The sequence below is a fragment of the Simkaniaceae bacterium genome, assembly GCA_021734805.1.
Taxonomy (GTDB): Bacteria; Chlamydiota; Chlamydiia; order Chlamydiales; family JACRBE01; genus Amphritriteisimkania.
In genome coordinates, this window is sequence record JAIPIG010000018.1 from 1 (window position 1) to 43,275 (window position 43,275).

At 40.3% G+C, this 43,275-nt stretch carries 43 protein-coding genes and 4 tRNA genes; 29 read left to right on the forward strand and 18 right to left on the reverse strand.

Features of this window, described 5'->3' with window-relative positions:
• Positions 1 to 241: 241 nt before the first annotated feature.
• The 5 genes from K9M07_04570 to K9M07_04590 all read right to left on the reverse strand — a co-directional run bounded on the left by K9M07_04570 (position 242) and on the right by K9M07_04590 (position 4,593).
• A tRNA-Asp gene (locus K9M07_04570) sits at positions 242 to 315 on the reverse strand.
• Positions 316 to 330: 15 nt separating this feature from the next.
• Positions 331 to 402 (reverse strand) — tRNA-Val (locus K9M07_04575).
• A gap of 51 nt (positions 403 to 453) precedes the next feature.
• The gene (rlmD, locus tag K9M07_04580; protein ID MCF7852499.1) at positions 454 to 1,776 is read right to left on the reverse strand and encodes a 23S rRNA (uracil(1939)-C(5))-methyltransferase RlmD; all 1,323 of its coding nucleotides are present in this window, start codon (positions 1,774 to 1,776) and stop codon (positions 454 to 456) included.
• Entirely contained in the window at positions 1,773 to 3,038 is a 1,266-nt protein-coding gene (locus K9M07_04585; protein ID MCF7852500.1) for an ankyrin repeat domain-containing protein, read from the reverse strand. Before K9M07_04585 ends, rlmD begins: the two co-directional genes overlap by 4 nt.
• 79 nt (positions 3,039 to 3,117) lie before the next feature.
• Positions 3,118 to 4,593 (reverse strand): NAD(P)/FAD-dependent oxidoreductase, encoded by a 1,476-nt coding sequence (locus K9M07_04590; protein ID MCF7852501.1) that lies wholly within the window; start codon positions 4,591 to 4,593, stop codon positions 3,118 to 3,120.
• A gap of 221 nt (positions 4,594 to 4,814) precedes the next feature.
• Between K9M07_04590 and K9M07_04595 the strand changes: the two genes are divergently transcribed.
• Positions 4,815 to 5,378, forward strand: a complete 564-nt coding sequence (locus tag K9M07_04595) for a M15 family metallopeptidase (GenBank protein ID MCF7852502.1) — start codon at positions 4,815 to 4,817, stop codon at positions 5,376 to 5,378.
• Positions 5,378 to 5,794, forward strand: a complete 417-nt coding sequence (locus K9M07_04600) for a hypothetical protein (GenBank protein MCF7852503.1) — start codon at positions 5,378 to 5,380, stop codon at positions 5,792 to 5,794. Before K9M07_04595 ends, K9M07_04600 begins: the two co-directional genes overlap by 1 nt.
• A gap of 11 nt (positions 5,795 to 5,805) precedes the next feature.
• Here the strand turns inward: K9M07_04600 and surE are convergent, their stop codons facing one another.
• The 3 genes from surE to K9M07_04615 are packed head-to-tail and all read right to left on the reverse strand — an operon-like array spanning position 5,806 to position 8,794.
• Complete coding sequence (gene surE / locus K9M07_04605) at positions 5,806 to 6,585, reverse strand: 5'/3'-nucleotidase SurE (GenBank protein MCF7852504.1); 780 nt, start codon at positions 6,583 to 6,585, stop codon at positions 5,806 to 5,808.
• Positions 6,578 to 8,017, reverse strand: coding sequence for a sodium/proline symporter (locus K9M07_04610; GenBank protein ID MCF7852505.1), 1,440 nt, complete (start codon positions 8,015 to 8,017; stop codon positions 6,578 to 6,580). The genes surE and K9M07_04610 overlap by 8 nt, the downstream gene beginning before the upstream one ends.
• Before the next feature lie 15 nt (positions 8,018 to 8,032).
• Entirely contained in the window at positions 8,033 to 8,794 is a 762-nt protein-coding gene (locus K9M07_04615; GenBank protein MCF7852506.1) for a tRNA 2-thiocytidine biosynthesis protein TtcA, read from the reverse strand.
• 230 nt (positions 8,795 to 9,024) lie between these two features.
• Here K9M07_04615 and K9M07_04620 point away from each other — a divergent pair, with 230 nt between their 5' ends.
• From K9M07_04620 to K9M07_04640, 5 genes are all read left to right on the forward strand, one after another.
• Positions 9,025 to 9,348, forward strand: coding sequence for an SEC-C domain-containing protein (locus tag K9M07_04620; protein MCF7852507.1), 324 nt, complete (start codon positions 9,025 to 9,027; stop codon positions 9,346 to 9,348).
• Between the two features lie 129 nt (positions 9,349 to 9,477).
• Positions 9,478 to 9,550 (forward strand) — tRNA-Thr (locus tag K9M07_04625).
• 18 nt (positions 9,551 to 9,568) lie between these two features.
• Positions 9,569 to 9,650: transfer RNA gene (locus K9M07_04630), tRNA-Tyr, on the forward strand.
• A 141-nt stretch (positions 9,651 to 9,791) separates the two neighbouring features.
• Complete coding sequence (locus tag K9M07_04635) at positions 9,792 to 11,063, forward strand: hypothetical protein (protein ID MCF7852508.1); 1,272 nt, start codon at positions 9,792 to 9,794, stop codon at positions 11,061 to 11,063.
• Positions 11,064 to 11,194: 131 nt separating this feature from the next.
• Positions 11,195 to 11,773, forward strand: a complete 579-nt coding sequence (locus K9M07_04640) for a hypothetical protein (GenBank protein MCF7852509.1) — start codon at positions 11,195 to 11,197, stop codon at positions 11,771 to 11,773.
• 142 nt (positions 11,774 to 11,915) lie between these two features.
• Here K9M07_04640 and K9M07_04645 read toward each other — a convergent pair whose 3' ends face one another.
• Entirely contained in the window at positions 11,916 to 13,367 is a 1,452-nt protein-coding gene (locus tag K9M07_04645) for an AAA family ATPase (GenBank protein ID MCF7852510.1), read from the reverse strand.
• A 454-nt stretch (positions 13,368 to 13,821) separates the two neighbouring features.
• On the opposite strand from K9M07_04645, the gene K9M07_04650 reads away from it, so the two are divergent.
• From K9M07_04650 to K9M07_04670, 5 genes are all read left to right on the forward strand, one after another.
• Positions 13,822 to 14,589, forward strand: a complete 768-nt coding sequence (locus tag K9M07_04650; GenBank protein ID MCF7852511.1) for a transporter substrate-binding domain-containing protein — start codon at positions 13,822 to 13,824, stop codon at positions 14,587 to 14,589.
• On the forward strand, positions 14,586 to 15,254 hold the full coding sequence (locus K9M07_04655) for an amino acid ABC transporter permease (protein MCF7852512.1): 669 nt from the start codon (positions 14,586 to 14,588) through the stop codon (positions 15,252 to 15,254). Before K9M07_04650 ends, K9M07_04655 begins: the two co-directional genes overlap by 4 nt.
• A complete protein-coding gene (locus K9M07_04660) occupies positions 15,241 to 15,891 on the forward strand; it encodes an ATP-binding cassette domain-containing protein (protein ID MCF7852513.1) in 651 nt (216 codons plus the stop codon). The genes K9M07_04655 and K9M07_04660 overlap by 14 nt, the downstream gene beginning before the upstream one ends.
• 273 nt (positions 15,892 to 16,164) lie before the next feature.
• Positions 16,165 to 16,854 carry an amino acid racemase gene (locus K9M07_04665; GenBank protein ID MCF7852514.1) on the forward strand — a complete coding sequence of 230 codons (690 nt, stop codon included), beginning with the start codon at positions 16,165 to 16,167 and terminating at the stop codon, positions 16,852 to 16,854.
• A complete protein-coding gene (locus K9M07_04670; GenBank protein MCF7852515.1) occupies positions 16,851 to 18,230 on the forward strand; it encodes a hypothetical protein in 1,380 nt (459 codons plus the stop codon). The genes K9M07_04665 and K9M07_04670 overlap by 4 nt, the downstream gene beginning before the upstream one ends.
• A gap of 15 nt (positions 18,231 to 18,245) precedes the next feature.
• Here K9M07_04670 and K9M07_04675 read toward each other — a convergent pair whose 3' ends face one another.
• Entirely contained in the window at positions 18,246 to 18,803 is a 558-nt protein-coding gene (locus K9M07_04675; GenBank protein ID MCF7852516.1) for a carboxymuconolactone decarboxylase family protein, read from the reverse strand.
• A gap of 87 nt (positions 18,804 to 18,890) precedes the next feature.
• On the opposite strand from K9M07_04675, the gene K9M07_04680 reads away from it, so the two are divergent.
• From K9M07_04680 to K9M07_04700, 5 genes are all read left to right on the forward strand, one after another.
• Positions 18,891 to 19,586 carry a VTT domain-containing protein gene (locus K9M07_04680; protein ID MCF7852517.1) on the forward strand — a complete coding sequence of 232 codons (696 nt, stop codon included), beginning with the start codon at positions 18,891 to 18,893 and terminating at the stop codon, positions 19,584 to 19,586.
• On the forward strand, positions 19,583 to 20,194 hold the full coding sequence (locus tag K9M07_04685; protein ID MCF7852518.1) for a CDP-alcohol phosphatidyltransferase family protein: 612 nt from the start codon (positions 19,583 to 19,585) through the stop codon (positions 20,192 to 20,194). Before K9M07_04680 ends, K9M07_04685 begins: the two co-directional genes overlap by 4 nt.
• 72 nt (positions 20,195 to 20,266) lie before the next feature.
• Positions 20,267 to 20,746 carry a hypothetical protein gene (locus K9M07_04690; GenBank protein ID MCF7852519.1) on the forward strand — a complete coding sequence of 160 codons (480 nt, stop codon included), beginning with the start codon at positions 20,267 to 20,269 and terminating at the stop codon, positions 20,744 to 20,746.
• Positions 20,747 to 20,825: 79 nt separating this feature from the next.
• Positions 20,826 to 21,791 carry an ATP-binding cassette domain-containing protein gene (locus K9M07_04695; protein ID MCF7852520.1) on the forward strand — a complete coding sequence of 322 codons (966 nt, stop codon included), beginning with the start codon at positions 20,826 to 20,828 and terminating at the stop codon, positions 21,789 to 21,791.
• Positions 21,788 to 22,546, forward strand: coding sequence for an ABC transporter permease (locus tag K9M07_04700; GenBank protein ID MCF7852521.1), 759 nt, complete (start codon positions 21,788 to 21,790; stop codon positions 22,544 to 22,546). The genes K9M07_04695 and K9M07_04700 overlap by 4 nt, the downstream gene beginning before the upstream one ends.
• On the opposite strand, the gene K9M07_04705 is transcribed toward K9M07_04700, so the two are convergent.
• A complete protein-coding gene (locus tag K9M07_04705; protein ID MCF7852522.1) occupies positions 22,543 to 24,969 on the reverse strand; it encodes a hypothetical protein in 2,427 nt (808 codons plus the stop codon). The genes K9M07_04700 and K9M07_04705 overlap by 4 nt on opposite strands.
• A gap of 365 nt (positions 24,970 to 25,334) precedes the next feature.
• Here K9M07_04705 and K9M07_04710 point away from each other — a divergent pair, with 365 nt between their 5' ends.
• Both K9M07_04710 and K9M07_04715 read left to right on the forward strand, forming a co-directional pair.
• Entirely contained in the window at positions 25,335 to 26,540 is a 1,206-nt protein-coding gene (locus K9M07_04710; GenBank protein ID MCF7852523.1) for an MFS transporter, read from the forward strand.
• Between the two features lie 63 nt (positions 26,541 to 26,603).
• On the forward strand, positions 26,604 to 27,458 hold the full coding sequence (locus K9M07_04715; GenBank protein ID MCF7852524.1) for a GNAT family N-acetyltransferase: 855 nt from the start codon (positions 26,604 to 26,606) through the stop codon (positions 27,456 to 27,458).
• Here K9M07_04715 and K9M07_04720 read toward each other — a convergent pair.
• From K9M07_04720 to K9M07_04730, 3 genes are all read right to left on the reverse strand, one after another.
• Complete coding sequence (locus K9M07_04720) at positions 27,444 to 28,454, reverse strand: hypothetical protein (GenBank protein MCF7852525.1); 1,011 nt, start codon at positions 28,452 to 28,454, stop codon at positions 27,444 to 27,446. The genes K9M07_04715 and K9M07_04720 overlap by 15 nt on opposite strands.
• Positions 28,454 to 29,239 (reverse strand): DUF2608 domain-containing protein, encoded by a 786-nt coding sequence (locus tag K9M07_04725; protein ID MCF7852526.1) that lies wholly within the window; start codon positions 29,237 to 29,239, stop codon positions 28,454 to 28,456. Before K9M07_04725 ends, K9M07_04720 begins: the two co-directional genes overlap by 1 nt.
• Positions 29,240 to 29,370: 131 nt before the next feature.
• Positions 29,371 to 30,081, reverse strand: coding sequence for an RNA methyltransferase (locus K9M07_04730; GenBank protein MCF7852527.1), 711 nt, complete (start codon positions 30,079 to 30,081; stop codon positions 29,371 to 29,373).
• Positions 30,082 to 30,217: 136 nt separating this feature from the next.
• On the opposite strand from K9M07_04730, the gene K9M07_04735 reads away from it, so the two are divergent.
• Both K9M07_04735 and K9M07_04740 read left to right on the forward strand, forming a co-directional pair.
• Positions 30,218 to 30,937, forward strand: coding sequence for an HAD family phosphatase (locus tag K9M07_04735; protein ID MCF7852528.1), 720 nt, complete (start codon positions 30,218 to 30,220; stop codon positions 30,935 to 30,937).
• Positions 30,938 to 31,230: 293 nt separating this feature from the next.
• On the forward strand, positions 31,231 to 32,562 hold the full coding sequence (locus K9M07_04740) for a hypothetical protein (GenBank protein MCF7852529.1): 1,332 nt from the start codon (positions 31,231 to 31,233) through the stop codon (positions 32,560 to 32,562).
• Here the strand turns inward: K9M07_04740 and K9M07_04745 are convergent.
• The gene (locus K9M07_04745) at positions 32,559 to 33,551 is read right to left on the reverse strand and encodes a hypothetical protein (GenBank protein MCF7852530.1); all 993 of its coding nucleotides are present in this window, start codon (positions 33,549 to 33,551) and stop codon (positions 32,559 to 32,561) included. The genes K9M07_04740 and K9M07_04745 overlap by 4 nt on opposite strands.
• A gap of 111 nt (positions 33,552 to 33,662) precedes the next feature.
• Between K9M07_04745 and K9M07_04750 the strand changes: the two genes are divergently transcribed.
• The gene (locus K9M07_04750; GenBank protein MCF7852531.1) at positions 33,663 to 34,019 is read left to right on the forward strand and encodes a hypothetical protein; all 357 of its coding nucleotides are present in this window, start codon (positions 33,663 to 33,665) and stop codon (positions 34,017 to 34,019) included.
• A gap of 6 nt (positions 34,020 to 34,025) precedes the next feature.
• Here K9M07_04750 and K9M07_04755 read toward each other — a convergent pair whose 3' ends face one another.
• Positions 34,026 to 34,907 carry a hypothetical protein gene (locus K9M07_04755; protein ID MCF7852532.1) on the reverse strand — a complete coding sequence of 294 codons (882 nt, stop codon included), beginning with the start codon at positions 34,905 to 34,907 and terminating at the stop codon, positions 34,026 to 34,028.
• 294 nt (positions 34,908 to 35,201) lie between these two features.
• Between K9M07_04755 and K9M07_04760 the strand changes: the two genes are divergently transcribed.
• A complete protein-coding gene (locus K9M07_04760; GenBank protein MCF7852533.1) occupies positions 35,202 to 35,411 on the forward strand; it encodes a hypothetical protein in 210 nt (69 codons plus the stop codon).
• A 70-nt stretch (positions 35,412 to 35,481) separates the two neighbouring features.
• Here K9M07_04760 and K9M07_04765 read toward each other — a convergent pair whose 3' ends face one another.
• The gene (locus K9M07_04765; protein MCF7852534.1) at positions 35,482 to 36,048 is read right to left on the reverse strand and encodes a hypothetical protein; all 567 of its coding nucleotides are present in this window, start codon (positions 36,046 to 36,048) and stop codon (positions 35,482 to 35,484) included.
• Positions 36,049 to 36,168: 120 nt separating this feature from the next.
• On the opposite strand from K9M07_04765, the gene K9M07_04770 reads away from it, so the two are divergent.
• Entirely contained in the window at positions 36,169 to 36,567 is a 399-nt protein-coding gene (locus tag K9M07_04770) for a thioredoxin family protein (GenBank protein MCF7852535.1), read from the forward strand.
• Between the two features lies 1 nt (position 36,568).
• Complete coding sequence (locus tag K9M07_04775; protein ID MCF7852536.1) at positions 36,569 to 37,276, forward strand: dienelactone hydrolase family protein; 708 nt, start codon at positions 36,569 to 36,571, stop codon at positions 37,274 to 37,276.
• Here the strand turns inward: K9M07_04775 and K9M07_04780 are convergent.
• Positions 37,260 to 38,531, reverse strand: coding sequence for an MFS transporter (locus tag K9M07_04780; protein ID MCF7852537.1), 1,272 nt, complete (start codon positions 38,529 to 38,531; stop codon positions 37,260 to 37,262). The genes K9M07_04775 and K9M07_04780 overlap by 17 nt on opposite strands.
• A gap of 364 nt (positions 38,532 to 38,895) precedes the next feature.
• Here K9M07_04780 and K9M07_04785 point away from each other — a divergent pair, with 364 nt between their 5' ends.
• The 4 genes from K9M07_04785 to K9M07_04800 form a co-directional block, all read left to right on the forward strand.
• Positions 38,896 to 40,017 carry a LicD family protein gene (locus tag K9M07_04785; protein ID MCF7852538.1) on the forward strand — a complete coding sequence of 374 codons (1,122 nt, stop codon included), beginning with the start codon at positions 38,896 to 38,898 and terminating at the stop codon, positions 40,015 to 40,017.
• Positions 40,018 to 40,437: 420 nt separating this feature from the next.
• A complete protein-coding gene (locus K9M07_04790) occupies positions 40,438 to 42,513 on the forward strand; it encodes a Zn-dependent oligopeptidase (GenBank protein ID MCF7852539.1) in 2,076 nt (691 codons plus the stop codon).
• Entirely contained in the window at positions 42,510 to 42,998 is a 489-nt protein-coding gene (locus tag K9M07_04795) for a hypothetical protein (GenBank protein ID MCF7852540.1), read from the forward strand. The genes K9M07_04790 and K9M07_04795 overlap by 4 nt, the downstream gene beginning before the upstream one ends.
• 72 nt (positions 42,999 to 43,070) lie before the next feature.
• Positions 43,071 to 43,275: hypothetical protein (locus K9M07_04800; protein ID MCF7852541.1), on the forward strand; the 205-nt coding region annotated here is incomplete at its 3' end.

Genomic DNA, 43,275 nt, shown 5'->3' on the forward strand with positions numbered 1-43,275 from the left:
TGGTGGAAATCAGAGCTAGCAGAAGCAATGATCAATCTCAGAATACTAAGAGCAAACGGAGACTGGGATGAATTTTGGAAAGAGGAAACCCCTCAAAGCGTGGCCGCCTAAATATGAGTACAATTTTTAGTTACACCCTCACAAACAAATTCAAAAATTAGAAGTATGCTGAAATGAAGAATTGGGTTTTTAGCAAAGATAAGTCGTAAAAGGGAAAGCGTTTCATTTATAGAAAATGAAACGCGAGAGACGAGACTTGAACTCGCAACTTCCAGCGTGACAGGCTGGCGCTCTAACCAATTGAACTACTCCCGCATTCAATAAATCTTTTGGGCGCAAAAGGATTTGAACCTATGACCGCCTGTGTGTAAGACAGGTGCTCTACCGCTGAGCTATACGCCCTCATTGAATGACAATAATTTATAGATAAATTGATTTATTCACAAGCAGTTTTTAGATTTTAACGGTTTTTAGTGAAACAAGGGTTTCTACATGAGCTGTTTGGGGAAACATATCAAAAGGCTCTGCGATTTCAATTGTATATTGTTGCTCTGTGAGGAGCTTTAAGTCGCGAGCAAGCGTTGCCGGATCACAAGAAATATAAATTATTTTTTTAGGATTGAGCTCGATGAGGGTGTGAATAAACTCGGGAGCGCATCCTTTTCTTGGAGGATTGACGATAGCTATGTCAATCGGTTCTACCGTTTGAATAAATTGTTCGGCCTCTGCGGCTGTAAAGTGGGCATTTTGAATGCCGTTGATCTTGGCATTTTGCTCGGCATCTTCAATGGCTGCTTTGACACATTCAACTCCAATGACTTTTTTTGCCTTTTGAGCAAAAATGAGGGATAAGGTTCCCACTCCACAATAGGCATCGAGCACTGTTTCATCTCCTTTCAGATCGGCATAAAAAAGGGCTCTTTGATAGAGGGCCTCCGCTTGCAGGGGATTGACTTGGAAAAAGGAGGCCAAAGAGACTTTAAATTGCAGTCCGCAAATCTTATCCGTTATCGAAGGGCTCCCTTCAAGTGTTTTACATTCTTGGCCTAAGATGGTATTTTTATCTGACCGATTGATATTTTGAACGACGCCTTTTATCTCATCCTTTGCAAGAAAGATCTCCCTTGCGATATCGGATAGAAAATCGATTTGCTCGCGGGGGGTAATGAAAGTAACAAGCACTTCATTGGTTTGAAGGGCCGTTTTAATCAATACATAGCTGAGATCTTCTGCACGAATAGGGGATTTTTGAATGGCGTTTTGCACCACTTGAAAAACCTCTTCACCTAGGGGAGTGTGGATATAGCATTTCTCGATGGGAACAATATCGTGCGTTTGTCTAGCAAACAGACCAAGGCGTTTTTCGCGATTCACAGGGAGCTGGATTTTATTGCGATAGTGGAGAGGGAGGGGAGAGGCAGTACATGGGGTTACCAGTGAGCTATCGAGTTTGCCGATGCGCTCAAAGGCATCGATGACTTTTTGGCGTTTCATATCGAGTTGTTGGTCATAGGCGAGATGCATGATTTGGCAGCCGCCACAGTGGCCAAATAAAGGGCAGGGTGGTTCAACTCTGTTTTGAGAGAAGCGCTGCGTATGGATGATGCGGGCACGGGCAAAGGTCTTTCGCACATCATAGAGTTCAACCTCGACCTTTTCCCCGGGAAGAGCGAGATCTACAAATAAAGTATACTGCTCATGGCGCGCGACTCCCTCACCGCTAATCCCAAGTCTTTCAATCTCGACGGAGAATCGATCCCCTTTGTGATATTTCATAAATGCTCTAAAAGTATCGTGTGAATGGCGACATATTTTTTTGAGATGGCAATTTTAATTGCTTTAGACAAAATTTGTTTTTGTCTCAATCTTTTAGAAGAGACATGAGACAAGAGGCATTTGATGCACTCTTCTGAATTATTCCTTGTGGCATCTGCAAAGCATATTTGTAAACAATCATCAAAAGAAGCGCGTGTTGTGATTTCAGAATTTTTCAATAAGAGCTCTACACAGGCAATATGATTATTTTGACAGGCTGTTGTACAAGCCACTTTAAAGTAAAGATCGAAAGTGGGATCACTAAAATCTATCTTTCGTAGTAGGAATTCAAGACATTCAATCCCGCCCGGTTCGGCAGCATACATTAAAGCCGATCCAATGAGATCATCATCACTTTTGTCAAAGGCTTCTAGATGAGTGAAAAGATAAGATAAACAATCGAGTTGCCCTGCTTTAGCTGCAGATAAAATATATTGCTTAATGTAGTCTTTTGTAAACCGATAAGAAAAAGGACTTTTAGCTAAAAGATAGTCAAGATAATCGAGATGGCCATATTGAGTCGCTCTTAATGCCATGTTGTCTAAACAGGATATAGAGAGATGAAATGAAGGGGGCGCAATAGATGATAGAATGGAGTGTAAATGAGGAATATTACCGTTGTCTGCTGATTGTAAACAGAGCTTTTTGAGATCATGGTCATTTAAGAGGATTAGATCTTTGCGTTTTTGAACGACTTGTTCAAAAGAAACGAGGGTGTAATGATGGATATGCCGTTTAAAATCCGCATAAAAAGAATCTGTTTCATCTGAGGGGAATGAGTCTTTTTTTAAGTCATTCATAACTTTGCCAATACGGACTAAACAACTACACCGGAAGAATAAATTTTTCCCTTCATCAGAGGTAGAAGGACTTGGACTTGCAAGCAAATCGATAGAATGATCGATCAATTGTATAAAAGGTGAGCTTCGATCTTTTCCTGTTTCGCTATAAATTCGATCCCAAATCGCACTGTCAATATCGACAATCTCATGAGCTTTTTCCTTAGGAGAGGCTTGAATGATATCTAAAATAAATCGTATGACCCGACTTGAATCAAGGCAAAGATTAACGAGGCACTGATAGGTGCGTAATGAAGCCGGTTCAGCCTGTTTTTCTGCAAAAAAAATCGCAGAATCCATCATAGAGGAGAGAACGTGTCTTGTTAATCTGGGATTTATAGTCTCCGGCAAAATAGAAGAGGTCGTCGTTATCGATGAAACCATATTAATGTATACTTTGGTTTAAAAACTCCCAAGTATTTTCAAGTAAATTCGATTATGAGTCAAATAAAAACGGAGGGAGTTAAGCGCTTAAGTCGTGTTTTTTGAGAGGGCGCTTAATAAAGGGAATCAGGGTTTGGCTAAAGTAGAGATCGGCAGCCATTTGAAACATCTGGCTATAGGTAGGGTAAGAATGCATCAACCGGCTAAAATAGTAGAGTGGGATCTTTTTATTGATTGCAATCGAAAGAGGCGTGAGGAGCTCACCTGCACATCTCCCAACAATCGTAGCTCCTAAAATGCGCCCCGTCCACTTTTTTGTGATGATTTTGATCAATCCAATGGTTTGATCTTGAGTTAAGGCCCGATCGAGATCAGAAAATGGAATTTCATAAATGGCAATCCGGTGGCTACCGTACTGACGCACGGCATCGCTTTCTAATAAACCAATGGAGGCAATTTCAGGATCTGAGAAGATGACATGAGGGATGGGTTGTTTAAGTCCCATTGAGAATCTCAAGGGATAGAAAAAAATATTTTTTACAACTTTTCGCGCTTGAAATTCCCCAACGTGTGTATATAGCCCATGTCCCGTGACGTCACCAATGGCAAAAATATTTTTTTGTGTCGTTCTTCCATAGGAATCAATTTTAATGCCGTTCTCATTGTAATAGACATCGGCATTTTGTAGTCCTATATGGTTCGTGTTAAGAGTGCGTCCAATCGAGATAAGAAGGAGGGATGTTGAAAGTGTAGTGGTATCTTTAAAATGAATGTCCACTTGATTTTGAGCGTTTTGTTGAACTTTATCGATTTCTTTTTCAAGGAGAAAAGAGACCCCCTCATTCTCAAGCTGTTTTTGTAGCAGATCACCAATCAGTGGTTCTTCTTTGGGTAATATACGAGAGGATCGCCCAATGATGGTTACTTTGGATCCAAGGCGCCGAAAAGCTTGCCCCAGTTCAATCGCTGTTTGTCCCGTTCCAATGATGGTCAGTTCGGTAGGGATTTCCGTCAGATTAAAAATAGTGTCACTCGTAAAATATGAAATCGAATCGATTCCTTCTACATCGAGTTTTTTAGAGTGCGATCCCGTTGCTATTATAATAAATCGGGCCGTGACGTTGCGAACACTACCGTCAGGCAACATACAGGAAAGCGTGTGTGGATTGATAAAACTTGCTTTTGCCCTTAAAAAGTGGATGCCGAGTCGATTTAAAGTGGAAACCTCTTCTTGCTCAGCTTTAAGGGAAACAGTCTCTTTAACTTTTTTTAAAACAGCGTGCGAAGAAAAATTAGTGAGTGAATAAGATAAACCTCTTTGAGGAAGTGTCTGTAAGGAGTGAGCGGCACTTGCAATATTGATGAATGTTTTACCGGGGATAGACCCATGATGGGTTCGATTGCCGCCGATTAAATGCTGCTCAATCAAAAGAACGCTTTTCCCGAGCTTAGCTAAGCGCTTGGCACTTGAAAGTCCGGAAGCTCCGGCACCGAGTACAATCGTATGGTAGTCATATTGTGTGCGCAACGGCATTTTGATTTCCATCTTCTTCATTTCGGTGTATATATCCTTTGATGAATAAAATCTACCTATGGGATTAAAAAATCTCCTCTATGAAATAGAGGAGATTTTTTGACGGTTAAGGAATATTGGCTATCACATCGCTGGCCACTTGATCTCCCGGCCGGAGCAGGGAGATTGCAGCTTGGCCTCCGTTCAACTATTGATCTAAACGCGAGGAGGCATTTAAAATTGGGAAAATAAGGAGATCAGTTATGGATTTAGTAGATGTGCTCGATATTAACCCGACATTGATATTAGATGTTCGGTATGCAACCCAAAATAATTTTATGGGTAAAGCTCTCTATTCGCATCCTGTTTGTTTTTTGCGCTCAGAGGTCGCCGAAGCTCTATCCGTTGCTCAGAGCAAATTTCAAGATCGGGGCTTGAGTCTTAAAATTTTTGATGGGTATCGACCCCACTCTATCCAAAAGCAAATGTTTGAGCTATTTTCCAATCCTCTTTACGTAGCTGATCCTCATATCGGCTCAAATCATAATCGGGGAGCTGCAGTTGATGTGACGCTGGTTGATCTCATCACGGAAGAAGAGCTGGAAATGCCAACGGGTTTTGATTACTTTGATTCAAGTGCACATAGTTATTATCCCGATCTCCCTTCCCATGTTCTCAAAAATCGATCGATTCTCCAATATGTGATGGATGAATCGGGATTTAAAGTGCTTCCCGGTGAATGGTGGCATTTTGATTATATTGAGTCTTCAAAATTTCCCATTTTGGATATTTCAATTTCGGATCTGATTGAATCCAAGGTGTATTGATGAAGCGGTTCATTTTTAGTTTGCTCATATTGATCTTCACCTCCTGTGGTGTGTCTCAATTTCAGGAGTTTCAAAGGGAAGGGGAGGCCATTGCAAAAAAGCTCATTGCACTTCTTCAAAAAATTGAGACCAAAGAAGATATGGAAAAGCATTCTTCTAAAATTCGGCTTCAAATTGAAAGGCTGACAGATTTAATGATTCAAGCTAAAAAATTTCAGATGAACCATCGCGGCGGAGTTGATGACCCCATCATTTCAGTTGAAATCACTCATGCGCTTCGCGATGAAATTAAGCGCATTTATCAAATTCCCCATGTCGAGGAAGCAATGCACGATCTTGAGCGCGATAGTTTACATAAACTAGATGCCTTCGATCGCCATATTTCTTATCGTAAACTCAAACCCCACTTTCGTTAATCTCAATTTCTCTATTGAAAGGAGTGTTTTAAAGCCTCTTCAAAGATGCTTTTGTGGCTGATATAATGATTGTGGTCTGTCATGTCGTTTACATGAATGGGAGTGGCTGTGATATAGCCCTGTTTTAAATAGAAGGTGTCCGATTCTTCATGGTCTTCAAAATCTGCGGCTTGTTTTGAAATGAAATATCCCTTGGAGAGTTCGTCTTGGAAAGGATTGTCCATAATATAACTTAAGCCTTGCCGAGCATATTTGATTCCTAAAACACGCTCTTGGGGACAGTCGGGAAAATTGACATTGATCAGCGTTCCTGCGGGCATAGGATAGTCAAAAAAATGGCGCACAATTTGAGGGATAAAACGCGATGCCGTTTCAAAGTCAAATTGCTCTTCATGTGTGCAGGAAAAGGCGATTCCGGGGATTCCGCGAATGGCTCCTTCCATAATCCCTCCAACAGTTCCGCTATAGAGTGCATTGCGTCCTGCATTAGAACCATGATTAATCCCGGAAATGATCATATCGGGTTTGGAATCTAAAATGACACTGAGGCTAAGCTTGACGCAATCAGCCGGTTTTCCTGTGATTTTATATGCGAGGGTATTTTCATCCCACTCGACAGGATCGATTTGAATGGGGCGGTGTAGGGTAAGGCCAATGCCACATCCGGATTGTTCTCTTGCAGGCGCAGCAATTACAATATTGTAGTCTTTTTTTAATGCATGATAGAGCGATTTGAGGCCATCTGCATCGATGCCATCATCATTAATTAATAATATAAATGGTTTACTCATGGCGAATTTCTTCAACTTTATGTTGTGTTGCAAGGGATATCCCCCAAATCATCAATGCGCTTAATGCAAAACTTGGGATTAGCGTTGGGATTGAGATGTCAAGGGCTCGATTCACAAGCGGCCAAAGTGCTGCAACAATTCCTCCGGTTAAGACGCCGCTACATGCGCCATACTTATTGGCTTTCTTGCTGTATAAGCTAAAAATCAATAGGGGGCCAAAGGATGAGCCTAATCCAAACCAAGCATATTCAACAAGGGCAAAAATCGATGAAATTTTATTATATGCGATGCAATAGGCCAAAAGAGAAACAAATAAAATGCTTAATCGAGAAACGAGCAAGATCTCTTTAGAAGATGCTGTCTTGCGTAAAATTCTCTTATATAAATCCTCTGTTAAACTCGAAGCCAGAACGAGGATTTGAGAGTCTGCATGTGTCAGCGTAGCTCCAATAATGGCGCAGAGAATAAATGTCGCTGCAAAGGGGGTGAAAATACTGCGCGTCATTTCAACAAAAATGAGTTGTTTATTCGCAATGCCATCTTTAAAGAAAACAATAGCTACCATTCCAATCAGTGTTGCGCTTGTCATAATCAAGACTTGCCAAGTCATTCCAACATATTTGGAATAGCGGATTTTCTTTACATCTTTAATCCCCATAAATTTGGTAATAATATGGGGTTGTCCAAAATATCCTAGGCCCCAACTCATCATCAAAAATAAAACGGATAAATACCCAATGATTGAATGAGACGGGATCAATCCATCAAAAAAGTGTCTTGTATTCAGTTGTTGAATCACATCATCCATTCCACCTAGACCAAAGGTGGCAATGATTGGAACGGAAAGAATCACTAAGAGCAAGAAAATCCCTTGGAAAAAATCAGTCCAAGCCAGCGTGATATATCCACCAACAAAGAGATAAGGAGTCACAATGAGAACGCCGATAGTGAGTCCAACCCAATACGGCAAGTTAAAGAGGGTTTCCAGTAGGAGGCCAAGCCCATTAAAGCTGGCAGAAATATAGATGGTAAAAAAGAGTAAATTCATCAATGCCGTGATAATGCGGAGTGTTCCGCTCGTATCATGAAAACGGCTCTCAAAAAAAGTGGAAAACGTCATCGCATCGAATTTTTCAGTGGCAACGCGGATTTTGGGCGCAATCAAATGCCAGTTGATAAACATAAAAATAATAAGCCCTAGGGCAAGCCATACATTAGATATTCCGACTGAAAAGAGGATGACAGGATATCCCATAAAGATCCAAGAGCTCATATCACTTGCATGGGCAGCCAAAGCAGTCAACCAAAAATTAAGTCCACGACCCCCGATAATGAAGTCGGCCGAGGTTTGATTCCGTTTATAAGATGCGATGGCAATTCCAATTAAAATGGAAATATAAATAGCGATGGCTGAAAGTTCACTGAGGAGCATGGTTTTTTGACTCAACTAGGGTGTTTTTGCCTTATCTGAGCCGTATACATGAGCAGCTCTGGCGAGATTAGAACGCGCATTGGGAAAGGTCTTTTCCAATAATTGGATCAACTTTTTCACGTCTTTACGCCTTGATGTTTGCCCCACAGGGCATTGGCATGTTATTCTATTAAATCCATATTGTTTAGCGAAGGCTAAAATATCATCTTCAGCGATATAAATCAAAGGGCGAATGATCGTTATTCCGTAGTGGATCATTTCAACCTTTGCCAGATTAGCTGCAAATTCCGCCTTGTGCAAAAGGTTGAGCAGTAGGGTCTCAATGGAGTCTTCCCGGTGATGTCCGAAGGCGATATGAGTTATGTTGCGCTCCTTGGCTGCCTGAAATAAGAGGGAGCGCCGCTCTCTTGAACAGCTATAACACTCAAGTGTCTCAAGCGTTTGAGTTGACTCACAAACAACCAGATCAACTCCAAGCTCTTCGCAAATAGGTTTTAAAAACTGTAGAGAAAGAGAAGATCCGCACGAGTATTCTCCTGCAACATGGATTGCCGTAATGTCGAGTTTATCAAACCCCCGTTCACTTAGGGCTTTTAATAAATAGAGTAGGGTTAAAGAGTCTTTACCGCCACTTAATGCGACAGCGATTTTCGTGTGGCCCTCAAATAGATCAAAATCATAGATTGCTTTGCGCGTCAAACTTTCCAGTTTTTTGCCGAGCTTGGTCCATGGAGGCGTTGCAATAGGAATAATCGGAGCTGTACTTTTTGTTAACATTTTCTTACACTTAGACGTCGAATGTATACCGAAATGAATTGAAGAGTTGGGGTTTTAGCAAAGATGGCGCTTCGAATTTTTATTAGGCTTTAGCCGGCATAATTTTTTGATCCTATTGAAGATAGCTCAAAAAATTATAAATAAAAAGTTGAAGATGCCAGTGAAGATAAAAACCAATTCTTCAATTTATTTCGGTATAGCCATTCTACAGTGTTTTAAGAATTAAAGAAATAGGGGATGTTGTGGAAAGAGTCGGCAGAAATGACCCTTGCCCATGTGGATCAGGGAAAAAGTATAAAAAGTGTTGTGGTCAAGGCGGCCCCAAAAAATTTACTGCAAGCGTTTTGACGGGACAGAAGGCAGGCATGCCTTCAATATTCAATCGGCTTCAAAATGTAACCCAATCGATTATGAGCAGTGCATCTCAAACGGTTGATGTGCAAACTTTAGCGCATAAAGTGACAAAATCGCCTGATAAGTCAACACCCCTACCGGCGACTTCTCACCCGCTATCGCCAACGGAAAATCCTAATCCCCATTCCGATAATTTATAATTTCATAAAAATGATCTTGAGATCAATTTAATGCACATGCTATAACTTTGGCTATCTTGCCTAACAAAAGAAACGAGTCACATTGACCCACGCGTTAAGAGCTCATTTCTAGTTCCACAAGGCGATTTTGCTGGTGTAGCTCAATTGGTAGAGCACCCGACTTGTAATCGGACGGTTGAGGGTTCAATTCCTTTCGCCAGCACATTTTTCCATTATGGATGGGGGTGTCGCATAGCGGCAATTGCAAGGGACTGTAAATCCCTCGACTTCGGTCTCCGCCAGTTCGAGTCTGGCCGCCCCCAATCGTATCCTTGGCAGCTTTCTCCGATTTTTCCCCGCTTCGCCTATCGCGCTATCGCGCTCGGGAAAAAAAATCGAAGAAATCTGCCTAAGGCTCCAATCGGGGGTAAACTCCCATTTCACGCTGAAAAAAGGTTTTTTGTATGTTTGATTCGCGTATTTATCCAGTTAGTTTAGATCAGGATATTTTTGGGGGACATTCAAGAGTTGATTTGCGTATTTATCCATTGGATAAAATTAGTTTAGGTGAAGGTATTTTGGGGGGACATTCAAGGGTTGAGTTGTTAGCTCAGAAAGTCCAATTGGTTTGGGGGCTAATCTATGATGTTACGATTGGCAGCCTTTGTAAAGTAGTTCATATCATTCGAAGTGCTATAGGATCTGTTGTTCGTGATGCATTCTTTTTTCCTATGAAATGGTCTTTGATTGCAAATAGCCAAGCAGTTCAAGATCAATTATTGCTTGAGGAAAATTATTGCTCTGATTTTTGGGATCCGACAAAACCTTTAGACCCTAGTCTAAACCTACATGCAGAAATCCGAGAGAATTTTGCCATTCCCGAAGATTTGGTTATTCCAATTCGGTTAAAGGACGGAAGGTCTGTAGAAATTACCTGTCAAGTGATACAAACCAAAGAGAGTGGCGATAGTTTTTACAATTTTGCCCACATTCCGGGGATCTACACAACAATTTATAATAACATTGGAACAATCCACCCATATCTTGCTGCTTACTTAAAAAGCCATAATGAAGCAGAGTCACTGCCTCCTGCCCGGTTCATCATGATCAGTGAAAATAATCTTAATTTCAAACCTGCGACTTTAGATGAGGCCGGTTTCGTTCTGTTAGAAACATTGAAAGCTCTGAAGGAAAGATTTGGTGAATTGGATCAACTAGTTGCTCATTCATTGGGCAATATTTTTCTGGCGAATGCTTTAAAACAAATGGATGATCCCACACCTTTGCCAAAACATATTTGTTTAGATCGGGGTCCGACTTCAATTTGGGAAGCAAGCAAGAAATATTTTTTTGGAATGGGTCGATTGATCTATGTGCTAGCACAATGTGGAGAATGGGCTTCAGATATAGAACAAGATATCATTGATTTTTATCAAACATGGGAAAAAAGGCCCTCTTTACTCATTACGGGTGTAAGGCAGGATCACTATTTCTCTGGTGAGGCAAATTTATGTCTTGGAGAAAAAATCAAAAAAATTGACGGTATCGAGTTTTTGGTTTTTGATCCTCCAAGGCAACTGATTCATCAAGCTGCTCAGCATAATTTAAAGTCCGATTTTTTCAATTCCCGCTATCTCACTGTACATTCTGAACTCATGAAACCTTTGGAAAATTTGTCAGAAACTATAATTCGCCGTTCTCTTCCGATAACGGAAGCTCATCGGTGCAGTGCTTAAGCCCGCACTTCTCACAAATTTGAGCCCTCCTCATCCGCACCTGTTCAGCTATCTTCCCGATAGTGCTTGTCACCAATATCTTGAGGATATTGGCTCTTCGCACTATCGAAAATCTAAAAGGAACAAAATTTATGAAATCACTTTTGATAACCCTCCTTCTCCTCTTCTCTGCCGGCTCCCTTGCCGCTGCCAATGAATTCTCCCCAACTTCAATTGAAAATTTTCAACTAACTGACTCTCAAACCCCTCTTGCCATACAAAATTATTCTTATGGCTATTTTAAATTGGGTTCTTCCCTTGTCTCCCCCGCAGTCGGCCTGGGAGGTCGCTTCCGCTCATTTGGCTCAACACGCGGTAATGATCTGTCGATAAGTCTACAGACACCTCTACTTCAAGTCGTTTGCTTCTCGGAAAGATACACCCGACTATTCTACAAAACCCCGGACCAGTTCTCAAGCTACTTCGGTTTAGCATTCGAAGCGATTATTCCGGTGAATTTTGACAGTAAATTTCTAGTTGTCCCAAACGTGGCCCTCATTTGGGGAAAAGAACGCAATAAAATCAGACATAGCCAACTGGAACTCAATTTACTTCCGATTGCTGCCCTGGCCACTGCTTTCCCGGGAGTTTTTCAACATCGCAACGACATGTTAGACGTTATTGCAATAATGCTAGCCGGTGCTTGCGTTACCTATACCGTTGCATTTTGAACGGAGGCCAAGCGGCCCAATCATTAATAGCCAATATTCCTTGACCGTCAAAAAATCTCCTCCCATTCATGGAGGGGATTTTTTAATGTCCTGTACTGAGAAGACAGCAAGGACACACTGCTGTGGTAAAACTATTTATTTTTCATGATGTAGCTCTTTCGTGAAAGAGGGCGTCTAAGGTAACTGATTGATTGACAAGATGGATTGAGTAGGAGTTTTCCTTTAATCCATAGGGGGTGATAAAGGTTACAAATAGCGTTTTGCGCGTCCCTGTTTTCTCGCGAAACAGTATTTTTTTTCGCTCGATGTCATCAGCAACCTTTTTTGTAATTGTAAATTCCTCTGAGCAGAACTTCATTTCACAAAGATGGACGCATTGATCGTCTCTATCGATAATGAGATCGATCTCTGCTCCCGATTCTCCCTTGTGGGGGTGATGTTGCCAATGGCTCACCCGCGTCCCGATTCCGCTAATTCCAAGAGCTTGCTTGATTCCCGCAATGTGCTTCAGGCAGATTGTTTCAAATGCATGCCCTGCCCACTGGTGCCAGTGGGGTGTCTGATACTTCTTATGCCAATAATCGGGATCTGAAAGATAGGGCATCCCACTCCTTATGCTCTCAATCCATGCAAGATAAAAGAGGGAATACTCATCGATAAGCCGAAAAATCTTTTCCTTCTCCTTTTTTCCAAATGCCGGCATGCTCATGATAAAACCCGCCTCCTCGAGTTCTTCAAGAGTTGTCGAAGAGCGCCCCCCGGAAGGGAGTCCTGTCGTTTCGAGCAGTGCCGATTGGGTCATCCCATGCGGATGCTTTGCAAGCTCTCTCACAATTGCAATATGCTTGTTCGGTGAATCAAAGAGCGATTCATAAAGCTTAGGAAATTCAGAACAGAGATATCCGGTGGATGTAAAACAGGTCTCATTGATGATCTGCGCAACCGATATCCCCTTAGGCAAACCCGAGAGATATTTCGCAACACCCCCAAATGCCATGTAAAGTTCCACAAGCTGCTTACGTTCAAATGCGATACCTTGGCTAATCAAATAGCCTTCAACCTCGGACAGGGTAAATGGTGCTATAGGGATCAACTTGCTCAGGCGATTGTGCAATCCCCCCTTGCCTTTAATTATCTTTTGAATGATCCAATGGGCTGCCGATCCGCAGACGATTAATAGAACATTCTCCATATTGCAAAGGTGCCGGTTCCAAGCATATTCCAGTGCGGTTAAGAAACCCGATTTCGGAGAGGCAAGCCACGGAATCTCATCAAAAAATAGGATGATTTTTTTGTCCGATGGAAGTGTCTTGATCTTTTTAATAAGAAAATGAAGTGCCTCTCCCCAATCAGAAATCGACTCATCAACCGGAAATAAGGAGTCCACTTCTCGGATAAAGCTCTTAATCTGCTGAGATTTAGATGCTTTATGACTTCCCGTCACCTCAAGGTAAAATCCTCTATTCTTGCAAAATTCATGGATTAGATAGGTCTTCCCAATCCGTCGTCTTCCGTAAACAGCTAAGAATTCGGCTTTTGGGGATTTTAAAAGCTCTTCTAATATGATTTTTTCCTTACGGCGTCCGATAAGCATAGATCATTCCTTTTTAAAAAGGATAGAATAATTGATAAATGGCGAAAAGTCAAATTTTTTACTTGATTTCGCCATATATATGATCATAAACAGCGAAAAGCCTTTAAAAAATGCACATTTCGCCATTTTAACAACTTAAAGTGGCGTAATCGCGATTTTACGGTTGTAAATCATTTCCATTTCGGCGACTGTGGGAAACGACTCGTATAAAAAAAAGATTGCCCTCCCATTTCCTTTTTTGCTACAATGACCGATATTTTCTTATCTCAAATTGAGTCGAAGGAGCTCAAAAAACCATGAATAGATCTTTTTTCTTATTGGTTTTATCTACTCTATCCTTTTCTTATTTCCATCATCATCATTGCTAGTTTCTAGCAAATCCTTATTTTTTTTTTAATCTAATCCCTTTAGGGCATTAGGTCTTTTTTTATTATTTTAGCTTTTAGGTGTTTATATGAAAAAACGTCGCATTTTTTTATCTATTTTATTTGTCTTTTTTGGTTTTATTTTTGCAAATGGCTCAGAACAAAAGCCCTTTATTGTCGGCATGACAAGTGGCTATGCTCCATTTGTCAGCTTAAATGAAAAAGGAGAATATGAGGGCTTTGATATCGATTTTGCTCAAGCCTTAGCTGAAAAGCTCAATCGCCCCCTCGTTCTTAAGGACTGCGGGAGCATGTCGAGTCTAATGCTCTCCCTCCAACAAAAGAAAATCGATGCCATTATCTGGGGCATCTCAATTACCAAGGAGCGTTCTAAGAACTTCGATCTTGTTTATTATCAAGGAGAAAAGGTTCTTGAAATGCCATTTATTTTCTGGAAAGAAATTCCTGATGGGATTCAAATAATTGATGATCTGGCTCGCAATCAAAAAAAACCAATTTGCTTAGAAGCAGGATCGTATCAAGATGGTGTTATCTCGAAATACCCCGCAATTCAAACGAAGTATTTCGATAAAGTCACAGATGCCATTCTTGAAGTACGATATGGCAAATCCCTTGCAGCTTGTATCGATCCCTCACTTGTCTCCCGTTTTACAAAAGAGTTTTCTGAGATCAGGGTTTGCTTTCTTCCCCTTGAAGCAGGCGATCAAGCGCTTGGAAATGGGGTCTGTCTCAGTAAATCCAACCCTGAATTAACTTACTCAATCACCTTAGCCGTCAAGGAACTCCAAAGGGAGGGGAAAATTGCCGAGATTGAAGAAAAATGGGGGCTAAAATGACATACAATATCGATTTGATTTTAAATTCCCTTCCTCTTTTATTAAAGGGAGCTTTTGTTACCCTTAAAGTTCTGATCACCTCAGCAATGCTCAGCTTATCAGTGGGAACGCTTTGTGGAATACTCTCGTGTCGACAGGTGAAAATTCCTGTTGTCACTATATTGATCCAAGTCATCACTTTTATGCTCAGAGGGGTCCCTTTTTTCGTTCAGCTTCTCATCGTTTATTTTGTTCTCCCCGATCTGATATCACTCGATATTGATGGGCTGAGTGCTTCAGTGATTGCCTTGGGATTTTGCTCATCGGGATATGTTGCTCAAATCATTCGAGGAGTGCTCAATGCCATTCCCACTGAGCAATGGGAGTGTGCTACTTCTCTTGGATTCTCAAAGAAAAAAGCCCTTTGTTCTCTTATTTTACCCCAAGCATTTCGCATGGCATTGCCTATGCTCAATAATGAGCTTGATGCCCTTCTGAAGAGTACAGCGATCATCTCTTCCATTGGAATACTTGAACTCACCCGAGTTGGGATGAATATCGTGTCTAGGCAAATGCATCCCGTTCCTATCTACCTACTACTTGCGGCAATCTATCTTTTGATGTCGCTTATAATAAAGGGAATAACCAATATTTTAGAGAGGAACTACCGCTATGTTAACAATTAATCAATTAAGTTTATCAAAGGGAAAGCAATCCATTTTAAGTAATCTATCCTGTGAAATCAAGGCGGGAACCATTACCGTTCTCGTTGGGAAAAGCGGATCGGGGAAAAGCACGCTCCTCCGCACAATCGCACATCTCGAACAAGACTATCAAGGGGAAATTATCTTTGAAGGAATAGATATAAAAAGTTTTTCTTTAAAGGAAAGGGTGCAAAAAATCGGTTTTGTTCCCCAATCTTTCTCCCTTTTTCCTCAATTAAGCGTTTTTGAAAATTGTCTTCTACCCCTTCTCAATCTCAAACGCCAATCCCGGCATATGGCAAAGCAAGAGGTTATGAAGATGCTCGAATCTCTCGATATTTTACCCCTTTGTCAGGCTAAACCTCACCAACTCTCCGGAGGTCAGCGCCAACGCGTAGCCCTTGCGCGAGCCCTCTTACTTAGCCCCTCTTTACTTTTACTTGATGAGCCGACATCCGCCCTTGATCAGGAAAATATCTTTAATTTCTCACAACTTCTCCTTAATTTAAAAGAAATCGAAGGAAAAAGTTTCTTGATTGCAACGCATGATTTAGCTTTTGCAGAATCATTGTTTGGCCATCTTATCAAGATGAAAAACGGGGGATTTGCTTGCGCTTAAATGCGAGATCTTGGCGAACCAAATACTGAGCTCGACTTTGTACATTTTTTGGCGCGATTTTCACAATCTTTTGACATACAATCGGTTACTAATTCCTGTAATGGCGTGTTCAAGCCGATTGTAGGAATTAGTAACCGATTGTATGTCAAAATCTTGCAAAACTTGCGTCCAAAAAATGTACAAAGTCGAGCTGAGAAGAAGATTAGGTAGGCTAAAATTGCTTTATTCTAATATATTGGTAAAACTATTTTCATGTCTGATGTTAGGAGGGTCATGAATATTCCAATGAAAACGATCGGTTTATTAGGCGGAACCGGCTGGTCATCAACGATTGGATATTATACGCTCTTAAATCAGTTAATGCATGCGCGGCTTGGGGGGCATCACAGCGCCAAGATTATACTAAAAAGTATTGATTATCAGTATCTTTGGAGTAGTTATGGTAATGATCGGGAAGCCTCTCGGCTTTTGGAAGAAGAGCTTGTTGGTTTAATAGCCATGCGACCTGATTGCATCATCATTTGCTGTAATACACTACATAAATATTATGACATGATTAAGGATAGGCTTAACGCTTCCATTCCGGTAATGCATGCTGTTGATTTGGTTGCACAACATGCTAAGAACCTGGGCTATGAAAAAGTGCTTCTCCTAGCGACTAAATTCACAATGGAAGATGGTTTTTTTGCGGATAAACTTAAGAATAGCGGAATAGGTGTTGTGATTCCCACTGAGGAAGAGCGTCATATTTTGCATGCTATTCATGATCAATTAATGATCAATAAGATCACGGCGGAAGCTCGAGAGTATTGTCGAATGTTGATTCTTCGGTATCATGATTTAGATGCTGTGGTTCTTGGGTGTACGGAATATCCTCTGGTTGTAGATGAGGTAAACTCCATCTTACCGATTATCAATCCTGTCCATCTTCAGACAGCTTCTGCAGTTGACTATGCTTTATGATGATTTTTGACTTACTCACATTCTGTGGTATTATTGGGCTATTAGTTGCTATTGGCATCTACAAATCGAAAACGATACAATCTGAATCAGCCTATCTATTTGCGGAAAGAAAAACTAAATGGGCCGCCTTAACAGCTACTCTTGTCATGACAGAGTTTAATAGCGCAACACTCATTTCATTCTCATCTCTTGGGTATACTGCAGGGTTTTGGGCACTTGCTCTTCCATTTATTTTTCTATTCGGATTGATATTTTATGCTTTAACAGTAGCGAAAAAATGGAAAGCATTTGATGGTTTATCGGTGGCAGGTTTTTTCAGTCAACGTTATGGGGAAAAACTGGGGATTTATGCCGGCATTTTATTGCTTTTAGCGATGCTCGGCTTTAGCGCAGCATATATCAAATCGCTCATTCTCTTATTTCAACCCATTTTTCCTTCGGTTAATCCATGGATACTGAGCGCCGCTCTTCTTGCGGTTATTTTTATCATGAGCTTGCGAGGGGGATTGATTGCGATTATCCGTACGGATATGCTTAGTTTAATTTTGATGTTGGTGTTTTTTCCCTTAATGGCTTTTTTTATGTGGAAAGCGCCCGCTCTTTCAGGCATTTCTTCTCCCGTTTCTCTTTCTTTAGCTCAGAGTCAAGAAATATTGCCTTTGCGTTTTATTTTTTCTTTAACCATTTTGACCATGTTCACCTACATTCTTGCACCCTGGTACGGCCAGAAGATATTTGCAGCTAAGTCGCCGAAAGTAGCTTATTGGGCAGTTATTACTGCGGCAATCCTGGTCTTTTTTCTTTATGGAGCAGCTATTTTCGCAACGGCGTTATTTAGATCTAAAGGATTTGAAAGTCCCTCTCCGGAGCAAGCTTTGCCCTGTCTCATCGATCGTTGCCTTCCCTTAGGCTTTAAGGGGATTGCTTATGCTCTTCTTTTTGCAACTTCGGCAACAACGCTAACCGGTGTATGGAGCGCAATGTCTGCGATGTGGATTGGGGATTTTTTAAAACCCCGATCTGACTCAATCTTGATAGGTTGTAGGCGCAGTATTTTGGTTACAACCGTTTTTGCAGCCATTTCTTTTCTGTTGGCCAATACCCTCATCGATAGTGTTTTCAATAAACTTATTTTGGCAAATATTCCTGTAGCGGCGCTTTCATTTGGGCTGCTTGCAGGTTTTTACTGGAAGCAAGCATCCTTGCAGGGAGTTTATTTAAGTATTTTAATGGGGTGTCTTTGCGGGGTGGGATCTTATTGTATTTTTAAAGAAGAGGGGGGATATACTTGGTATTGGGCTATTTATGGTATTCCCCTCACGTTTCTGGTTGGAATCTTAGGTTCTCTATTTTCTCGCAAAACCGTAACAACCTGAGTTTTAGGTTTATTTTCAGGTGGATTTTTTAAATGTTTTACAAAATCCAAATTCTGATGCATCTAGAGCGGAATTGAATTGACTCGAGAGACTTTGAAAGGCAATCAAGGCTGTAAGTTCAACAATGGCATCTTCTTCAAAATGTGCTTTTAATTTTTGAAAAAGTTCGTCATTTACTTTATTGGGTGATTGAGTCACAACTTCGGCATATTCCAAAGCAACTTTTTCAGATTCGGTAAAAAGGGAACTTTGTTGAAATAAAGAAAGATTGAGAATTTGCTCTTCGCGGCCTCCCCTTTGAAGAAGAAGAGAGGAGTTCATATCAATACAGAAGGCGCACTGATTGATCTGCGAAATTCTAATCGTAACTAAGGCTCTCAGATCAGGGGGTAATGGAGAATTTTTGCGATTTAAGGATTTTTGCATCAATAAAAATCCTAAAAAGACTCTTGGCGTGCGCCCCCAAAGTAAAACCGGTTCTAATATGGCTCCATATTTTTTCTTTTGTAGATAAAACAAGAGTTTGAGATACCAAGGGTAGGTGTTTTTTGCTTTTGGTGTAATTCTAGACATAACGGTGCTTTGGTTTATTAATTGTATGGGAAGGAATATTGGCTATTAATAATTGGCCCGCTTGGCCTCCGTTCAAAAGAAGAAAAAATGAGTAGATTCATTAAAAGATTCTTACCGATTACAGTTATTCTTATAGGCATGGCTATCATTTATTTTACCGGTGTCTATAAATACCTCTCTTTTGAAGTGCTTAAAGCGAACCACAAAGAGCTGAAACTATTTATTGCGCAGCATCCTATCATTGTTTCCTTTCTTTTTATTCTCTCTTATGTCAGTTTCACTGCGCTTTCGGTTCCGGGAGGAATATTCCTATCTCTTTTAGGTGGATACCTCTTTCCTCAACCTTTGAGTACCATTTATGTTGTTTTTTCAGCAACCTGTGGAGCAACGCTGATCTTCCTTTCAGCACGAACTGCCTTAGGGGACAGTCTAAGAAAAAAGGCCGGTCCGGTTTTAAGAAAAATGGAAGGCGGGTTTCAAAAAAATGCCGTAAGTTATTTGTTGTTTTTGCGTTTTGTCCCGCTATTTCCTTTTTGGATCGTTAATATTGCGCCTGCCTTTTTTGGTATTGCTTTAAGAACTTTTGTTTGGACGACTTTAGTTGGGATTACCCCGGGGGCATTAGCGTTTACTTTGGCGGGTGGAGGATTAGAAAAGATCTTTGAGAGTGATCAACCCTTTTCTATTGCTGCCATTTTTAATATCCAACTCAAAATTGCATTAACTTTGCTAGGGCTTTTGGCATTAGTTCCGATGATAATAAAAAGGATAAAAAAATCATGATTGAAACGCACTTTCGAAAAACATATCAACAACTGTGTATCAATCCCTTATTAAACTTAGGCTTTTTACAGAAAGTACATCCTCACGTATTCACTTGTATTGCATGTCTTTTGGGGATAAGCATGATTCCATTGCTCAGCTTTGGATTTTCTTTTTGGGCCTGTGTGATGCTGGGAATTTCAGGCTTTTTTGACACCCTAGACGGCTCCTTAGCTCGGCATCTTAAGATAGCTTCACCTCAAGGCGCTGCATTAGACATCATATGTGATCGTATCACCGAATTTGCGATCATTTTTGGCCTCTATACTGTAGAGCCTAATGTTAGAGCATTGCCAACGATTCTCATGCTTGGAAGTATTCTCATCTGCATAACCTCGTTCCTAATTGTAGGTGTTTTCACAGAGAAAAGCTCAGAAAAAAGCTTTTTCTATAGTCCCGGATTGATTGAAAGAGCGGAAGCTTTTATCGCTTTTGCTATTATGATTTTGTTCCCCTCTACTTTTGCTGTTTCATCCTATATTTTTAGCTTTCTTGTTCTACTTACGGCTGCGTTGCGCATGCATCAATTTTTTAGAGAAAGCGCCTTTCTTATCAAACGTGGAGAATAGAAGGGGAGCGAAAGAAGTCCATTACAATAATTCTCTATTCCCGTAAAATGCTTGCGCAAAGGAAGGGGAAATATGGCATTAATTGTTCAATCGACACCTAATTCACATGAAATTCAACGGATTGTGGAGCTTATGACATATCGAGGTCTGCTTTGGTACGATGATTTTAGAGATCATTCTAAATTGGTAATGACGATTTTTGATTTTGCAGTATGGAGGGAAATTCCCGGAGAGGAACGGCGGATCAAAGATCAATTTGGATTTATATGGATAGGCGGAGCAGCCTTTGATTGTTACCTGGAGTCATCAAAAAAGCCCAATGATATGAAGGCAATGCAGGAGCTTAAAAAAGGGGGGTGTTTTCCTACGAAGGACCTTCCTTTAAAATGCATGATTGAACAAGTTTCGGAATTGCAAAAAACCATTTTTGAATCCTTTTCTGAAGAACCCGGCCGCCTTTTTCGTTTTGAGATGTCTGTTAGACTCTGTGATCTTAAAGATGAGGTGATTATTGATAATAAATGGGAGGCAGAACTAAATGGGAGCTGCTAAAAAGTCAGGTTTTTTAATTTGTTTGTGTATAAATCCAAGTTCACTATAAAGTTATTATTTTTATTTGAAGAGGCTTGCTTTGAAAGAGCATGTGATTACAACGCGTAATTTGCGCAAGACATTTACTACAAAACGCGGTGTGCATGAAGCTGTAAAGGGTGTTGATCTCGCTGTCAATGCGGGAGAAGTCTTTGGTTTTTTAGGGCCAAATGGGGCCGGTAAGACGACCACTTTGCGTATGCTGACTACTTTGCTCCCCATCGATGATGGCGAAGCAAGTGTGGCGGGGTTTGATGTAGCGACGCAACCGGATGAGGTCAGACGACGCATTGGTTATGTTAGTCAAAAGGGGGGTGTCGATCAAGCTGCAACAGGAAGAGAAAATCTCATTCTGCAGGGACGACTCTATGGGATGTCTAAAGAGCAAGTGTTAAGTGAAACAAAAAGATTGGTTGATATTTTTGCGCTTGGTGAGTGTATTGATCGTTTTCCCAAGACATATTCCGGTGGTCAATTGCGCCGTTTAGACATTGCACTTGGGATGATTCATCGTCCGGGAATTCTCTTTTTAGATGAGCCGACAACGGGACTCGATCCTCAAAACCGTTCGAATTTATGGAATCAAATCTTAGCTTTGAAAGAACTTGGGGTGACTATTTTTCTTACATCGCATTATCTCGATGAGGTTGATTTTCTCTCAGATCGGTTAGCGATTATGGATGGGGGTAAAATTGTCGCTCTTGATTCTCCGACTGCGCTCAAACAGCAAATTTCGGGAGAAATTGTTACGATTGGCTTAAAACCGAGTTTTAGAGAGCAGGCAATCGATGCCTTTAAAGATCTCACGTTTATTCGAGAGGTTGTCCACCATGAGGACGATATTCGCGTTTTTGTCGATCATGGAGCGACTGCACTACCACATATTCTAAAAGTGCTTGATCATGGCCAAATGCCACTTGAAACAATTATGGTTAGCAGCCCATCGCTGAACGACGTTTTTTTGAAAACAACCGGAACATCCCTTAGAGATGGAGTAGAGTCATGAAAGTCTTAACGGATCTGCGTCTTCTTTTTGCGCGCAAAGCAATGGAAACATTGAGAAATCCCGTCTTTTTATTTATGGGAGTTTTTACACCAATCATTTATTTAGCTCTTTTTGCTCCTCTTTTAAAGAATTTATCTTTTGGTCATGCGCATGACAGCAATATTCTAAATATGTTTGTTCCGGGAATGCTCACGCTAGTTGCATTTTCTGTAGGATTATTTTCCGGGTTTGGCATTATTGATGAGTTAAGAAGCGGGATTATTGAGCGTCTTCGCGTGACACCTGCAAGTCGGTTTTCATTGATTGGAGGACATATTTTTCGCGATATGACCGCAGCGCTGTTTCAAGTCATTTTTTTTGTGTTGATTGCGATTCCCTTTGGGTTTAGACCCGATTTTTTCGGTCTTTTATTGATGTTTATCTTGCTCATGTCTCTTTGCTCTATTACATCGGCATTTGGCAACACGGTCGGATTGCTGACAAAAACGGAAGATCACTTTGCACCAATAGTTCATTCGATTAACCTTCCCATTATGCTATTATCGGGAATGCTTCTTCCCCTATCGCTTGCTCCAAAATGGCTACAAGTCGCAGCCCATTTTAATCCGGTCTATTATGTTGTGGAGGCTTCTCGCCATCTTGTCCGAGGGGAAATTACTTTGCCCATTGTCGGGTATGCTTTTGCTTTCGTGATTCCACTGGCAGCGATTTCGCTTCTATGGGCCTCGAGAACAGTCAGCAAAGCCGTACATTAATGTCTCGATCTCATAATGTTTGCAATTTGATCTTGAAAGAGGCCGGTTCCTATCGTTCTGGCAAGTCGATAGACGCAATAAGCTGTGGGGCTCGTCTTTGCATCAATCCTATTGCGACGGGCTAGAGCGTCGAGTTGAGTTCGTAGGGAGTTGCGCTCTGTTTCTGTCCTTGGAGGGTGTCTTGTAAGAGAAATGGCACCTGTTAGAAAAGCGTTAATGAATTCTCCTTCCTTTCTCGGGATTTTACCGGCAAAGGCTCGACTCAGCGAATCAAATCCTTTGAGCCAATGCTCCCAAAATTGCGATGTTGAACGCACAATCGCTCCTTCTGAAATGATATCTCGGTATGAGTCTTGTGAGAACTCTGTAGTATAGGGCAAGACGCCTGTATGTTTCCCGAGCATGCGTGTTAAAAATAACCGGATATGGTGAGTGACATCCATCGTCAGAGCTGCTTCTTTGGGATTCATGATGGCAGGGTATCTGGCTGTTGCTAAATGGTGGGCTGAGCGGGATAAACAAGAGTGAATTGCTTTGAATTCCATATCATCTTCTTCAGATCCGAAAGGGTGTGGGGCGCATAATTTTTGAGGATAAGAGATCGCTCCGGCGAGCATCATATGAATAGGACGTTTGATTTTCCTAAATAAAGGAATGAGTTCATCTCTCTGGGGATTGCGGCCAATTTGGGGTTTAGCAACCATCTGAAATGCATCGTCATCTGAGTGTTTCATTAAATTAATGAGAAAATCACTTGGGGGCATTTCAAGATCATCATCACCCATTAACAGTTTGAATTGAGTTGAGGGGTCAGGGGAATCTACAATGTTTTTTAAAATGGTGAGCCCTTCTTCTTTGATTCTTGGATCGTCGAGTAGGACTTTCATTGAAACAACTCCTTTGAGCATGGCCATATGTTGAATGATAGGACCGAGAAGTGAACAAGCATTCCGCGCTCCACCATAGCCAAATTGTTGATCTTCCGTTGTGGAAATGAGTTCGGTAATGCCCAGTTTTTTTGCCAGCATCAAAGCTTCTTCTTTTGATACGTAGACGATAGGGAAATCAAGCGAGGTAGCAAAACGTTTATTTTTTGTGAATAAATCGGGAGTAGATTGGTCTATTACAATAATCGGTCGAGATCGAATATTAATATCAAGTTTTGAATGATGGAGTTGCATTGACTCAATGACTGAGGGAAGAAAGGGAAGTTTACTGAGCTCTTTTCCGCATGTAGGTAAAACGACAGCTAGATGATTAAATTGCTCAGTCAGATGAGAGCGATCAAAGTACTGAGTGATGTAGGAGTGCAATTGAAGCAATTCAGGTTTTAGAGTGCCGATATTTTCAGCGTTGATGTTTTCGAGCCAGGTATATAAGTTTGGATGTTCAATGGGGCATAATCCCATATCAAAGTCATGCCCATAAAGTCCAAAATCAAGGCAAAAGGTTTGAAACTGTTCAAGCGTGATATCTAAAGGTGCTACTTCAGCTAAGGGGCAAACTCGATTCAATGCATCAAATGCAAGAGAGCTTGTCTCATCAAATGTGCGCTTCAGCTCTATTTGAATCTCGTCAAATGATCGACTTGTTAAGGAAAGAATCCTAAATTTTTCAAGATCATAATAACCGCGATCAAGTCCGTTCACAATATCGCAAATGACAGGATTAGAATGAGTTTGAAAGATTTTTTTTAAAATATAACTGCCTTCATCATAATGTATAAAGAGTTCGGTAATTAAAGAAGAAGGGTTTTCATCTGCATTGATCAGACTCGACATTCTATCATAGGAGAGATGTGCAGCTGCAATTCTAAATATCTGAATGGCATTAATGTCACTGGGAGAACTTTCCTCAAAATAGAACTGATAAATGAGATCTTGTATGAGAGCAAATTGTTCCTCATCAGTGCCCATTTTTAAAAATGCTTCTAAAGCTTCGTAAGAGTCCGGAGGAAGGATCACTGATAAAATGATTTTTGCCCGTTCCACCTCATCAATAGGATGGGGAAAATCAAATCCCTTAGCAATTAATATAATCGTTTCATGTTGAAGTTCAGTTGGGGTGATGCAAATCGATTTGATCTCATTGTGTAGTTCTTGAATGTAATCTTTAAAATGCATGGCTGCTTTTTCAGGGGGAAGGGGCCCCGTTAACTCAATGAAAATTCTTGAAGCCGTTTGCCTGACCTGCTCTAAATGCTCTAAAACTTTTTCTTTGGGCATCTCTATGGAAAAACCGGATAGATCTTCACCCTCAATCTGTGTGTTTGCTTCGTTGATTTTATCTAATAGAGTTGTTTGAATACTTCCAATTGCATCCGAATCCGGTTTTTTTAAACAATTTCGGAAGAGTTGAAAGGCTTCAAAATGAATGTCGTTAATACAGTGTTGCAAATCTCTTGAGAGGGAATCAAAGCTCATAAAAAATATATAAAAATAAGTTTATTTTTTTGAGTAACATGATTTTGTTTTGTATGAAACCCATTTTTTAAATTTAGTTTCAATGCTATAATCTTTGTTCAAATAATACCGGGGGTGCCATGTGCCCGCATGGCTGAGATGATACCCCAATTGACTTGATCCGGGTTATACCGAAATAAATTGAAGAGTTGGTTTTTATCTTCGCTGGCATCTTCGACTTTTTACTCATAATTTTTTGATCTATCTTCAATAGGATCAAAAAAATTATGCCGGCTAAAGCCTAGTAAAAATTCGAAGCACCATCTTTGCTAAAATCCCAACTCTTCAACTCATTTCGGTATATGCCGGCGGAAGGAGAGTATCTAGTGGTTCGTTTCTTTTTTATTATGATCGGCAATGTCCTATATCATTTCGATCGCGCTTTATTTGGCTTTTTAATTCCTTTTCTTGCCCCCCATTTTTTTAAAGAAGGTGATTCGAGCTATGCCCTGCTTAAAATGTATGCGATCATTCCCCTGAGTTTATTGATGAAGCCTTTGGGGGCACTTTTCTTTGGAAGTTTAGGGGATCGCATAGGACATCAAAAGATTTTATCCATCACATTGATGGGGATGTCAGTTCTCACCATTTTGATGGGGTGTTTGCCTCTTTATGATCAAATTGGTACATTGGCGCCATTTTTATTGGTGTGGATTCGGTTAGGCGTTTATTTTTTTTCAGCAGCGGAAACAACCGGAGGGGCTTTTACACTTCTCAATCAAGTGAACCCGGAGAAGAGAAACTTATGGAGCAGCCTTTTTGATGCCTCAAGCATTTTGGGTATCATCATTGCCTCATGGTCTGTTTATTGGGTCAGTCAGATCGAGAATGGATGGCGCTCTTTATTTTTATGTGGTGGGATTGTAGGGCTCATTGGCTGGAAATTGAGAAGGGGAAGGAATGGAACGAAAAATGCACTTGAGAGAGTGCCGTTTCAATGGGAAACGCTGTGGATTTATCGCAAACAGATGATAACGATTGCAAGCGTTGCCGGGCTATCTTATGCCAATTACAATTTCATTACCGTTTTTATGAATGGCTTTTTACCCTTGATCAGTTCGATTTCTAAAACAGAGGCACTTAGGCTCAATACTCATCTCTTATTATTTGATATGCTTTTATTGCCATGTTGTGGTCTTTTAGCGACTCGATGGGATCGCAATAAGATGATTTTCATCACCATTGCAATCCTATCTGTTGCAATTGTCCCCCTTATTTTGCTGTTATCAGAGGCGACGACCTTGCGTGCGGCGGCTGTCAGATTATGCCTTACGGGTTTGGGCGTGTGCTTAGCGGCTCCATTTCACGCTTGGGCCTATGAGCAAGCTCCGGAAAAACATCGATTGACAATTGGCGCTTTGGGTGTTGCTTTAGGAGGCCTTGTTTTTGGGGCGCCCCTTCCAATGATCAGTTTATGGCTTTATCAAAAAACGGGGCTCATTGTTGCAGCGGCAATGCCGATCGTTGCCATTGGTGTCATGAGTCTTTACAGAATGTCTAAGGAACGATTAGGCTTGAGAACTCAGTCATGATTTTTCTTTGACAGGATCGTATTGGATCGATACACTCAAGCAAAATTAACCCCTTGATTTTGGATGAGTTATTCAGTCGAACAAGTCAATTTGGCAACGCAAAATGAGATGCTTCGCTTTTTAAAAAAGCATGAAAACTATTCGATGTATTTGCGCGGGAATTTTGAAGAATGTGGGCTTCATTTAAACTCAAAGCCTAATTCGGGGAATTTTAAAGCGGTTCGCAACCAAGAAGGGATTTGCGCGGTCTTTACTCTAACCAAGAGAGGGACACTTCTTGTTTTTTCTGAAATGCAAGATGAAGATCTTTTCCGATCTATTATTACCGTTTGCCAAAAAGAACAAATTCCTCTCAAAGGCGTTATCGGTGAGTGGACTTTTTGTCATCAGTTTTGGGAGTTTTTGAAAAAAGAGCAAGCCATTGCTGATGAAAGACTCGCTTCTAAAGAAATTTTATACGGACTTGATTTGACTCAATCTCCCTTTGTTGATGGGGGCGGTGTGCGCAATCTATTTTTAGAAGATTTTGATCTGTGGAAAATTTTAAAAAACAATGATTTAATCGAGCAAAACATCCCATTAGATCTTTCAGATGATCAACTCAAAGATGAGTTTCAGGGTAAATCCCACAAGGGAATGGTCTGGGGAGTATTTCAAGATAAGCAGCTCATTTCAATTGGGGAACTTAACGCAAAAACGCATGATTTATCTGTTGTTGGAGGCGTCTATACTGAACCGTCTTTTCGTAGGAAAGGCTTTGCAAAGCTCTTAATGAAGCGCATTATCACCGATGTGAAGCTCAATCAGCAGGGAAAAAAAATGATTCTTTTTGCTCGTGAAACCAATGAGCCTGCACAAAAGCTCTATCAATCGCTTGGATTTGAGCAAATTGGCTACTTTTCATTATTTTTTGCATGAAACCACACGTGAGATCATCCAGTGATCGGACAAGGATGTTTTTTCAATTTCAAGATTTTCTGGAACGGTTTCTTCACCTTGTAAACAATCGAGATAATCAAGTTTGGCTTCTTGCAGGGGTCTTTGAAATCGATCAACTTCAAGTTGATTTGAACATGTATTCCTAGTGTCTTCAGTATTTAGAGCTTCTTTAATAAAAATTCGGTCTTTGCTCTCTGTAAGGTTGAGATCTCCACAGAGATAAATAGCGCGCTCACAAGAGGCCGTGATTTCTCGGATCTCATTAAATTCATCGATGTGAAGTTGGGCATTATCGATGCCATTGCCCACATCAAAGTGAGTTGCGATATAAATTGCCTTTGCCGTTGTGACTACAAAGAAGCCAAATTGCACTGAGGATCTAGAGAGGGGGGAAGGGGCAAAAGGATGAAATTCGACTTTTTCGATGGGGATTTTTGAAGCGATTAAGAGGCCCGGATCAAGGCCAAATAAATACCCACCGGGACGCAAATAGATGTCGCTAAAATCTTTTTTGAGGCCGGCTGCCATCTGGTGAGCTGAATATCCAAAGCATTCTTGGCCAAAAAATATATCACATTCAGAATCGATGATTTTTTTTATCTGTTGCTGAATGCGTCGATCTCGGGGCTCTGTCGCATCAATAAGAGGAGAAAGGGCGATTTGTCCCGTATTCCAGCTCATGACTTTTATTTCAGGTTTATCTACTGCGGTTTGATCACCTTGGATGTGATAAAAATTGTCTTCCCTAAGGTAGCGGCCTATTAGGGAGAGAGTGCAGCCTAATAGAGCGGGAATGAGGCCCATTAATAAATAGATGCCGGATGCCAAAATTTGAATAGGGGGCCACTCATAGACAGCATCACGAGGCTCATTATTTTTAAAAATAGCATCTACGAGATGATCCAGGGGGAGGGTCATTTGATAGATTCCCCAAGTTCCCCAATAATCAGCTTGAAGTGAGATGGCTTGAATCATTACTGATTTTCAGTTATTCGCGTAAGCATGCGCATCGCTTCATGATCGGAAAGGATAAAGCGGAAACGCTCAAATTGCAGATCGGCAACATCGCTCTGAAAGTTTTCAACTTTATGGTCGAGATAGCTATAGCGATATCCGATGAAAGGGATTTTCAATTCTTCGCATTTTTCATCAACCGGAATCATATGGGAGTATTTATCATTAATAAAGATGATTTTTTTAGGGGTTAACTTTAAATGGGTCAGCAGTTTTTCAAGGGCATTTCCCTTATGTGAATTTGCAGTGAAAATGATGCCATGACGAAATAGGCAGCTATGACCATTTTCAAAAAGGTAATCTTCCTTTGAAGGGACTGATTTAGAAAGATCAATTCCAAGTGATTGAAGTTGATAGGCGGTTCTTGTCGCCATACCAAGACCTCGTGTTGTCAGACCGAGCATCATGTGGCCTTTATTTTGCAAATCTTGAATGAGTTGATCAATTCCCGGCTCAACGAGTTTCACTTCCGTAATGCATTGTACCGACATCCACTCTGCAAGCGCTCTTTCGAGGGCATCATCTGATGAAGATCCGTGAAGCTCATGAACTCGGATGCGGTGGCGAAACCACTGATCATTTCCCAGCTCTTGAATCGGTTCAATTAAGGTATTATCAATATCAAAAATGATGAGGGTATCTTGATCGATTTCTTGGAATGCCTCTTTCATCTCTTTAATTTCAATAATCCGGCCATTCATGAGGCCAATAGAGAAAAGACAAAGCATCAAAATATAACGAAACATTCCATAACCTCAATTTTTTTAAATCTTTAAAAATTGTCGTTGCAACTGACTTAAGTAGGCTCGAAAACTAATAGACAAAGCTTTTGATCCCACTTAAGTCAGTTGCAAAGTCGGTTAAAATCTTATAAAGATTATATATTTCTTTCAATTGATTTGAAAAGATGTTTCAGGATTTTTTTAGATTTTTCTAACCCCAAAGATTGCAGGATATAATAGGCTTTCCAGTGATCGAGCTCTTTTTGATCAAAAGAGCTAATGAGGCCTTGTGTCTGTTTTTTCCGAAATAGTGCATAGAGGCTAATTCCGGTTGCAACAGATAAATTCAAGCTTTCTACCATTCCTACTGTTGGAATCGTGAATAGCTGATCACAAGTTGTTTTGGCCTCTTCCGATAGCCCTCGCTGTTCATTGCCAAAGAGTAGACAACAAGGTCGACTTAAATCTAAATCATCCGGTGTATTGTTACTATCAACGACAGCTCCGTATAAAGCAATTTGGTGCTTTTTTATGATTGAAGTGAATGAATCCAAACTGTTGTGATAATGGATATTGACCCATCGGGATGTTCCCTGTGACGTTTTTTTACCCGATCGGCGTCTGATTTCCGAAGTGATAATGTGCATCTGCATCACGCCAAAAGCTTCTGCAGAACGGACCATTGCAAGCGCATTATAGAGATCGGCCGGAGATTCAACGGCGAGATGCACACCATTCAGTCGGCTCGATAAAATTGTCTCGATTTTTTCAAGGCGTTCTTTGGTTAAAAAAGGGGTCAATGATGCGATGATTTCACTATCTGTAAAATGCCGGGAGAGTTCAGAAAAAAAAGGGTGATCAATCATAAACCGGTAGTTTCCTCTAAAAATTATGACAAAATAAGGCGATAGCTGCAATGATGCTATCTCCCAAAAGTCCTTGCATTTTCGTTTGAGTTTGATATACTTTGTGGCCGAATCCAGTTTGCCTAAATGAGGGTTTATGCGCAGTTTTTTTTCACTAAAAATCAAGATGCTCTTCTTATTTTCCATATGCTTCTCTTTTATGGTCGCAGAAACAAGGGCAATTGTGTTTGATTATGGCAATGTCATTGTTAAGACGGATCGCGAGGCCATTGTTCAAGGGCTTTGTCGGCTCTTTGACTCAAGCGAAATTGAAATCCGACAGGCCGTTATGCAAGCTCGGGAAGTGCGCCATGCAGGTGGTCATGAATTGGGATTTTGGGAAGATTGGGCAGAAAAAAATGGAATAGAACTGCCCGGGGATTGGATGAAGCAATATAGCGATTTATGCAGTAAAGCTTTAAAGGTGAATCTCGATATGGTTCAACTCGCTCAAGAATTAAAGCAAGGCGGTTATACAACGGCTCTTCTTTCCAATTCAATTTTACCTAAACCTCTCTTTATGAAAACACTGGGCCAGTATGGAGAATTGTTCAATTGCATCATCTTATCGCATGATGTGAAGTTTAGAAAGCCCGACCCGCAAATTTTTCGCGCACTATTCAATGAACTCAAACTAAAACCCGAAGAGTGTTTATTTATAGATGATAGCGAAAAGCATATCAAAGCAGGTGAGCGTCTAGGTATGGACGGAATCGTATTCAAGTCACACGATCAACTCACAAGAGAACTTGCCCAACGGAAAATTCTTTTAGAAAAAGACGAAAAAAAGATTGAGATTCAGTCTGAATCTCTTTGAGCTATCTTCAATAGGTTCAAAAAGTTATGCCGGCTAAAGTCTGATAAAAATTCGAAGCGCCATCAAAGCTAAAATCCCAATTCTTCAACTCATTTCGGTATAAATTAAAAAAAGGGTTGAAGGGTAGACATTAATTTCAAAAGTAGGAATAGGTGAAGTAGAGGGAGGGGTATTAACCTGAGTTTTGAGTTTATTTCACTCATTCTTAGGGAGATCTATCTTTCTTTTTGCTTATTTTTAGAAAACTCTGTTTCTGAGCACTATAACCAAATAAACTCGAAATTCAGGTTATTATGGAAAAAAGAAAGTTAGGCTATATGGAAGCGGTATGTGCCGCTACCGCTCAAAGGTGGCCAAATACTACCACAATTGTTGCTATTGCTGAGATTCAAGGACATCTTGACGAAGAAATTTTGGTCGATGCCATTGAATTGATGTTTGAGCGCCATCCGATGCTCCATTCTGTCATGCTTGAAGAACAGGGGAATATTTATCTCCAAGACACGGCCAAATTTGATGATATTTTGATAGAGTTTTGCGATATGGCAAAACAATCGGTTGATCGGATTGTTTCAAGAGAGATGAAAGAGCCCTTTACCCCTTCTAAAGCTCTGTGGAGAATGACAATTTTAATCGACCACACCCATAAAAAAAATAAAGTGCATAAGGTTATTTTATCTATTCACCACTCGATTAGCGATGCAGCTTCAACCTGCCTATTCATGCATGATCTTTTTGAGATTTATGAAAAACTGGAAGAAGATATTGATTATGAGGAGGAAGCGCTTCCATTTCTCGATTGCGTTGAAGAGCTCATTAACTCAAATAAAACCCTTGATGAATATGTGAAGGAAAAAAAGAAACTCTTAGAATTCACTTATGATCATTTTCCATATGAGTCTGAGACAGAGTATGATAAAAGGGAAACCAAAACGATCTACGACGATTTTAGCTCTCAAGAAGTCGAAGCAATCCACCGGACAGCGCGTGAAAATAAAGTCACCGTGAATGCGCTGCTCTCAGCAGCTATGCTATTATCTTATGCTGAGCTCTTTAATCGCCCTATCAAAACGCCCATGTATACTCATGTGAATATGAGAAAGTTCTGTATTCCTGAAATTGGTAAAGAGCATTTTGGCCTTTTTTCGGGTGCCATCCGGATTAATTTCTCTATCGATCCTAAGAAGGATTCCTTAATCGATGTTGCAGAACGCTATCGGAATCAATTCGAAATCGAAATTGATTACCAAATTTTTAAGCCCAATAAACTTCCAATGAAAACACAAGATCTCTTTCAATCAATTGAAAAACGATGGGATGAGTCAAGTCACTCTTTCCATCGCGGGATTTATATGACAAATCTCGGACAGTATACCCATCCAACGTGCTTAAAAAGACATATGATTCAGAAAATGCATTTTACAACGTGCCAACTTTCTGCTGACTTTCCTTTAGTTACACAAGTTATTACGACAGATCTAGGTATGTTTACAACCACCTCATGGACACATCCCCATATGAGCGATCAAAAGGCTAAAAGGTTTTGTGATCTTTTTAGACATCACCTCGCAACACATTGCAATTTTGCTAAAAAGAATGATCAACTTGCAAAACAAGCTTCTTAAAATGTAAAAACAGCGGCCCAAAAAAGAGAAGCAAATGCTTGAGAGTTCCTTCCTGCAACAGTGACCCAAGTCCCAAAAAGAAATCCCATATTTTCTGAAACATTGTATTCTAAAGAGGGTGTGATACTGATTTGAGTAGATGACGGGAGTGAAACGGAAGGCGTTGTGCCTTCTTGAGTGATGCCCTTTATGCCTGAAAAAGAAGAAGCGGACTGATTGAATAGATAAAAATCGCAGGCAAAGACCCAGTTTTGGGTGATTCCATATTCTCCTGAAAAATATCCAAAAAAGCTGGTTCCGGGTTTCGCTTTGCCATCGGTCCCATACCCACCACCAAATGCATTAAAACTCTCAACATGTGTTGGAATTCCCCAGAGCCATCCAATACTCCACTCAAGATTCAAATAGTGCCCCCAAGGTTGAAATCGTTTTTCAACTGAAAAAAGGGGCCCGAATTGAAAAGATCCCTGCCCTGTGGCATCGATTCCATTTTTATTGGGGTTTAAATGTTCATATTTTCCGGTTGGATAGAGCTGATGTAAATCGATTTGAATATTAGGAACCCAGCTATTGGGATCATCTGTTGCAATTTGATAGCCTAAATAGATGTTTGTATCTTGTAAAAAGGCGGCACTATGACCTTCCGAAAAATTTACAATAAATCCGGGGTAAAGTTCGAGTCCCCATCGCTCAGAGATCGCAAAGTCATAGTCAATTGTTGGATTGATACTCCATATCGTTGGGGCTTTTTTTAAAGACCAATTCGAATGATATGTTCCATAGGCGGAAGAAAATAAGATAGCAGGTTCAAGAGAGGGGTGTCCCGGCGCCATAATAACGGGAGTCGGTGCCAAAAATGGACCGGTAAACCATGGCATGTATTCGGGTCCCGGTTTTGAAATTCCCTTTGAAGATGAAATTTTAGCATATCCAATCTGAGAAATAACCATTAAAATGAATAGAGTTGCGAACCGATAGTAAACTTTCATATTTATCAAAAAATTAGGGTTAAATATACCGCTCAATCAAACACAATTTAGACAATAAATTCAATTCTAATATATACCAAAATTCTCTATAGAATAAAAATTTAGGTTATTATGAGTAAAGGTATTAAGTTATCAAGATTGAAATGTATTAGAGGTAAATATTTCTATCGCGGCACTTTTTTTAAGCTCAATCATCCGATCAAATCAACGGCAAAAGGGAAAAAAATGATGGTGCTTGCCTCTAAAACCATTGATGGTGAGCGGAGGGTTAAACTCATTCATTTTGGCGCTTTGGGTTATGGTCATAACTATAGTGAAAAAGCAAAAAAAAGCTATCTTGCGCGCAGCGCAAAAATCACGAATAAAGAAGGTCAGTTGACTAAAGATGATCCATGGAGCGCTAATTATTGGGCGCGTAAAATTCTGTGGCCTGCGAATAAACCGGCTAGCGGACCTAAAATAACATAGACCTCCTTAGCAACAGCCGGTGCGTCTTATCCCGGAGCTGCGCTTTAATCGATCAATTTTTACTTGCAAATTTTCAGCGATTTCTTTTTTGCCTGAATGTCCATAGTGGTTTGCTAGGCGCTGGAGCGCTGCGATTTTACAATCGATGCGGATCAAAAATCTTGAAATATCCGTTTCGATTTCTTTGATTTGATGTAACTCATATCGTTTTTCAATAATTTCTAAGATAAGGGGATCGCGAGCTAGCTCCTCGACAAATGAAGCTGCCTCAATGGCGTGTTGAATATCACCGATGCTAAGGAATTTTCTCATAAGTTCTATTGCCGGAAAATCTCTTGAATATCCGGGCGCCATTCTAATGACAGAGAGTGCTAGATTGGGATCGGATGTAGCCCAATCATTGGGCATCGCTAAAAGCTCTTTTCCTATAATTCCCGTTTCACTGCGGTATTCACTTGAAGCATTTAGAGGACTTTTAGATCGCATCATACCCAATTTAAACAGATCGCGAAGGTGATTTTTATGTGCTTCAAGGGTTAATCTACTCGATAAGATTCTTTTTGCAATTGTTGCAATGTGTTTTGCAATCTCTTTATTGTCAGATTCGTGCATTGTCCCGTCTTGGTATTCATAACGCTTAGCAATGTTAACGGCTGCAGGAATATCGTCTCGTTCCAGGCATTGGGCAATCAATAGACCTCTTTGAGAAATAATGGATGTTTTCTGCTCATAAACAGTCAAAATTTTGCCCGTTTTGGGATGGCGCGCCTCTTTTGCCGTATCTTCAATGCTTCTTAAAGTCGAGTCGATTGTCGTTTCATCTGTATTCTCTAATATAGTGTAAATCAGCGGGTTGGGTGATAGTTGAGAAGCATCTATTGCAGCCATACATTGTCCTTTTTATCTAATTAAAATTTAAAATGGATTAAACCATATAGACTTTGTTTGTTTTTTTCTAGTAGAGCGATATGAAAAATTTTGAGGGGGATTTGCAAAATATTTTGAGATAATGTACAAATCTGTATCTACAATTTTTTTTAAAAGGAAAATTAAAATATTTTGTTATTATTGTTCATGAGAATGGCCAAAAAATAATTTAACAAAAATTGGATTCTCTTGATTAAAATTTGACCTCAGAGTTAAGGTCATATCGTTTAAAACAACACTACCAAAGGTATCAATATGAATTTCAAATCAGCAAAACTTTACGTTTTATTAGCATCTACTTTTTGTTTACTCACAGGCGTTAGAGGATATTCTAATGAAGAGACTAAACAAGATGCATCTAAAGAAAAAGAAGTAGTGCGCGTGAGTGATGAAAAACGCTCAGAAGATAAAGATACAAAAGAAGATAGAAGAGAAGAGACACGCTCTTCTGATGAGAACGAATAGTTATCTAATCCTTCAAGTATTTATAATTAAAAAACTTAGCCGGAGGCGATGCTTTTCGGCTAAGTTTTTTTTATGATTTGGCTTGATCAAGGCGGTATTGATTGAAGTCGGTGATAAATTGTTGGCAGATTTCTTGCAGATTGAACTCGAGGGTGTTCATACAATGAGCCGGTGAAGCCATCCAGTTGATGCCACCACTTTTTTTAGTTACGTAATCCTTTTGAAAAATGACGTCACTGTTGTGTTTTAGGCTAATTTGAATGTGCATTTTACCGTGGTAAATGAAATAGGTATGGGCAAAGGCGTGAAGAATTTTTCCTTCGAGAACGTAATGGGAGTTATCTTCTTCATCGAGGATGGTATACCCGGCATTGGTTAGTTCTGTTTTAAATGCATTTGTCATCCAACCGGGAATACTGTCATCGGTATGAATTTTTACAACGGGCATCCAAAGGCCATTTCTTAGAGCTCCGACATATTGACCGTATTCTCGTGCATCATCAAAAGTTGGAACGTTCAAGGCGATATGGTTAGGCTCTTGACTAGGGATGATTGGGTGATAGCTGAGGTGAGCTCTTGTAGTGCAACCGGCGAGAAGTAAGAGAGAGACAAAGCCCGGTAGAGCGAGATATTTCATAACGGATTCCTACAGGTATATTTGAGTGGCCAAAGTATAGGTTACTTGAGAGATTATGTGGAAGATCTATTGCAAGTTTTCCAAACTTCTTTCAGAATAAAAAAAATTTTGGAGTTTATTATGAAAAAGTGGCTGATTATTTTATGTTGTTTAGTCGGTTGGCAGGGATTTGCCGAAGGATCATTTTCAGAGCAAGTGAAGGTGATCCGGTTAGAAGATTATGATGCGGAAGTTTTACAGGTGGCAGGGCCTGTGGTTGTTGATTTTTATGCTGATTGGTGTCCACCATGCCGTCGAATGAAACCAATTGTTTCGACTCTGGCTGAAAAGTATCAGGGAAAAGTTAAATTTGTCGCTCTCAATGTCGATAAAAGTGCAAGTTTGCGTAGTCGATTTCAATTGAGATGCATCCCAACTTTTTTATTTGTTAAGGATCAACAGCTCCTTGAGCAGCAAGACGGGAGTTTGACTCAGGAACAATTTGAAGAGAAAATTCACAAGCTATTTGGGGTTTCTTAACATGAAAGAAGAATATGTTGAATATCAAGATGGAAATGAGATCTTAGAGGCCTTTGTCGTTTCACCGAGTGAAGAAAAAAAACCGGCAGTTTTGATTTTTCCTGCATTTGCAGGGCGAGATCAATTTGCATGCGATATGGCAAGAACCATTGCAAAACTCGGCTATGTCGGCTTTGCCGTAGATATGTATGGAAAGGGGATTCATCCCAGCACGCGCAGAGAAATGTCTGAGCATATGATGCTTTTTGTCGATGATAGACAAAAGCTAAGACAGCGCGTTCTTTCCGCATATGAAACACTTAAAAAGCTCAAAGTAGTTGATGCGCATCGCATTGCATCGATTGGATTTTGTTTTGGAGGACTGTGCAGTTTAGATTTAGCGAGATGCGGTGTCGATCTCAAAGCGGCAGTCTGTTTTCATGGGATTCTTGCAGGACTTCCCTTAGAGATTAAGTCGCATCAGATTAAAGCAAAAATCTTAATTTGCCATGGGTATGATGATCCTCAAATTCCGCGTAAACAAATAGCATCGGTTCAAGAAGAGATGACGGCTCAAAAAGTAGATTGGCAACTGTTGATGCATGGGCAAACAATGCATGGATTTACTAATCCGGAAGCACAAGACATTGACTTTGGCATTTTGTATCATCCGATTGCTTCAAAACGTTCTTATGCGGCAATGGAAGCATTATTCAAAGAGGTGTTTTAGACTCAATCGATTTGTTATTAAAAATAAATGATAGTAAAAAACCGATGATGAGGGCAATGGGTAGGGGAGTGAGCGCAATTTTGTAATCATTGACTGAGTAAATGCGCATATTTTCAATCATTTGTCCTGTCCAGCGCATATCGAGGACCATTCCGACAAAAGGCTGGATAAAGGAATCGCCCATAGAGACGATAAAATTGGTGAAGGCGATCGCCGTTGCTTTGACATAACTCGGGTTAATTTCAATAGAGATCGTAAAATTGAGCAGTTCTGCTGAAGAAAAAAGACCAATGAGAAAAGCACAAATGAAGATGACCCAGATGGGAAGAAAATTACAATAGATAATGAGTGATAGGCAGAGGCAGGTGAGAAGCATTGCGATGCGCAGGACTAGTAAGCGTTTCTGCATGAAATCAGAAATGATGCCAATAATGGGGCCGCCGATCAGCCATCCCATAAAGACTGTGGACATCGCATAGCCGGCAGTTGTTTTGCTGACCCCATAAGCGGTTTGAACAAAAGGAACACCCCAAAGTCCGGCAAAGGCAGTCGTTGTAATATAAAAGCAGACGGCGATAAATGAGTTAATCCAAGCGCGCCAGTTCGTTGCAACGATTTTCACTCCTGAAAGAAGGTGGCCTTTTTTATGAGAGGTTTGTTTTTCGATGTTTTTATCTTGGATATCTTCACTTAAACTCCAATAAATGCCGACTGATAAAATAATACCAAAGACTCCAAATATAAAAATTGTTGTTCTCCACCCAATCATTTGAATGAGTGAGGCTAAAGGTCCTCCCCCTGAAGAGGCCCCAAGCATGGCAATTGAGTTAGCAAGACCGATGAGAAAAGCTCTTCGTCGAGGATCAAACCAATGAGAAGAGATATAGACCATAGAGACAAAGGCAAAAGCAGACCCGGCGCCAATTAAAAAGCGTCCGAGAGCAGCGATGTTGACCGAAAAGGCAAAAGCAAAAACCATCGCACCGATTCCACAGATGAGGGAGGCGGTACTGAGAAGTTTTTTGACTCCATAGCGATCAATTAAAATCCCAACAGGCAGTTGCATTGGGGCGTAGGCGTACAAATAAAAGGCACTGATAATTCCCACAGCAGAGGCGTTAATTGAAAAAGCAAACATCAAGTTATTGACAATGACACTGGGAGAAACGCGCAAGACAAATTCATAGAAATAAAATAAAGCGGCTAATGACCAAATCAGCCATTTTAAATGATGATGTGGTTTCTGATGTGTCATGTGATGGTTCCATGGGTATTTTGTGTATTTTTAACAAGATGGGATAAAAACTCAAATCCTTTCTCTCTATTTCTTGAAAAACTTTAACCTCGACTTTGTACATTTTTCGGACGCAAGTTTTGCAAGATTTTGACATACAATCGGTTACCAATTCCTGCAATCGGCTTGAACACGCCATTACAGGAATTGGTAACCGATTGTATGTCAAAAGATTGTGAAAATCGCGCCGAAAAATGTACAAAGTCGAGTTAACTCGAGTTTAAGAAAAAGTCGATATCAGTAGCTTGAATTTCAGACTGAGATTTAATATACTTGGATTCCAATCCAGGATCACAGTTTAAATAATACCATTCAGGTCGGAGTTATGAATCTCTCTCTTCTTTTAAAAAATCTATTCACAATGCTAGTGTTTACCGGACTTCCTTTCGTGAATGTTTATCATTCATTTACAAATAGTTTGTTCTTCAATGCCGAGATTACAGAGGCAACGGGATTGGAAAAATGGGCCAATCAGGTGCTAATCCCGGCGCATTATCTCTTAGCCGGCAGGTCAATCGAAATAAAAAATGAAGAGAGCGATCGTATTTACTGCAATATTCATCAAAAATATACATATGATCATCAATTTGTACTAAGAACGGTAGGTTCTGCAGTGGCTCTGCCAATAAGTGTCGTGCTTGGATCGAGTCTCAAAGGGCTTGCTATGATTAATAAAGAGGTGAGAGAGCGGCACCAAAAGGTTGCCGATTGGATCCGATCAACCCCTATCCGATCGCATTTAGAAGAGTATCAAAACATTGGGATCAGCACCGCTTCCTATTTAGATGGGGAACAAGCGGAGTGTCTTAATTGTAAGCGGCGCGAGAGTGATCTTGACCATATGAAGGCAGATCGAGATGCACTGAAAGAGGTTGTGCGGATTCTAACAAAGCATCAAATCTTATTTTGGATTGATTGTGGCACATGTCTAGGTGCCTATCGTTATGGCGGGATTATTCCCTGGGATTTCGATGTGGATTTAGCCATTCTTCAGCCCGATTTTTATAATGCCTTTTTTGCACTGAGATCTGAGTTAGATCCCAATTTATATACGGTCCAAGATTGGTCAGGCAGAGATTGTCCCGGATCGTATTTAAAAATCTATGTGAAAGCATCGCGATCGCTCATTGATATTTATCACTTTAAAATTGATCCCAAAACACAAACAATTAGCTCAATTTCTTCGAATGATCAAAGCGTTTTTTTGCCGGAGTGGTGGAAAATTCGTGAAAGACGCTATACCATTCCGACTCCGTTTGAACAGGTTTTTCCTCTCAAATTAGCGCAGTTTGATGGGATTGTTGTTCCGGTTCCCAATCAGACAAAGCAATATCTGCAAGCGCGCTATGGTGAAAATATTAGCCCCAATCGGATTTATAATGAAGTAGAGCAAACTTACGAAAAGGACCCTTTGCATCCCTATTGGCAACTCGACTATGCTCATTGAGCATTGCACCTTTTATCTTAAATTTGTAATGTGAAGTATACCGCTCGTGATTCAAGAGTTGTTTTTTTTTGTCGCCGGCATCCCCGCTTGGTCGATTTGACCTCGCCTCTGCCTATTGTGAATAGCGCAGCGGCTCGGGTTAAAAGGCCTTCGGCCTGATCGACTATCGGCGCGCCGGCTTCTAAAAATTCCAACTCTTGAATCACTCCCGGTATACCGAAATGAGTTGAAGAATTGGGGTTTTAGCTTTGATAGCGCTTCGAATTTTTATCAGGCTTTAGCCGGCTTAATTTTTTGATCCTATTGAAGATAGGTCAAAAAATTAAGGGTGAAAAGTCGAAGATGCCGGCGAAGATAAAAACCAATTCTTCAACTTATTTCGGTATATATCAAATAGATCTTAAGTAAGTTGGAGCAATAATGCGACTTCAAAAATTTTCGGCAGTGATTGTTTTTTGCCTAGGCATACAAATTTTAAGTGCTAACTCTGCAAAAGTTAGTCCAATCGATACATATCGGATGAAGAAACAATCTGATATTTACAAAATATTGCCCACTAAAAAAGAACAACTTGAAGCAAGAATTGCCTTAGCTAAGGCAAATTTTAGAGAATCTATCGAGCAGATCGCTAATATAGAAAATGAAGATCGGACATTTGAAAATACGATTTTAGCTTATGATAAAGCACTTGGATTGCTCACAATTGAAAAAAATATTTGCGAAGTCCTCTCTTTAGTGGCGATGAAAGAAGCTGTGCGAGAAGCAGCGCGCCAAGGGTATATCGAGATTGATACGACAATCGGCGATGTCTTATCAAATGCTTCTTCGCTGTATGATGGAATTTTATTTCTCGAGAAAAAAGAAGATAAAATCCCACTTGAGCGGCGTTATTTTGTGAGTCAAATGCATAAAGAACTCAAGCATCAAGGTCTTGGGTTATCTGAAAAGCGCAGAGAAAAAGTGCGTTTAATCCGTCAAGAACTGCTTAATTTATCATCGATGTTTGAAAAAAACATTCAGATGGATGAGAGCCATATTTGGGCATACCGGCAAGAATTATATGGATTGCCCCTTGAATTCATTCAATCATTAGAGACAAAAGATCAGTTGTATAAATTGCCGTGTGATTATGCCACCTATTTTAGTGTGATGAAGTTTTGTAAAAGTTCAAATATTCGAAAGAAGTATCTATCTGCTTTTGAAAATAGAGCTTATCCTCAGAATGAAAATATTTTAGAAGCTTTGATCTTTAAAAGAGATGAACTGGCTAAAGAACTGGGGTATCAAAGTTTTGCCGAACTTGATTTGAGTAAACAGATGGTCAAAACAGAGGCAAATGCCCATCAATTCATTGATGATCTTTTAAAAAAATGTTCTTTGATAGCCGATCAAGAATTTGGTCGATTTTCAAAAGATCTTCCCGATGACATTTATCTCACAGATAATATGAAAATGCATAGTTATGATTGGTCTTATGTTTTAAATCATTACCTCAAGAAGCATTTTCAAATTGATGAAATTCAAGTAGCCGAATACTTCCCCCTTGAACATACGATTGAGCAGCTCATTAAAATTTTTGAATCATTTTTTAGTTTAAAAATCACCTGCGAAAAAGATCATTTGTGGGATAGCGATGTCACTGTATTGGCAGTGAAATCTGCTAAAAACAACGATCTTCTTGGATATTGCATTTTTGATCTATTTTATCGGCCGGGAAAAGAAGCACATCCATGCTGTGCAGAGATGATTCCAAGCTATCAAATCGATTCGGGGGATCATCTTGTGAGTTTGCAAGTCGTCATTTCAAATTTATCTCAACCCTCCTTATCTCGCCCGTCTCTCATGACACATCGCGATGTGGTCACTCTTTTCCATGAGTTTGGACATGCACTCCATGGAATCTTAGGATCAACACATTTGATGACGGCATGCGGAACGCATGTTCAAACGGATTTTGTTGAGCTTCCCTCTCAATTACTAGAGGAGTGGATGTATGATCCTGAAATCATTAGGATGATCAGTTCACATTATCAAACCGGAAAGCCAATCAGTGATGAGATGCTCCAAAATCTCATCCAATCTCATTCTATCGGGGAGGGGATTTTTTATCTGAGACAATGCTATCTGGCTAAATTATCCTTGGAGTTTTTTAAAGAAGGGGCAATAAAAAATACAAATATGATTGAGCATAAATTGCAAGAGCAGATTATGCGTCATTTTGAGCGGCCGGATGATTTGCACTTTCATAATGCATTTGGACATCTTGATCAATATGGGCCTAAATACTATAGCTATCTTTGGTCTAAAATCTATGCAGTGGATATTTTTAATGAGATGAAAAAAGAGGGGCTTTTAAATCCAAAAACGGGTGAGCGGTATATACGCGAAATCCTAAGCAAAGGGGGAACGGAAGATCCCAATATCATGCTTGAGCGTTATCTGAATCGCAAGCCCAGCATTGAGCCTTTCCTTGCAAGGATAAAGGGGGCCCAATGAAAAAAATTTCATTCTTAGTATTACTTGTATTCATTGGCGTCGCTTGCCGCTCAACTCCCGAATTGAAAAAAGTGCCAATGACATTTTCACTCGATGCAGAAGAGATCCATCTGGTGATAACAAAGCCGGGAATGCAACAATACAAGATGATTTTAAAAAAGCCGATGGATGAAGTGTTTTCTTTTGAAGGATCTCCGATGCAAGCTCAGACAGTCATGTCATTGGAGCAATTTTATAGTCTTTGGACAGATCGCGAAAAGGGATTGTATCGCACTCCTGCACGCGCAGTACTCATTGCCTATGTAGCGGATAAAAAAGGGCATATTAGCCGTCAAGCGCTTCTTCTTAAACTATCCAATCCGGAATATAACAAGGAAAAAGCGGAATTTTATTTTGAAGCAACGCCTCTTCATGAAGTGAATCCTTGGATTATTGGGCATCCCGTTCATCCGGCAGATCTGATCATCCAAACCCAGAGTACCTAAAAAAAACAGAGTCTTTATGTTTTCTTTAAAATAAGATAGGATTTAGACTTTGGCTTTTTTAGGAGAGATTCTATGGAAATTGAGATGTCGCACTGGATAGCGCCGCTATCTTCCGTTTTGCCGTCTGCTCAGCCTTTTGTTGTTGCAAGTTCAATATTAGAAGGGTGCTTTTATTCCTCTTTGAAGCAACCCGCTAATTCAGACTCCTCTATTATTACGTGGATTCGAGAGACTTCAATCAGAAATATTCATCTGATCCAAGGCCTATTTTGTGCTG

Bases quoted from the DNA above. Each gene is read 5' to 3' on its own strand.
- rlmD (MCF7852499.1), bottom strand. From the start codon at position 1,776: ATGAAATATCACAAAGGGGATCGATTCTCCGTCGAGATTGAAAGACTT.
- K9M07_04585 (MCF7852500.1), bottom strand. From the start codon at position 3,038: ATGGTTTCATCGATAACGACGACCTCTTCTATTTTGCCGGAGACTATA.
- K9M07_04590 (MCF7852501.1), bottom strand. From the start codon at position 4,593: ATGAAGAAGATGGAAATCAAAATGCCGTTGCGCACACAATATGACTAC.
- K9M07_04595 (MCF7852502.1), top strand. From the start codon at position 4,815: ATGGATTTAGTAGATGTGCTCGATATTAACCCGACATTGATATTAGAT.
- K9M07_04600 (MCF7852503.1), top strand. From the start codon at position 5,378: ATGAAGCGGTTCATTTTTAGTTTGCTCATATTGATCTTCACCTCCTGT.
- surE (MCF7852504.1), bottom strand. From the start codon at position 6,585: ATGAGTAAACCATTTATATTATTAATTAATGATGATGGCATCGATGCA.
- K9M07_04610 (MCF7852505.1), bottom strand. From the start codon at position 8,017: ATGCTCCTCAGTGAACTTTCAGCCATCGCTATTTATATTTCCATTTTA.
- K9M07_04615 (MCF7852506.1), bottom strand. From the start codon at position 8,794: ATGTTAACAAAAAGTACAGCTCCGATTATTCCTATTGCAACGCCTCCA.
- K9M07_04635 (MCF7852508.1), top strand. From the start codon at position 9,792: ATGTTTGATTCGCGTATTTATCCAGTTAGTTTAGATCAGGATATTTTT.
- K9M07_04640 (MCF7852509.1), top strand. From the start codon at position 11,195: ATGAAATCACTTTTGATAACCCTCCTTCTCCTCTTCTCTGCCGGCTCC.
- K9M07_04645 (MCF7852510.1), bottom strand. From the start codon at position 13,367: ATGCTTATCGGACGCCGTAAGGAAAAAATCATATTAGAAGAGCTTTTA.
- K9M07_04650 (MCF7852511.1), top strand. From the start codon at position 13,822: ATGAAAAAACGTCGCATTTTTTTATCTATTTTATTTGTCTTTTTTGGT.
- K9M07_04655 (MCF7852512.1), top strand. From the start codon at position 14,586: ATGACATACAATATCGATTTGATTTTAAATTCCCTTCCTCTTTTATTA.
- K9M07_04660 (MCF7852513.1), top strand. From the start codon at position 15,241: ATGTTAACAATTAATCAATTAAGTTTATCAAAGGGAAAGCAATCCATT.
- K9M07_04665 (MCF7852514.1), top strand. From the start codon at position 16,165: ATGAATATTCCAATGAAAACGATCGGTTTATTAGGCGGAACCGGCTGG.
- K9M07_04670 (MCF7852515.1), top strand. From the start codon at position 16,851: ATGATGATTTTTGACTTACTCACATTCTGTGGTATTATTGGGCTATTA.
- K9M07_04675 (MCF7852516.1), bottom strand. From the start codon at position 18,803: ATGTCTAGAATTACACCAAAAGCAAAAAACACCTACCCTTGGTATCTC.
- K9M07_04680 (MCF7852517.1), top strand. From the start codon at position 18,891: ATGAGTAGATTCATTAAAAGATTCTTACCGATTACAGTTATTCTTATA.
- K9M07_04685 (MCF7852518.1), top strand. From the start codon at position 19,583: ATGATTGAAACGCACTTTCGAAAAACATATCAACAACTGTGTATCAAT.
- K9M07_04690 (MCF7852519.1), top strand. From the start codon at position 20,267: ATGGCATTAATTGTTCAATCGACACCTAATTCACATGAAATTCAACGG.
- K9M07_04700 (MCF7852521.1), top strand. From the start codon at position 21,788: ATGAAAGTCTTAACGGATCTGCGTCTTCTTTTTGCGCGCAAAGCAATG.
- K9M07_04705 (MCF7852522.1), bottom strand. From the start codon at position 24,969: ATGAGCTTTGATTCCCTCTCAAGAGATTTGCAACACTGTATTAACGAC.
- K9M07_04715 (MCF7852524.1), top strand. From the start codon at position 26,604: ATGAGTTATTCAGTCGAACAAGTCAATTTGGCAACGCAAAATGAGATG.
- K9M07_04720 (MCF7852525.1), bottom strand. From the start codon at position 28,454: ATGATTCAAGCCATCTCACTTCAAGCTGATTATTGGGGAACTTGGGGA.
- K9M07_04725 (MCF7852526.1), bottom strand. From the start codon at position 29,239: ATGTTTCGTTATATTTTGATGCTTTGTCTTTTCTCTATTGGCCTCATG.
- K9M07_04730 (MCF7852527.1), bottom strand. From the start codon at position 30,081: ATGATTGATCACCCTTTTTTTTCTGAACTCTCCCGGCATTTTACAGAT.
- K9M07_04735 (MCF7852528.1), top strand. From the start codon at position 30,218: ATGCGCAGTTTTTTTTCACTAAAAATCAAGATGCTCTTCTTATTTTCC.
- K9M07_04740 (MCF7852529.1), top strand. From the start codon at position 31,231: ATGGAAAAAAGAAAGTTAGGCTATATGGAAGCGGTATGTGCCGCTACC.
- K9M07_04745 (MCF7852530.1), bottom strand. From the start codon at position 33,551: ATGAAAGTTTACTATCGGTTCGCAACTCTATTCATTTTAATGGTTATT.
- K9M07_04750 (MCF7852531.1), top strand. From the start codon at position 33,663: ATGAGTAAAGGTATTAAGTTATCAAGATTGAAATGTATTAGAGGTAAA.
- K9M07_04755 (MCF7852532.1), bottom strand. From the start codon at position 34,907: ATGGCTGCAATAGATGCTTCTCAACTATCACCCAACCCGCTGATTTAC.
- K9M07_04760 (MCF7852533.1), top strand. From the start codon at position 35,202: ATGAATTTCAAATCAGCAAAACTTTACGTTTTATTAGCATCTACTTTT.
- K9M07_04765 (MCF7852534.1), bottom strand. From the start codon at position 36,048: ATGAAATATCTCGCTCTACCGGGCTTTGTCTCTCTCTTACTTCTCGCC.
- K9M07_04770 (MCF7852535.1), top strand. From the start codon at position 36,169: ATGAAAAAGTGGCTGATTATTTTATGTTGTTTAGTCGGTTGGCAGGGA.
- K9M07_04775 (MCF7852536.1), top strand. From the start codon at position 36,569: ATGAAAGAAGAATATGTTGAATATCAAGATGGAAATGAGATCTTAGAG.
- K9M07_04780 (MCF7852537.1), bottom strand. From the start codon at position 38,531: ATGACACATCAGAAACCACATCATCATTTAAAATGGCTGATTTGGTCA.
- K9M07_04785 (MCF7852538.1), top strand. From the start codon at position 38,896: ATGAATCTCTCTCTTCTTTTAAAAAATCTATTCACAATGCTAGTGTTT.
- K9M07_04790 (MCF7852539.1), top strand. From the start codon at position 40,438: ATGCGACTTCAAAAATTTTCGGCAGTGATTGTTTTTTGCCTAGGCATA.
- K9M07_04795 (MCF7852540.1), top strand. From the start codon at position 42,510: ATGAAAAAAATTTCATTCTTAGTATTACTTGTATTCATTGGCGTCGCT.